Consider the following 57,094-nt stretch of genomic DNA (forward strand, 5'->3'; position numbering starts at 1 on the left):
CGACGGGCCTTCAGCCGGGCAGTGCGGCCGGCCGGTCCAGGGCGCCCAGCAGTGAGATGAAGCTCGACTCCAGGAACGCGCCGAGCTCCACGAGCGCATCCGGTTCGTCGAGCCGCCAGCTGGTGACGGCCTCCTCCGCGAAGGCCATCCAGGCCCGTGCGGCGACGAGCAGCCGCGGCGAGTCCGGCATCCCGAGCCGGCGCTGCCCCTCCTCCACCCGCCGGGCCAGGGTGGCGCGGGTGGACTCGACGATGTCCTCCACCGCGGGATGGCTGCCGGCCGCGCCGCGGACCAGCGCGAGATAGACCTTGCGGTGCTCCGTGACGTACGCCGCGAATCCGGCGATGAACGACCGCAGCCAGGCGACGGGCTCCAGCGACGGATCCGGGTTCGTGGCCGCGGCGAAATCGTCGCACTCCCGCCGCACCACACAACGGTAGAAGTCGCGTTTGGAGTCGAAGTAGTGAAAGAGCAGCCCCCGGGAGATTCCCGCGCGGCGCGCCACATCGTCGGTGGAGAGCTCGTCCAGCGAGCAGTCCGCGAGCATGTCCACGCCAATCGATACCAGCTGCGCCCTTCGCTCGTCGGGGCTCAGACGCGCGGCTCGCTTCTCGGGCATGCCGTCAGTGTAGAAGTATTTCGGCACCGAATTACCTCAATGCCACCCGATCACCGACAGGCAGGCGCCACACGGGCCCCCGACCCTCACGCGGACATGGCGAAGCGCCACTGCAGGCTCCGGGGATGACGGAAGAGCGGGCAGCGGCGCGACACCTGGACCGGGGCCGTCGGATCAGCGGCGGCTGCCGAAGAGCGAGCGTCGCAGTCGTCGCAGAGGCGCGAAGAGCGAGACACGCGCACTCTTGCTCCGACGTGTGTGCGCGGCGTCACGCGAGGTCAGCTCGCGCATCAGCAGCGTCGCCTCAGCGGAATCGCGCTGCGGGACGACAGGGCCGCCCAGCACCGCGAGATGGCGGTCGAGGCGCGAACTCGTCGCCCCTGTCCCGCAGGTAATAGCAGGCACTCGCGGCCTGCTTCGCACCGTTATCTGTTCCATGTCACTCCCCACCCGTACGAGGGCACCCGGCCCGGGCAGGTTAACCCTATCGCCCCGCGGCGACACCCGTGTATCCCGGGCGCAGGATTGAGCACACACATACGGAGATTGACGACGGTTCACCGATAATACCGATTCCAGGGCGAGTTGGACAGAGAGCCGATGACCGGACCACCCGGTACCGCTCCGCGGAGAGCGCCCGGAACGCACCCGGAAGAGGGTTCCGGCCTGCGGAACCCCCTCCCGGAGGACGGCTTTCGGCGCGGGCGTCAGGCGACCGAGTCGAGAACCGGCAGATAACCACCGGACTGCCCGGCGGCGAAGGGGTGGTACGACTCACCGATGTCGAGCCAGTTGAGACTGTGCAGCCAGGCGCTTCCCGAGCAGATCTCGTGCCCGGTGAACTTCCCCGTGACGTCACCGAAGGTGAAGCCGTGGTCGGCGGCCCGCTTGGCGGTGGCCGCGTTCAGATAGTCGGACGCGCCGTTGATGGCGGCGCGCACCTTGTCGCTGAGCCCGACGACACAGCTGCCGCCGATCTTGTAGAAGCGCGGGTAGCCGAGGACGACCACATGGGCGGACGGGGCCTTGGCGTGAATGGCGTCGTACACCGTGTCGAGCTTGCCGGGAAGCGTGGAGTCCACGTAACCGCGGGCGGTGGCGATCCGGTTGAGGCAGGTGGCCTCCGACTGGAGGACACAGGTCGTCATGACGTCGGAGAATCCCGCGTCGTTGCCGCCGATGGAGATCGAGACGAGGTCGGTCGAGGAGTTGAGCGGTCCCAGCTGGCCGGCTGTCACATCGCCGGTGCGCGCCCCCGAACAGGCGGTGAAGGCGAAGGAGGCGGGCGAGTGGGCGGCCGCCCAGAGCGAGGGGTAGGCGAGGGTGCTGCGCTTGCAGTCCCCGCTGGAGCCGATGTAGCTGCCGGAGCCGACTCCCGAGGAGTAGGAGTCACCGAGGGCGACGTAGTCGACGGCCTGGACGGACGGAGCGGCGTTCGCGGTGGCCGCCCCGGTCAGGGCGACGACGGCACCGAACAGGAGCGAGGACGAGAACGCCACGAGTCTGGACATTTTCATGGAATCTCCCTTGGACCGACCAGCAGGATCTCTGCCATGTACGTGGTAGCAGCAGGGAGAGTCATTCCGGAAGTGTGCATGCCAAGTCCATCGGATGAGCTTCTGGCGCCGGTCCGCTGAGGGCGCGTCACTCCGGCGCACCGGGGGATCGCGCGGGCGGCGGACCGCATGGCCCGGCGGCACCGGCCCAAGCTGCGGAAAGTGGTGAAACCCGGGTGCGCCGGGTGCCCGGGTGACGGATCATGGGCGCCATGTCTGCCACCCCCGAGTCAGCTCTGCCGATCCGGCTCACCGTCGACGACAGCGACTCCCCGTCCGACGTCGTCGACGCCCTCTTCCTCGGCCGGTTCGCGACGGGCGAGCAGTCTTACTCCCACAGCACCTCCCTCGACCGGGTCCGCAGCGGGGCCACGCTCCTGCCCCCGGATGCCAAGGTGCTGCGCGCCGCCCGTGACGACGACCGCAGCGCCCTGCTCGCGGAGGGCGAGGGCTGGACGCTGCTCGTCTCCCGGTGGAACCGGGGCGCCGACGTCACGGTCACCGCGACCACCCCGGAGCTGGCGCGGGAGGTGCTCGACCAAGCCACGAACGGCGCCCAGGACGAACCCGATCCGCAGCCCGACAGCGTGACCATGGGCTTCTGGCACTTGTCCCCGCGCCGCGGCCCGTGCCGCACCACCCGGCAGATCACGGCCGGTGCCTGGGACGAGGTGCGCACCAACTACACCGCGCCGGTGGCCGATGCCATGGACGGCCTGATGAAGGTCACCCCGGACGACATCACCGGCCGGCTGCTCCTGCTGCACGGTCCGCCCGGCACCGGCAAGACCTCCGCGCTGCGCACCCTGGCCCGGTCCTGGCGGGACTGGTGCCAGGTCGACTGCGTGCTCGATCCCGAACGGCTCTTCAACGACGTCGGCTACCTGATGGACATAGCGATCGGCGAGGACGACGGCTCGGCGAAGGGCCGCTGGCGGCTGCTGCTCCTGGAGGACTGCGACGAGCTGATCCGCGGCGAGGCCAAGCACACGGCCGGTCAGGCGCTGTCCCGGCTGCTGAACCTCACGGACGGGCTGCTGGGCCAGGGCCGCAACGTGCTCGTCGGGGTGACCACCAACGAGGACCTGGAGCGGCTGCACCCGGCGGTCGTCCGGCCGGGCCGCTGCCTGGCCCGGATCGAGGTGGGCCCGCTGACCCGTGAGGAGTCGGCGGCCTGGCTCGGCACCGATGAGGGCCTGGGCCGCGAGGGGTCACCCGAGGGCGCGACCCTGGCGGAGCTGTACGCCCTGCGCCGCGGCACGGGCCCCGCCTCGGTCCCGAAACAGGACTCGGGAGCGGACGCGGGCCTGTACCTCTGACCAGGCACAAGCCCGCTGAGCGCACATTCAGGCGCGTCCGGCGGTTGAGGACATCCTTCAGCCCGTCCGGCGCTTGAGGACGAAGCGGCCCGCCGGACGGCCGGGGGGCCGGACAACCGGCCTCACCCCGCGTACGCGGCCCGCACCGCGTCCTGCGCCAGCGCGAGCGCCCGTGCGCGGGACAGACCCAGCCGCCGGGCCTGCTCCGCGTACTCCTGGGCGGCGGCGGCCGCGTTGCGCTCGGCCGCGTCCCCCGCGGCGGCGATGAACGTGCCGTTGCGCCCGCGCGTCTCGATCACCCCGTCCGCCTCCAGCGCCCGGTACGCCTTGGCGACCGTGTTGGCGGCGAGGCCCAGTTCCCCGGCGAAGCCGCGTACGGTCGGAAGTCTGTGGCCCACCGGCAGGGCGCCGGAGCGGGCCAGTTCGGAGATCTGGGTGCGCAGCTGCTCGTACGGGGCGGCGCCGGAATCCGGGTCAACGGAGATCTTCAGAGTCACGGCCCGATTCTCCACCCACCGCCCGAAGCCGCCGGTGCCCGCCCCGCCGCCGGAATAATCACGGGCGCACCGGCGGCACCTGCGGGTACGGTCCGCCGCATGACTGTCATCGTTCGCGACTTCCGCACCTCCGACGCCGAGGACTGGGTACGGGTGCGGCGCGCGGCACTCCCGTTCCTGGTGACCACCCCGGAAGCGGTCGTCTACAGCCTGGCGAACGCCCGGCCCGACAGGCGGTACCGCCTGCTGGTCGCGGAGGAGGACGGCGAGGTCATCGGAACGGTCGAGGCCGGTCTCGCCCATGAGAGCCCCAGGCCCGGTCAGGCATCGTGCAATCCGCACGTCCATCCGGAACGGACCGGCCGTGGCGCGGGCTCCCTGCTGCTGCGCACGGCCGAGGAGCATCTGGCCCTGGCCGGTGCGAGCGAGGTCTACGCCTGGGTGCTGGACACCCCGCGCGACCGGGCGTTCGCGGAGCGGCACGGCTACGAACCCAGCCGCCCGGCGCACTTCCTGCGTCTGGATCTGGCCGGCGGCACGCTGCCGCCCCGTCAGGAGCTCCCGGCCGGTGTCGAGTTGCGGACCGGCGCCGATTTCGAGGGCGACCCGCGACCGCTCTTCGAGGCGGACGCCGAGACGACGGCGGACGAGCCGAGCGACACCCCGGCCCAGCCCTCGGACTACGAGGAGTGGCTCACCGGGACCTGGGCCGACCCCGCGCTCGACCGCCGCCTCACCTCGGTGGCGGTCGTCGACGGCGAGGTCGCGGCGTTCAGCGCGGCGCGGTGCGACAGCTCGGGCCGCTACTGGTCGGGGATGACCGGCACCCGGCGGGCGTACCGCGGCCGCGGGCTGGCGAAGCTCGCCAAGAACGACTCGCTGCACCGGGCGCGCGCCGCCGGCTACACCGACGCCTACACCGGCAATGACGCCGGCAACGGTCCGATGCTGGCGGTCAACCGCTGGTTCGGCTACGAGATCTGCGCCACGGAGGTACGCCATGTCCGCAAGCTCGGCTGACCCCGGACCGGATGCCGGACCCGGCACCGGTCTGACGGTCGTCCTGGTCAAGGCCGGAAAGACCAAGATCAGCTATCCCGCCGCCCTGCTCGCCGACGACGGCACCCGGGTGACGGTGCGGGCGCCCTGGGCCGCCCCCGGGGTCCGCGACTTCGGCTTCGTGCGGTTCGAGCCGGGTGACGTCTTCACCGAGCACTACTGGCGCGACGCCTGGTTCGCGGTGAAGGAGGTCCGCACGGGAGCGGGCGGGCTCAAGGGCTGGTACTGCGATGTGACCCGCCCGGCGGTGCTGCGGGACGGTGAGCTGACCGTCGAGGACCTGGACCTCGATCTGTGGGTGCCTGCGGACCGTACCGGCGTACTGCGCCTGGACGAGGACGAGTTCGAGGAGAGCGGGCTGGCCGGGCGCGATCCGGAGGCGGCGCGTGCCGCCGTCGCGGCGCTGGACGAGCTGGAACGCCTCGCCCGCGCCCCGGAGGGGTTCGCCGGCCTGCTGGGCTGAGCGCCCCGCACCGGTCCGCCTCAGCCGGCCACCAGCTCGACCTCGTACCCCGCCGCGTCCTCCAGGTACGCGGCCACGTGTCCGTCGCCGCCCGCGTGCGGATGACGGTCCGGGAAGAGCAGCCGCCAGCCGTGTTCCGGAGCGCGGGCCACCAGCGCGTCGAGGGCCGCCCGGTCCGCCACGTGGAACGCCAGGTGGTTGAGGCCCGGACGGCACCGCTCGTGCGCTCCGGGAACCAGGTCGGGCGACTGCTCGACGACCACGTAGCTGTCGCCCCGGCGCCAGCTGCGCCCGTGCGCCCACCGCTGGTACGGCACATGGCCCAGCTCGCCGAGGAGCCAGCCCCATCCCGCCTCGGCCACGGCCAGGTCGGGCACCCACAGCTCGATGTGGTGGACCCGGCCGGTGCGGACCCCGCCGGCCGGCAGCGGGACCGCGCGGCGGGGCCCGCGCGGTTCGTACGCGACGGTGTCGCCGTCCTCGTGCCAGTGGACCAGGAAGCGCTCCCCCGCCCGGTAGCCGTCGAGCCCGGCCCTGCAGTACGCCACCATGTCGTCCGGAAGGGCGTCCAGCGGGAACCAGGCCAGCTCCGAGCACTTGTCCGGCTCGCGGTTGTACGGCGGCCGGGCCGGGTCGTACGCCGCCTCGAAGAACCAGCCGGTCCTCGGACCGCCGCCGGGCCCCCGGTGGTGCATGACGAGGGCCACCCGCAGCTCCTCCGGCTCCAGCGCGATCCCGGTCTCCTCCGCCGCCTCGCGGATCATGCCCTCGCGGACGTCCTCACCGTCCTCCAGGTGGCCGGACGGGGCGTGCAGCAGCCCGTCCGCGTACCCCGTACCGGCCCGGCGGGCGAGCAGGACGTCGGAGCCGCGCCGCAGGATCAGGTGTACGTCCACCACCTCGGTGTGCCGGCGCGGCGGTTCGGCGCGGGCGACCAGGGCGTAGCGCTCGTCGTCGACGTCCTTGCCCCAGAGGTCGCGGTCGCCGGAGAGCCGTTCGTGGTGGATGCGCTCGGTGAACGGGGCGAGCAGCGAGGTGAGTCGGCCGGCGGACAGCCCGACCCCGTTCCACACGCCCTCGATCAGCACCAGTCTGCCGCCGGGGCGCAGCAGACCGGACCAGTGCCGCAGGACCGCCGCCGGGTCGGGCAGCAGCCACACCACGTGCCGGGCCAGGATCACGTCGAACCGCTGCTTGCCGACGGGCGGCGCCGCGGCGTCCCCGGCGAGCACCTCCGCGCCGGTGCCGGCCAGCTTGGCGCGCGCCTGCTCCACCATGCGCGGCGAGCGGTCCACGGCGGTGACCCGGTGCCCCTGCCCGGCGACGAGCAGCGCCAGGCTGCCGGTGCCGCATCCCAGGTCGAGGACCTCGGAACGCTCCCGGGGCAGCCAGCTCTCCAGCCGTCGCGCCCAGGCGTGCCGGACCACGGGGTCGAGCAGCCCGTGGTCCGGCTCCTCGTCGAAGGAGTCGGCGGCGGAGTCCCAGTCGATCGTCGTCATGCACCGATCGTGCCATCCGCCTCCGACAGCGGCGGATTTCCTGGAGGCCTCGGCCCTGATCCGCCGGACAGGCCCTAGCCGACGGCCGAGGCGCAGGTGGTCGGGGTGGCGTGCGCCGGGTCCAGGGCGTTGCCCACCTCGTGGTAGGCGACCCGGTCGACGGTCCCGATCGCCACGTGCTCCGACAGGTCGACCGGGCACAGGTCCTGGAGCAGCACGTTGTGCACGTCGGGTCCGTCCAGGAACTGGGTCCGGTACGGGGTCACGACCTCGTCGTACCTGGTCGCGATGACGGTGTAGTGCACTCCGGGCACGGTGTCGGGCAGTGAGTTGAGCTTGGTGACGAAGGGCGATCCGGCCACCTGGTCCGCGAGTCCCGGAGTGCCGGTGTTGAGCAGGTACGCGGCTCCGGGGAAGTACGGCAGCAGCTTCGTCAGTCCGAGGAGGGTGGTGCCGTGGTTGTCGGGCGCGAGCCCGATCATGGCGTTCACCTTGGCCGCCCCGCCGAGGAACTTCAGGTAGTAGTTGGGCATCATGCCGCCCTGGGAGTGGCCGACGATGTCCGCCTTGGGCGCCCCGGTGGAGGCGAGCACCTTGTCGACGAAGGTGGCGAGCTGCCCGGCCGACTTGTCGACCGGGCCCAGGCCGTTGAAGAGCGGCACGCCGGGGAGCTGCCCGTAGTCGAGCGAGTAGACGCAGTAGCCCCGGTTCACCAGGTAGGGGGCGAGGACGAGCCAGTTGTCGACCGAGTTCCCGAAGGTCCCGTGGACCAGGACGACGGGCCGGGGGTGGGCTGCGGAGGGCTTGCAGGAGTAGTCGTTCCAGCCGTGCGAGGTGGCTGTGGCGGCGGTGGGGGCGGCGGCAGCGGCGGTGGCCGTGGGGGCGGCGAGCGCGGCGACGGCGAGGAGCAGTGCGGCGAGGGTTCTGCGCGCTCGTGGGGCACGCGGCGCACGGGTCCAGGGCAGCATCGTGTGTTCTCCTTGCGGCTCAAGGGAGTTGCGATGTCTGTGCACCCTGCGGCCCGGACCACAAGTTCTGACGGTGTTCGGCACGTCTAGTCAGCGTGCTCATGCCAACTTACGCGCGAGTAGGGTTTCCTTGGAAGTTACGCGTCGGTAAAAACTGACCGGCGGTAACCCCGACTTCCGGACAGCCCGCGGCGGCGGTGCACCGCCGCTCAGCCGCTCATCGCATCCCCGCGGTGCTGGCGGGCCGTACCGCACCCGGCCCGAAGCGGGCCCGGGCGCGGTCGGCCGCGGCCTCGATGCGGCGCGACCGGTCGTCGTCGGGGCCGAAGGTCAGCTGCCGGGAGGCGGACGCGGCGTCGCCGAGTTCCCCCGCGCGCAGGGCGAGGGAGCGGACCCGGGCCCGCTGGAGCCCCAGGGACCCGTGCAGCGCGTGGGCGGTGGCGCGGAGCCGGGGGGTGTGCGCGGTGGCCTCGGACAGGGTGCGGCTGCGGGTGATCGAGGAGTGCCCCGCGCGGTCGGCGTACAGGACGGTCAGGGTCAGCGCCCGGCAGGTCTGCCGCTCGTCACGGAGGCGGGCGCCGAGCTGTTCGGTCAGGTGGGTCAGGGCGGCTCGCTGGCGGGCGGCGTCGGACTCGTCGCGGCCGAAGCGGTGTTCGGCGTCGACCGTGCGGGGCGGGGCGCCCGGAGCGACGCGGGTGGGATCGATGCCGGCCGCGCGCTCGCGCAGCTCGCGCCCGGAGGCCGCGCCGAGGATGCGCTGGAGGGTGAGCAGCGGGGTGGCGGCGATCCGGTCGGCGGTGCGCAGGCCGTACGAGGCCAGGGTGCGGGCGGTGGCCGGGCCGACGCCGGGCAGCGCGGCGGCGGGAAGACCGGCGAGGAACCGGGTGACGGCCTCGGGGTCGTCCGGGACCGCGCGGATGGCGCCGGGTTCCCCCCGGTGGGCGGCGAGCCGGGCGAGGAGCGGGTTGGGGCCGATGCCGACCGTCACGTCGAGGCCGTGGAGCGCGGCCGCCCGCATCCGGATCAGGGCCGCGAGCCCGGCGGCGTCGCGGTCGAAGTAGCGGGTGCTGCCGGACACGTCGGCCAGGGCCGCGTCCGGGGGCAGGGCCTGGGCGACGGGGGTGAACTCGCCGACCATGTCCAGGAGCCGGCGGTACGCGGGGTCCGGCTGCGGGGCACCGAAGTGGAGGTAGAGGATCATCCCGGTCACCCCGCGCTTCCGGGACTCGCGTGGTGGAAGGACCGCCCGTCGAGCGCGTCGAGGGCGGGCAGGGTGGCGGAGGCGGGGGTGCCGGGCGGCTGGAGGTCGGCCCAGGGGTGCAGGGCGTAACCGTTCGGCTGGGTGATGGTGCGGCGCGGCGCCGCGCCGCGCGGGGTGGGCTCGGGACGGGTGAGGCGGTCGGCGACGGCGGCGGGGCCGCCCTCGCGGTACAGGTCGATCAGCTCGGCCAGGTTCCAGGCGGCGGTGCCGGTGATGCTGAAGGCACGCGGCGGACGGCGGGCGAGGGTGCCGCGTACGAGCAGCAGACCGCTGTGGAACACCGTGTGGGCGCAGCGTGCGTGGCTGTCCTCGAAGAACGCCAGGTCGGACAGGCCGGTGGGGTCGTCCAGGGTGGCGAAGATGACGCGCTTGCCGGAGCGGATCGGCGGGGTCTGGGTGGCGACCTTCACGCCGGCGACGAGCACGGTGGTGCCGTGCCGGAGGCCCGGCAGATCGGCGGCGGGGGTCGCTCCGATGTCGGCGAGCAGGGAGCGGTGCTCGTCGAGGAGGTGGTGGGAGATGTCCATGCCGAGCACGTCGAGTTCGGCGGCGAGCTGTTCGGAACCGTTCATGGCCGGCAGGCCGGTGGTGGTGGCTGTGACGGTGTCGTCCGGCCCGGTTTCGGCATCCCCCGGGCTCGTCGCGTTCCCCACGTCCGCCATGGGGAGCTGACCGTCGGCGGATCCGGCCGCGCCGCGCCGCGAGCGGTGCAGCTCGGCGAGGGTCAGCAGCAGCTCACGGCGGGGCCCGAACGCGCTCAACGCACCTACCTGGGCGAGCCGTTCAGCCAGCGGGCGACTGGGCCTGGCGCGCTCCCAGAAGTCCTCGACCGAGGTGTACGGCTGCCCGGCCGCGATGCGCCCGCTCTCCGCCTCGGTGATGCCGCGCACCTGCGACAGACCGATCCGCACTCCCCACTTACCAGACACCAGTTCGATTATGTGTGCGGCCTGGGACCGGTTGACGTCGGGCAGCAGCAGCGGCACCCCGTGACGCCGGGCATCGGCGGCCAGGACCCGCTTGTGGTACATCCCCGGATCGTGCGTGAGCAGCCCCGCGAGCAGGGCCGCCATCCGGTGGGCCTTGAGCCAGCTCGACTGGTAGGCGGGCTGCGCGAAGGCCGAGGCGTGCGCCTTGGCGAAGCCGAAGCTGCCGAAGTTCTCCAGGGTCCTCCACACGTCCCGTACGACCTGGACCGAGTAGCCGCGCCCGCGGGCCCGGTCGGCGAACCAGGCCCGGACCCGGCCCGCCCGCTCGGGGACGGACAGGGCGCGGCGGGCCTCGTCCGCCATGCCCCGGTCGCAGCCGGTCATCGTCACCATGATCGCGATGACCTGCTCGTGGTAGACCACCTGCCCCTCGGTCTCGGCCAGGATCGCCTCCAGGTCGCGGTGCGCGTAACGGGTCGCGTTCCGGCCCTCTCGGGCGCTGATCAGCGGCTCCACCATGTTCGCCGCGACCGGTCCGGGCCGGAACAGGCTGATGTCGAGCGCCAGGTCCCCGAACGACCGCGGCCGCAGGTTCCGTACCAGCTCCCGCTGGCCCGGACTCTCCAGCTGGAAGGTGCCCAGGGTGTCCCCGGAGGAGATCAGGTCGTACGTGGCGGCGTCGTCCGGCGGCACCTGTGCGGGATCGTCCAGGTCGATGGGTTCACCGGTGACGCGTTCGATCTCGGCGGCCGCGTGCGCGAGCGCCGACTGCATCCGTACGCCGATGACGTCGATCTTGGGGTGCCCGGTGTCCTCGATGTCCTCCTTGTCGAACTGGGACATGGCGATGTTCTCGACGGTGGTCGGCGTCAGCGGGGTGCGCCGCACCAGTGCCGCGTCGGAGACGAGCAGCCCGCACGGGTGCATCGCCGCCTCGAACGGCAGCTCGTCGAGCGCCTCCACCAGCTCCCAGAGCCGGCCGTGGTCCTCTGCGGCGACCTCGCGCAGCTCCGGCAGCTCGGCGAGCGCGGCCCGCACGTCCTTGGCCCGGATGTGCGGGAACGCCTTGCCCAGCCGGGCCGCCCGGTCCGGGGCCATGCCACGGGCGCGGGCCACCACCTCGATCGCCCCGCGCGCCCGGTACGTCTTGTAGACGGCGAGCGTCGCCACCCGGCCAGCCCCGAACCGCTCCCGTACCGCCTGGTAGACCTCCAGGCGGCGGGCCGACTCGACGTCCAGGTCGATGTCGGGCAGGGCCGAGCGGTGCTCGGACAGGAAGCGTTCCATCACCAGGCCGTGCGCCACCGGATCGACCGGGCTGATCCCCAGCAGATGCGTGACCAGCGAGCCCACGCCGGAGCCGCGCGCGGCCACCCGGACGCCGAGCCGCCGGGCCTGCGCCGCGACCTCGGCGACGGTCAGGAAGTACCCGGCGAAGCCGTGCCCCGCGATGATCCGCAACTCGTTCTCCAGCCGGTCCCAGCGCTCCCCCTCCCGGTGGTAGGCCCGGCTCAGCATGCCCGCCGCGCACCGGTCCGCGAGCACCCGGTCCGCCGACCCGGCGCTCGCGCCCACGAGTTCGGGCTCCGGAAGGTTCAGCCGGCCGAGCCCGAACGCGTCACCGGGATCGACCGCGCACGCCTCGGCCGTCTCCTCCGTCGCGGCGAGCAGCCGTCGCGCGTCCCCGCCCCGGCCGCCCACGGCCTCCGCGATCCGCCCGGCGATCCGCTCCATCTCCCCGGCGTCCTTCAGCCACCGCTGCCCGCTGTCGAGCCGGGACGCGTCACGGGCGTCGATCGGCACCAGCAGCCGGGCGGAGTCCAGGATGTCGGCGACCTCGCCCCGGTCCGGGTCGGCGTAGCGCACGGCGTTGCTCAGTACGGGGACCACCTGCTGCTCGGCGGCGAAGCCCGCCATGCGCGCGGCCAGCCGCAGCGATCCCGGCCCGGTGCCGGGCCGCCCGTGCCAGGACGTCTCGATGCGCAACGACCGGCCGAACCGTTCGCGCCAGGGGCCGAGCAGTACGGCGGCCCGGTCCGGGCGCCCCGACGCCAGCGCCTGCCCCACCTCGGAGTCCGCCCCGAGGAGGACGAACAGCTCGTCGTCCGGGCAGGACAGGTCTCCCCAGGTGACGCCCTGGTCCGACGCGACCGACACCAGACGGCACAGCTCGGCCCAGCCGCGTGCGGTCCGGGCCAGGAACACCGCGCGCTGCGGTGCCTCCGTGACGAACGCGCCGCCCCGGGAGGGGGAGGTCCGCTGCCTCTTCGCCGACGCCGGTACGGCCGCCGGTACGCCGGGCACCGCCAGGTCGACGCCGAACAGTGGCCGGATCCCGGCCCCCGCACACGCCTTCGCGAAGCGCACCGCGCCCGCCAGGGAGTCCCGGTCGGTCAGCGCCAGGGCATCGAGGCCACGCTCGGCAGCCCGCTCTGCCAGTGCGTGCGGGTGGCTGGCTCCGTACCGCAGCGAGTATCCGCTCGCCGCACGGAGGTGCGTAAACGACATACACACCTCCTGCTACTCATGGCCCCCCTTTGCCTTGTCCGTGTCATCCCGATTCACCCCGATCGAGAGAAGTACCCTAACTCAATGTTCGCACATTCATTCGATTCGATAGGAGCGGAACTCCCGAGGCCGGGAGGCAAGCCGTCCCGCAGCCGTCACTCAGCCATTCGGCCCGGCCCCGACTGCGTGGACAACGGACACGCAGCACGGTGGGGTCATGACTTTCGCTGATGAGGTGAAGAACGCCATCACTCCGCGGGCCGCGCTGCTCGTCATCGGCGTACTGGCGCTGCAACTGCTGTTCATCGCGTCCTATGTCGGAGCGCTGCACAGGCCGAAGCCGACGGACGTCCCCTTCGGGGTCGTCGCACCCCAGCAGGTCTCCGCCCGGCTCCTCACCGAGCTGAAGGACCTCCCCGGCGGCCCGCTGGATCCCCGCACGGTCAGCGACGCGGCCACCGCCCGCCGGCAGATCCTCGACCGCGACATCGACGGCGCCCTGATCGTCAGCCCCCGGGGCACCACCGACACCGTGCTGGTCGCCTCCGGCGGGGGCACCGTGCTGGCCGACTCGCTGACGAAGATCATCACGAAGGTCGACCTCACCCAGCGGCGCACGGTCCGCTCCGTGGACGTGGCCCCGGCCTCGGGCGACGACTTCGACGGGCTCTCGTCCTTCTACCTGGTGGTCGGCTGGTGCGTCGGCGGGTACCTCTGCGCGTCGATCCTGGCGATCAGCGCCGGCACCCGCCCCGCCAACCGTCAGCGCGCGGTGATCAGGACCGGGGTCATGGCGCTGTACTCGATCGCGGGCGGAATCGGCGGCGCGATCATCATCGGCCCGATCCTGGGGGCCCTGCCCGGATCCTTCTGGGGGCTGTCCGGCCTGGGCGCGCTGACCGTCTTCTCGGTCGGCATGATCACGCTCGCCCTGGAGGCGCTCACCGGAATCGTCGGCATCGGCCTGGCCGTCCTGCTCGTGGTGGTCGCGGGCAACCCGAGTGCGGGCGGCGCCTTCCCGCTCCCGATGCTCCCGGACTTCTGGCGGGCGATCGGCCCCGCGCTGCCACCGGGGGCCGGCACCTGGGTGGCGCGCTCGATCGCGTACTTCCGGGGCAACGCGGTGACCGGCCCGCTGCTGGTGCTCTCCGCGTGGGCGGTGGCCGGCACGGTCGTCACCCTGCTGATGGCGATGCGGAAGAAGCCGGAGGCGGCGGACGACACGCGGCTCACGGCAACGGGGACGGGGACGGAAACAGGGACGGGGACAGGGACAAGGAGAGGGACAGAAAGCGGCGGCTCAAGTCTCGCTTAGCGCTCGGCCCAAGCGGCCGGACCAAGCGGTCAAACCGTGGCGCCCCGGTCGGCGTCGCCCTCCGGGTCGTCGCCGCCGGCCGCCGCTCCCGTCTCCCGGCCGTCGGGTTCGTCCCGCTCGCCCCGTTCCACCGGGGCGGCCTGGAGCCGGGCGTCCGAAGGGCCCGTGACGTGCTGATCGATGGCGCCACCGCCCCCGTCGTGGTCGCTGCCCGCCGTCCCCTTGCTCAGCGGTCCGAGCACGTTGAGCGTTCTGTCGATCTCCAGCCAGGAGTCGGCGTTGGAGTTGTCGATGGTGATCAACGAGGGGCCGTGCCTCGTCTCCATGCCTCCGTCGGGGGCGTCGGCCCATGCGGTGCCTTCCGCGAACTGCGCCCCGCACAGCAAGCCGGCGACGACCGCCAGGGTGGCTCGTGCTCTGGGCACGGTGAATCCCGTCATGCTGTTCCCGCTTCCCGGATGTGTTGTCCGTGACTGTCGTACTGGACGTTGCTTCGTACTGGACGTGGCTGCCGTACTGGACGTGACTTCGTACGGGACGTGCTGAACGCCGCCACGCGGGCCGGCCGGTCCTCCTGCACCGGCCGGCCCGCTGCTCCCGGTTCCGCCTCAGGCGGTGACGAGCCGGGGTTCGGCCGGGTGGTGCCTGCTGATGTTCTTCTCCAACAGTTCGGTGGAGGCCCGCACACCCACCGATGAGCCGGGCGAGAACTCCGGGAGCCGCCCGTCGGCTTCCCTCAACTCGCTGAGCGCGGTGTCGATGGCGGTGTGCGCCGCGAACAGACACGGCGTGCTGTAGATCGCCACCTGGCATTCCAGGTCGGTGAGTTCGGAGAGCGAGAGCCTCGGCGACTTGCCGCCCGCGATCTGGTTGAAGAGCAGCGGCTTGTCGTTGATGACCTTCCGGATCCGGCGGATCCACTCGACGTCCCGCACCCCGTCGACCAGCACCACATCGGCGTCGGTCTCCGCGAGCGCCTGTGCGCGGCGAAGGATGTCCTCCTCCTCCGTGGCATCCGTGCGGGCCACGACCACGAGGTCTCCCCGGTTCTCCAGGACGAGGTTCAGTTTCTCCAGGTACTCCTCCAGGGGCAGTACCGTCTTGCCGTCCGCGTGGCCGCATCGGCGCGGACGCTTCTGGTCCTCCAGAATCACTCCGGACGCCCCGCTCCGCTCCAGTTGCCGCACCACATGGCACGCCACTTCCGGGTCCACGTATCCGTCGTCGATGTCGACCAGCAGGTGGTGGGACGGGAAGGCGTGCCGGAGCCGTTCGACGAACGCGACCATGTCCGGCCACGCGATGAAGCCGATGTCCGGCAGTCCGTAGTAGGAGGCGGCGAAGCCGAACCCGGACACGAAGAAGCCGTCGTAGTGGCGGGCGGCCACCGATGCCGAGTACATGTCGTAGATGCCGACGAGCGGAGTGGTTCCGGGCGTGTGGATCTGCTGGCGCAGCGCGCTTCCGTAGCGCATGTCTCTCTCCTTGCGTGCGGCCGTGAACCGGCCGGTGACGGGGGTGATCCCGCACCCCGACACGGAGTCGGGTCCGACGGGTCCGTCACAGAAATCAGTGACGGGAACAGTGACGGGAATCGGTGGCGGGACCGGTGGCAGGGATCCGTAAGGCCTCGCACTCGGCCGACAGGAGCGGCGCACGGCGACGGCACGCACACACAGGACGTACTCGATCGTTCTCGATCGCCCTTGCGTGTACCTGCATAGATGTACCGGGCTTTACCGACTCTTTTCTTTACGACACGCTGCCCTATACCTGACACTGAAGGGCCACCCGATTGGGAGACGGCGACGGGGTCGTCCGGCACACGGGCGGCCAATAACCCACGCCACAAGTGCCGTTAAACACTGAACGAAGTGATCCCCGCTCCGGGCCGGGCACTCCGGAAGCCATGGACCGGAAGCGCGGGACAGGCTCGGGCGCGGGTCCCGCGGCACCCCTGGCGGCGAATCGTTCCCGCAAAACTATGCGGCCCGACAGCCGCTCCCCCACCCGGGCCGCATCCCGTCACCCGTCTCCCCGCACGTCCGTCCTCACATCCGTGCGGTGGCCCCGGCTCGCTTGTACGTGTGCAGGAGCAGGGACGTCTCCGCCGAGAGGATGCCGGGGAGCCCGGCGAGGGCGTGCGGCTCGAAGGCCCTGAGCCGGTCCATGGAGGCATGGCTCGTGTAGCCGAGGATGTTGTCGCGCCCGGTGGTCCGCACCAGGTGCCGCACCGAGGGCTCCCGCGCGAGGCTGCGCACGGCCTCGCCGATCGCCCCGGGCCGCACGGCGAGCCGGAAGCGGGCCTCGACCGGGTAGCCGAGCACCGCGGGCTCGGCGAGCAGGCGCAGGTGCAGGGCGTGGGAGGCCATCAGCCGGGCCAGCCGACGGCGGGCCGTGGTCTCCCCGACACTCAGCTCGCGGGCCAGCCGGGTCAGCGGCATGCGCGCGTCCCGCTCCAGCAGGGCGACGAGCGTGCGGTCCAGCGCGTCGAGCGCGGGTGCGGGCGGCAGCGGACGGCCCTCGCTGACCGCGTGCCGTACCGGGGTGGGTTCCGGATCGTGCGGGGCCCAGTCATTGGCGGTGAGGAACAGGTCGAGAACCACGGAGATGTGGACACCGCGCACCCCGTCGAGGGCGCCGATCCCCTCGTCGACCGCGGCGAGCAGCCCGCCCTGGTCCTGGGCCTGGATCTCCGCGAAGACCTGCGGTTCCCCGGTGGCGACCTCGACGGACCGGATGTCGGGGCGCCGTGCCAGCGCCGCGGCGAGGCCGCCCAGATGACCGGGCGCGCAGCCGATGGCGAGTTCGGCCGTGATGCCTTCGCCCAGGTACTCCGGCACCAGGGCGGCGGTGAACCGGACGAGGCCCGTGGTGGTCATCCGGTCGAGCCGGCGGGCGACCGTGCGCTCGTGCACTCCGACGCGTTCGCCCACGTCGGACAGGGCGGCGCGGGGCTCGCGGCCCAGGACTCGCAGGATCGCGCGGTCCACGTCGTCGAAGGAGTACCGGGACCTGTGAGGGGCCGCTGTATCCGCCATGTCGCCTCCGTCCGTGGCCGGATTTCGCCGTTCATGAGTCTGCCATGCCCGTATCAGCCGAGTGTTCGGCACCCTGTTGCCCCGAAATCGGGTCGTGGACGACATTGCAGTGCGCATTCCGCCGCTTCCGCTTCCCCGCCGGTCATCAGAACGGGTCACCACGTATGACTGATACTCGCGCCACCGCGCCGTCCGCGCCGGCTGCCACGCTCCGTCCCACACCGCCGGTGGCGGTGATCGTCTCGGTCGCCCTGGTCGAGTTGTCCAGCGGCGTCACGCAGGGGTTCCTCTCGCCCCTGCTCCAACGGCTGACGGGCACCCTGCATGTGACGGCGGCCGATCTCAACTGGCTCAGCATCTGCAATCTGCTGGCCAGCGTCGCCTTCACCCCGGTGCTCTCCCGCATGGGCGACCTCTACGGCCACCGGCGCATCCTGCGCTGGACCCTGGCGATCGTGCTGAGCGGTTCGCTGATCGTCGGGATGAGCACGTCGTTCAGGATGCTGCTGGTCGGCCAGGTGCTCCAGGGCGCGTTCGCCGGCTTCTTCCCCCTCCTCGTCGGAATCCTGCGCAACCGCACCAGCGACGGTGAGAGCAGGCGGGGCATCAGCCTCATGGTCGCCGCCCTGGTCGGCGGGCTCGCGGTCGGACTGCTGGCCAGTGGACTCGTCGCCCAGTACGTGGCACAGCCGACCGCGGCCCTGTGGGTACCGGCCGTGGGCGTGGGTGTGGCGCTGATAGTGACCTGGCCGCTGCTGCCCGAGAGCGACCACCGCCCCGGCGGCTCGGTGGACTGGCTCGGCGGCATCGTGCTGTCCGCGGGCCTGGTCGCGATCATGCTGGGGCTCGGCAAGGGCGGCACGCCGGGATGGGCCTGGACCTCCGCCGCGACCCTGGGCTGCCTGGCCGGCGGAGCCGTGCTCACGGCCCTGTTCGCCTGGATCGAGCTGCGGTCCGACGAACCCATGATCGACGTGCGGCTCTTCGCGCACGGGGACGTCGTCGTGATCTCCCTGATCGCGCTCACGTTCTCCTTCTGCATGATCGGCCTGCAGGTGGCGAACCCGGTCTTCCTGAGCACCCAGGAATCGGCCTTCGGCTACGGCCTGGGGCTGACACCGCTGCGCACCGCCTTCGCGATGCTCCCGAACATGGCGGCGCTGGCGATCGGTTCGCTCACCGCTCCGGCGGTGGCGGTCCGGTTCGGCGACCGGTTCACACTGGTGGCGGGATCGCTCCTGATGGCGGTCGGTTACGCCGGGGCGCTCATCGCCCACCAGTCGCTCTGGCCCTTCCTCGCGACGACGCTGGTCGCCGGGGCGGGCTGCGGATTCCTCCAGCAGTCGACCCGCACCCTGGCCGTCGAACTCGTCCCGCACGACCAGACATCGGTGGGCTCCGGGATCAACGAGCTGCTGATCAACGTGGGCGGATCGCTGGGCGCGGCCGCCGTCCTGGCCGTCTCCGCGAAGGCCACGCCCGCCGGCAGCCCGCTGCCGCGCCTCGGCGCGTACACCACCAGCTGGACCGTGTGCGTCGGCGTCTCCCTGCTGGGCGCGGTGATCGCCCTCTTCCTGCGCAGGTCGCCCGCGAAGCACTGACCCGTACACCCGTACCGCCACGCTCCCCACTGGAGAACCGCATGAACACGTCCGCTCTGCGTGAGCTCAGCCGCACCGCCCTGTCCGCCTCCCGGGACCGGATGACCGCGCTGAGCCACAGCCTGCACGCCGAACCCGAACTCGCCTACGAGGAGCACGAGTCCGCCCGCAAGATCGCCGACGAGCTGGAGCGCGGCGGCTTCGACGTGACCCGCGGCGTCGCGGACCTGCCGACGGCGTTCACGGCGACCGCCGGTTCCGGGGAGCTCGTGATCGGCATCTGCGCCGAGTACGACGCGCTGCCCGGCATCGGCCACGCCTGCGGCCACAACGTCAACGGGGCCGCCGCCACCGCCGCCGCACTGGCCCTCGCGCCCCTCGCGGACGAGATCGGCGTGACCGTGAAGCTCCTCGGCACCCCCGCCGAGGAGTACGGCGGCGGCAAGGCCGACATGCTGCGCGCCGGCCTGTTCGACGACGTCGCCGCCGCGATGATGGTCCACGCCGCACCGCAGGACGCCGTGGGCATGGCGTCCCTGGCCATCAGCAGCTGGAAGGTCGCCTACACCGGGCGCACCGCACACGCCGCGGCCATGCCGCACCGCGGCGTCAACGCCGCCGACGCGATGATGATCGCCCAGGTCGCCATCAGCGCCTACCGCCAGCAGATGGCGCCCGGCGGGATCGTCCACGGCATCGTGACCTCGGGCGGCGAGGCCCCCAACGTCATTCCGGGCCGCACCACGGCCGACTACGACTGCCGGGCGGAGACGATCGAGGACCTCGCCGTGCTCCAGGCCCGCATCCGGGCCTGCTTCGAGGCCGGCGCACTCGCCACCGGAGCCGAGCTGAGCCTTGAGACGGTCGGCAACGACTACGCCGACCTGCGGCAGGACCTGGCGATGGCGGGCATCTACCGGGACGTCGCCCGCGACCTCGGCCGCACCATCCAGGACCGGCCGGGGATGCGGGCCGGCTCCACCGACATGGGCAACGTCTCCCATCTGGTGCCGACCATCCACCCCATGATCGGGTACGACTGCGGCGACGCCATCATGCACAACCCCGACTTCACCGCGTACGGGACCGGCCCCGGCGCCGACCGGGCGGTCCTGGACGGCGGACTGGCCATGGCCTGGACCGCGATCGGCCTGGCCGCCGACGACGGCCACCGCGCGACGCTCCTCGAACGTCTGGCGGCACGGCGCGCGAAGTAGCGGAAACGGCCCCCGGCATCGCCGGGGGCCGTTCACCACTGCCGCGTGGAGGAGCGTCAGCCGATCTCCGCCCCGAAGGCCGCCAGTGCCTCCGGCACCGGCTGGAAGAACGTCTCGCCGCCAGAGGAGCAGTCACCACTGCCGCCGGAGGTCAGCCCGATCGCCGTGTCACCGGCGAAGAGCGAGCCGCCGCTGTCACCGGGCTCGGCACAGACCGTCGTCTGGATCAGCCCGTTGACGATGTCGCCGTTGCCGTAGTTGACCGTGGCGTCCAGCCCCGTCACCTGGCCGTCGTGCACCTGGGTGGTGGAACCGCTGCGCGAGACCGTCATCCCGACGGTCGCCTCGCCCGCCTTGGTGATCGGCTGGGTGGAGCCGTCGTAGAGGTCGACCTCGCTCGGGTGCGCGGTGTCCGAGGTGTACTTCACCAGCCCGAAGTCGTTGTCCGGGAACTCCGAGCCCGCGTTGGTGCCGATCTCCCCGCCGCCCTGCGAGTCCGACCAGCTGGAGATCGCCTCGGTGCAGTGCCCGGCGGTGAGGAAGTACGGTTCGCCGTCCTTGACCACGTTGAAGCCGAGCGAGCAGCGCCCGCCGTCGCCCCAGATCGCGTCGCCGCCCGCGATGAGCGGCTTGAACTCCCCGGCGGACTTCTTGAGCTGGGCCTTGCCGCCGAGCGACTCGACCACCGAGCCGAGCTTCTCCAGGTCCGCGCCCTTGACCGTGCGGTCGGCCGTGACGACGACCTTGTTGCTGACCGGGTCGACGGCCCACGAGGTGCCGGGGATCGCCGCCTTGCCGGCCAGGGTCCGGCGGGCCGACTTCAGCTCCGCGAGCGAGTTCGGTACGACTCTGGCCCGCCCGCCCGCCTGCTCGACCTGGTCCGCGGCCGCCCGGTCGACCACGTTCATCACGAGGTTCCTGGACTTGGCGTCGTAGTACGAACCGGCCGCGTCGCCGCCCAGTTCCTTGCCCAGACCGGTCGCCAGCTTTCCTGCCGCGTCGGCCGTCAGCGTCCGCGCGGTGGCCTCGGGCGTCCCTTCACTGGCGTTCGCGCTCTGGAACGTCGCTCCCGCCGCGACCAGGGCGACCACCGCAGAACCCGCCAGCACTGCCCGCTTCCCGGATATGCGTCGATGCTTCAACTTCGACCTCCTGTGGGGGCCGCGTACGGGTGATGTGGGGTCACCCGTACGCGGAGGATGAGGCGCCCACTATTCCGACGGAGCGAAGGGCACACAAGGCCGAACTCAGGACGCACACACGACAACACCCCTTCGGTCTCACCGTGTTCACGTACCGGCGGTCACCCCCCTGCTGTCCGGTATGCACCCCCGCGCGTCCGGTTCCCGACGCGTCCGGCGGACTCCCGGCCCGCGCGCCCCCTCCACGCGCCCCGTAATCGTTCAACGCGCAGTCCCCATACGTGCATTGATGGTCCATCATCGAATCAAAGCGGGGCAGTCGGGCACGTCGTGCCCGCAGGGACACAAGGAGGCGCGGAGTGCGCAGTCGCGTGCGCGCAACCGACGGACGGCAACTGGTGGTGGAGCGTCTGGGGGATCCCCGCGGCAGACCGGTCTTCCTGCTGCACGGGATGCCCGGCAGCAGGCTCGGTCCGGCTCCGCGCGGCATGGTGCTGTACCAGCGCAAGACCCAGCTGATCACCTACGACCGGCCGGGATACGGCGACTCCGACCGGCAGCAGGGCCGCTGCGTCGCCGACGCGGTGGAGGACGTCCGGGCCATCGCGGACCACATCGGGCTCGACCGGTTCGCCGTCGTCGGCCGGTCCGGCGGGGCCTCGCACGCCCTGGCCTGCGCCGCGCTGATGCCCGAGCGGGTCACGCGCACCGCGGCCCTGGTGGGCCTGGCCCCCTGGGACGCCGCCGGCCTCGACTGGTTCGACGGGATGGCCGCCTCCAACGTGGCGGCGTACACCACGGCGGCCGACGATCCGGACGGGCTCGCGGAGTCCTTCATCTCGCGGTCCGCGGTGATCAGACGCGACCCGGTCCGGCTCATCGACGATCTGCGCCGGGAGCTGACCGACTCCGACCGGATGGTGGTCAACGACGTCGGCGTCCGCACCATGCTGCTGCGCAACTACCGTGAGGGGCTGCGCACTTCGGCGTACGGATGGATCGACGACGCGCTCGCGTTCAGCCGCCCCTGGGGGTTCGATCCGGCCGACATCACCGGTCCGGTGCTGCTGTGGCACGGCGAGAAGGACGTCTTCTCACCGGTCGGGCACACCCGCTGGCTGGCGGGCCGCATCCCGGGCGCCACCGTCGTGGTGGAGCCGGCGGCCGCGCATTTCGACGCGCTGCACGCGCTCCCCCGGATCCTCACCTGGCTGCTGGACACGGCCGAGCGGTGAGCTGAGCGGCGGGGCGGGAGCGTCCGGCGACGGCCGGGCGCTCCCGCCCTGTCATACCGCGGAGATTCTCATGCCGCGGGCTCTCTCATACCGCGAGCGGTTCCAGTTCGCGCTGGAACCGGCGCTCGTCCCGGGCGATCCGGGTGAGCGGATGCTCGTCGCCGAGCTGCCGGGACAGCTCCTCGACCGTCTCCGCCCTGACCTGGAGCGCTTCTTCATGGCGCCCCATGGCGTCCAGCGTCACCGCCATGTTCGACTTCATGCCCAGCGTCTCCGGGTGATGCGCCCCCAGAGCCAGCCGGAACTGCCCGGTCAGCCGCCGCTCGGTCGTCAGCACCAGGTCCAGACCGCCCCGTTCCGCGGTGGTGTTGGCCAGGTTCATCACGCTGAAGAGCGTGTTGGGGTGCTCGGGCCCGTACACCTCGCGCATCGAGGCGACCACACGGGTCAGCACCTGCTCCGACTCCTCCGCGGCGCCGGACCCCAGCAGGTAGACGCCCAGGTTGTTCAGGGCGGCCAGAGTGTACGGGTGCTTCTCGCCCGGCACCTTCATGTACTGGTCGACGACCTCCCGGGCGGTGTCCCTGGCCTCGGTGGCCTCGCCGGCCGCGTACAGGTCGGCCGCCATATTGAGGTCGCAGGCCAGCCACTCCGGGTTGGCGGAGGTGTACTTGGCCCGGTACCGGGCCCTGGTCGCCACCGTGAGCCGGCGGGCGTCCTCCAGCCGCCCGGCCCGCCGCAGCGACACGGCCAGCGCCTTCGCCGCGCTGAGGGTGCCGGGGAAGGACCGGCCGAGCGTGGCCTTGTAGCTGTCGTACGTACGGCTCAGCAGGCCCACCGAGTCCTCGTACCGGCCGACGTCACGCAGGTCGCGGGCCAGGCTCATCGCCGAGGAGAGGCTGTACGGGTGCTCCTCGCCGAGCACCTCGCGGCGCCGGTCGAAGACGTCCTGGTCGATCTCGCGGGCCTTGGCGTACTGGCCGATGGACCGCAGGGTGAACGCCAGGTTGTTGGCCGCGGCCAGGGCCCTGGGGTGCGAGTCGTGGAAGATCTGGTTGAACCCCTCGGTCGCCTCGGTCGCCAGCTCGATCGCCCGGGTGTACTCCCCGAGCGTCCCGAGGTCGGTCGCCAGGCTGCTGGTGCTCATGTAGGTGTGCGGATGCTCCGGGCCGAGCACCTCCCGCTGGGTCGCCAGGGTGATCTCGTCGAGCTCCCTGGCCTCCACGTAGCGGCCGCGCGAGCGGTAGATGTTGGACAGGTGGAAGCAGAGGTACAGGTACTGGATGTCCCGCTCCCCCAGTGTCTCGCGCCAGATGTCGCGCAGCTCCTCGCAGAGCGTGGTGGCCGTCCTGAAGTCACCGCGCTTCCACAGGTAGCGGACCCGGTCGATCAGCAGCCTGCGGGCCTCCGGCTCCTGGCAGTTGCGTGCGTCGGACGGGCCCAGGTGTGGCCATATGGTCGAGAACTGAGGCCAGTTGGCCGGGTTGTCGATCGGCTCGTCGTCATCGGGGCGGGCGCCCGCCAGGATGCGGTGGACGGCGTGCCGGGCGTCCCGCTGCTCCTCCTCGGTGAGCTGCGCCCGGATGACGGCCTGGACGAGCCGGTGCACCTGGATGGAGTTGGAGACCTGGTCGACCTTGGCGAGGGCGAACCGGCCGATCTCCCGGATCACCCGGCCCAGCACCAGCTTCTCCTGGAGCGAGGCGTCGTACGGCTTCAGCGCCTCGATCATCTCCTTGCTGTACAGCAGGTTCCCCGAGATCGGCTCCGGGGCGAAGAAGGCGCAGAGCTGGAGCAGCCGCACCGCGGCGGGCGAGCGCTCCTTGAGCCGCTGGATGGAGATGTTCCAGGTCGCCGCGACCGGCTCCGGATAGCCGGCCGGCTGGTTGAGCGCCAGGACCTCCGGGGCCTGCTGGGCCAGCTGTTCCAGATAGGTTTCGATCGGGGTGGCGGTCTCCGCGATCCACGCCGCGGCCTGCTCGACGGCCAGCGGCAGATCGCCCACCGCGGTGGCCACCCGGGCGGCGTCCTCGTCGCTCAGACCCGGTGCCCGGCGCTGGAGGTGTTCGATGGACTCCTCGCGCAGGAAGACGTCGACGGGCAGGGCGTCGCCGTGCTGGGACCAGGCCTGGTTGCGGGAGGTGACCAGGATGTGCCCGGAGCCGCCCTGCGGGAAGTAGCGCCGCAGCCGCTCGGGGTCGTCGGCGTTGTCGAAGACCAGCAGCCAGCGGTCGGAGGGCACCCCGCGCCGCAGCAGGTCGACCGCTTCCTGGGAGGCGGCCGCCATGTCGTCGCCGCCCTGGGCACCGAGCCGGACGGCGAGTTCGGCCAGACCGGCGACCACGTCGTCGGTCTGCTCCGACGATATCCACCAGACCAGGTCGTAGTCGGCCATGAACCGGTGGACGTACTCCAGGGCGACCTGGGTCTTGCCGACGCCGCCGAGACCGTACAGGGTCTGCGGCTGCGGCAGTACGACGGCCATGCCGCCGCCGAGCTGGTCGCGCATCCGCTCCAGCACCAGCGAGCGGCCGGTGAAGCCGGGGTTGCGCGGCGGTGCGTTCCAGATCCGCGGGACGGTGCCGGGGAAGCGCGGTCCGGGCGAGACCCCGTCGGCGATCTGCACGGGCCGGTCCAGAGCCCGCAGCAGGGCCGCGGTGGCGTGCACCTCGTCGAGCCGGAAGAGATCGACGGGGTTGCGGTCGATGTAGGGCGCGGACAGCCGTACGTCACCGACCCTGAGCGGCACCAGATGGCGCCGCCCGCCGCCCGGGTCCTCGGCCACGGCCCGGTCCCAGATGCCCACCGCGCGGCTCGACTTGAGGTAGGCGCTGGAGAGCAGCACCACGGTGCGGGCCGCAGTCTCCGCGGTGACGGCCGACGGTTCCTCGGGCCCCCGTTCTGCGGACACGTCGCGCGGCACGACCCGGAACCCGGCCCGGGTGAGCGCGGACTCGATCCAGTCGGCCCACATCCGGTTCTCCGCGACGTAGCAGAGGAAGAGGTCGGCGGGCAGGGCCGGGCGGCGCCGGGTGAACGCGTCGCGGATACGCAGCCGTACCTCCTCGCCGACCGGGGGCATCGCGGTGACCTGCTGGTCGGTGATGACCGAGGTGAGGCGTTCGAACGCGGAGAGCAGTGAGTTGCTGAGCCCCGTCTCGTCCCCGAAGGTCGCCAGGGTCTCCTCGTACGCGTAGTAGGGGCGGTACGGGATCTCCACCGCGCCCCAGTAGGCGGTGAGTTCGTCGCCGGAGAGATCGCGCGGCAGCCGGTCGAACTTCAGCCGGGCCAGGGCCCGTCCGGCGTCCGCCTTCTCCTTCTCGCCCTCGTCGATGCGCATCGGGACGGGGAAGATGGAGATGGGGCGGCCGGTGTACCGCTCGGAGATCTGCCGGGCGACGGAGGCCGCGCCGTCGATGGACTGGTCGCTGAGGGTGAAGCAGTCGACGAGCGCGTCGGGCAGATGGACGGTGCAGATGTCCGCGATGTCGCTGAGCCCGGTGCGGCTGTCGATGAGGACGTAGTCGTAGTTGGCCTTCATGTCGTCGCGCAGGGCGTCGAAGAAGTGGCCGCCGCCGAGGCGGTCGTAGAAGTTGTCCCAGTCGAAGGTGGAGACGGTCGCGGAGTACTCGCGGTTCTGCCGTCCGGCGGAGACGAAGTCGAGCGTTCCGCCCTGCGGGAACTCCCAGCCGAGCGCCTCCGGAGTGAGCGAGACCGCGTGCGGCTGGATCCGGGCGTAGTCCCGGTGCCAGTCGTCGGCGCGCGGCACCGGGCTGGTGGCGGCCCAGGCGTACTCGGTGATCAGGTCGATGACGCCGGTGGTGGCGCCGAGGGTCGAGGGGTCGAGGAACGGGTGGAAGAACCGGTGGAGGCCGGGTGCCTCCAGGTCCCAGTCGACAGCCAGTACCCGTTTGCCGTTGGCGGCGAGAATCCAGGCGGTGTTGGCCAGGGCCATGGTGCGCCCGGTGCCGCCCTTGTACGAGTAGAAGGTGACGATGCGCCCGTCACGACTGGCCGTCATCCGTGTCCTCCGCGTCCGTCGCAGCGTCATGTGTCTCGGGGATGTACTGGGTCTGCGCCATGGGTCCCATCAGCCGCGTCCGTTCGCTGTGGCCTCCGCCGCCGGTGGCGGGCAGGTAGACGGCCGCGTGTCTCAGGTACTGCTGGGCGGCCACCTCGACCACCTGCGGCAGGATCTGGCCGAAGGCCTCCATGCTCGGTACCCCCTTGGCGGCGGCGCGGCAGTAGGCCCGGCCCTGGCGCATCTTGGTCGGCATGGTCCGCTCCAGCTTCGCGGTCAGTTCGGCCTCCGCGGCCCGGCTCTGGTGGTCGTCCCGGTTCCAGGGGACGACCATCGTCACCCAGGGGCGGTTCTCCGCGTCGAAGGCGGCGAGCCTGCGGCACCGGTCCTCGTCCTGGAGCGCCCAGCGGTCGACGAGCAGGATCTCGGGTGTGGTGGGGGGCTGTTTGCCGCCGGGGTGGCTGGGTTCCTCGTCGAAGGACGTGACGGTGGCCTGGTAGTTGAGGGAGCGCACCAGGTCCTCCGCCACATAGGCCAGCGGGCGGGCGGCGTCGGGGTGGTAGGGGTTCCAGTCCTGCGGGTTGTCGCCGTAGTAGTCGGCGTCGCGCCCCTCGGGCAGGTCGTGGCGGGTGGCGGCGGCGATGGTGACCTGCATCGGGCGGGGGCCGCCGGCTCCGCCGCCCGGCGCGCCGAAGGCGCTGGGGGCCAGCCGGTAGTCGACGGGCCGGCCGGTGCCGATCCGTACCGTGTCGGCGACGCTGACGATGCGCTTGGCGAGCTCGTACACCGCGCGCTCGTACTCCTCGGCGAAGAGCCTGAGCTTGATCAGTCCGTACAGCCCGTCACTGACGTAACGGTCCCCGAAATCACGGTGGTTGAACTGTAATCGCTCGGCCGGCCCGGGGAGCTGGCTGGGCGGTACCGGGACCCAGAGCGCCGGGACGATCGCCTCCGCCGGCTGGTTGGAGCGGGCCCGGTAGTGGATGGCGCGCTGGGCGAAGGCGTACCACTCCTTGCCGCACATCTCGCTGGCGAAATAGCGCGGGGAGAACAGCGGGACGAACACCCGGCAGCTGGCGAGCACCTCACCGAGCCGTTCCGACCAGCCCTCGCCGGAACGTATCTCACGGTCGATGAACCCGGCCGGCGCGCCGGCCGGCAGATCGGTCATGGCCATCACATGACCGCAGAGATCCTGGAAAAGCCGTTCGACCCACATATCGGGGTCCGTTCCACCGCCGTACCCCGGTGTGTGGGCATAGCTCAAGAAGAAGTACGGCCGATGGTCCGCCGCTCGCTGCTGCGTCGTCGCGTGCACACGACCCCCGTCCTGTGTGAGCACCCGCACCCGAGGAGTGAAGAGAATGCGAGCGAATTCATCATTCCGGAGCGGACCTTGCTCCACCCCCATGGCGTTCGGTCATTCACCGCCACTTTTCAGTCATGTATGCCCAGGCCCTATCGATCACACTCGTGATCGAAATCGGTCTGCGGCCGTTCCTCCCAGTTGTCCGGACTCCGCGCATGATCCCCTCGAACCGGAATCCGGTATTCAGAATTCTTTTCGCATCAGAGCGAGCAGTCGTTTCCCCCCGATGGTGAGTTCGGCCGCTCCCTCCAGTGTGTCGAGCGCCTGCGGTACGCCGTCCCGGTACCTGGGGTCGAATGCCGCGAGCGCCAGCCGTTCATAGGTACCGGCCAGCAGCCGGGAAAACGGAACCAATTCTTCCCGCCAGGGCATTCGATGTTCCCAGGAGCCGTCCGCCGCGTAAAGATCCGTGACGTCCACGAGGGCCCGGAATCCGGCCCGCCGTACTCCGCGCACCAGCGCGAGCGCGAGCGTCTCCACGCCGTCGTCCGCCCCGATGCCCAGCGCGCCGTACCCGTGCCGCCCGACGGACGGCTCGCCCGGCTCCGGGCCGGTCAGCGGCGTGAGCGTCAGCACGGTACCGGCGGACCGTGCCCCGTACCCGGGGGCCCGGTCCTCGATCAGCGCCCAGGCCTCGGTGAGCGCGGCGGCCAGCCGGTCCGCCGCGGCGGCGTCGAGCGTGGCCGCGGCGGGCGCCGCGAAGCAGTCCCGGTACGGGTCGAGGTCGTCGACCAGGAAGCCGGGTCCGCCTCCGGGCAGCGCGTACCCGCGCACCGGGAGCCAGCCGGGGACCGCCGGTGCGGGCCAGGCGATCCGCCGCTCCCCCGATCCGTCGCCACGAGCGACCAGGAAGCCGTCCTCTGCGGCGCGCACCCGGACCGTGCCGCGCTCCCCCGGGCCGCCGAGGGCCAGCCGCCCCAGGGTGGGCAGGAACAGCCCGCCGTCCCGGTACGGCACCGGCACCCAGGTGTCGAGTCCGGCCCGCACCACGGCGGCCGCGAGGCGGGCCGGCAGGCCGGCCGCCGCGTCCCGGACCGCCCCCGGCCGCTCCTCGTGCAGGGCATCCAGCGCGTCGAGCAGCCAGCTGCGGGTGTACGGGTGGGCGAGCACGTGGTCCAGGCCGCCCGCACCCCGCTCGGAGCCGTCCAGCGCGGCCGCCAGCTCCCAGGCCCCGGCCCACCGCTCGCCGCCCCGGCCGTCCAGGTCCCCGTGCAGGCGGGCGAGCAGCGTGCGGGTCAGGTCCTCCTGGGCCGCGAGCAGTTCGGCGGGGTCCGACACCGCGGGTGCCGCCGAGTCCGCCGGCGTACGGGCCTCGATGCCGTGCACCAGGGCGGCGAGATCCCGGCAGTACACGGACGGGTTGTCGAATCCCTCCTCGGCGCCCCCGGCCGGCGCCGCCGCGCCGGGCCGGGCGGAGCTGTAGCGGTGGGTGTACAGGCCGCCACCGCACGAACGTACGACGGGGCAACGGCGGCACGTGTCGCTGACGCCCTCCAGGCCCAGCTGCCTGGCCCGCACCCCGGGATGCGCCGCGACCTCGTCGAAGGCGTGCGTGAAGACGTCGAACCCGGTGGCCGCCGCGCCCTCGTAGGCGCTCTTGAGCGAGTCGACCTGTTCCAGGCTTCCGTCGGTCTCGACGACGACGAGGTCCGTGGGGGCCAGGCCCAGGGACTCGGTGAGGCTGGGCCCGCCGTTCAGCGTGGACAGGACGGAGGAGAAGATCCGCACCGGCACCGGCCGTCCGAGCTCCTGCCAGCGGTCGAAGACCGCGAGGAGCCAGTCCGCGTAGGCGGTGGGCGATCCGTCCGGACGCGGCGGCGGGTCGTCCCAGGTGGCGTGGGGAAGCAGGAAGTCGATGTGCGGCGGTTCCAGCTCGGTGAGGGCGTCGAGCACGGCGCGCGGGTCGTTCTCGATGTCGATGGTGCACAGGAGACCGAGGTCGAGGTGGCGGTAGCGCTCCTCGCGGAGCAGCTCGACGGCCTTGAGCACCAGGGGGTGGCTGCTGCGTCCGTCGGCGAAGCGGCGGTGCCGGTCGTTGGCCGCGCGGTCGCCGTCGAGGGAGATGCCGACCTTGACGCCGTACTCGCGGAAGAGGTCGAGATAGCGCGGGCTGAGCTGGAGGCCGTTGGTGTGGATCCGGAGATCGAGCGCGGCGATGCCGTCGAAGGCGGAACTCAGCTCTTCGCAGATGCGGCGCAGCCGTGCGGGGCCGGCGAGCAGAGGCTCCCCTCCGTGCAGGATTACTGACACGGAGGGCAGTGCGTGTGTCTTGGCATGCTCAGCCAGGCGCTGAGCAGTCCGGAAGATGACTTCATCAGAGATTGTCTTCGGACGGGTTCGCCAGCTCTGATCGGCATGTTCGTAGACATAGCAATGGTCACAGGCAAGATCACACCTGCTGTGAACCTTGAGGACTACTTCACGGAAAGGGACCAGGGGTCCTGTCATTCCACCAGTCTAGCCAGGCCGGAAGGGTGATCCGGCAGTCCGGCCGCGGCCGTGGAGTGTTCCGTGTCGGTGCGTCGGAGGGCTTTTCAGAGGGAGGAGTTGAAGGTGGCTGCCCGGACGATGCGGCCCGCGGACGCGACATGCACCCGGCCGAGCTTCCTGGCAGCTTCGCCACCACGCGCGTCGATCGCGGTGAGCGGCACACGGCTCTTCTTCGCAACGGCGAAGGAGAGGGAGGATTCAGAGGTCTTCACGGCCGTCCTTGAGGGGATTCGTTCCAATGGAATGGTTCCGGACAGGAAACCAGCGTTGGTACCTGCACCATTGCAGTGTCCGGCGGCACGACTTTACTCTCATGGCCTCGGTTGGCAACCGAGGCAGGCTACTTGGCGGCAGTGGGTCGCACGGGACCTGCCCCGGCCGAGCGGAACTACAGATTCCGCCATCAGAGTGACAACATAACCGCAGACGGGAGTGAACATGACGGCGATTCCCGGACCACTGCAGAGCATGGTCTTCAGGAACGCTGATCTGCCCGAACTCTTTCACCACACGGACGCCGTCGCGGTAGCGCGCCAGCGGGAGGCCGTGAATACCACCCGATGGCAGCTGATACTGCTGGTGGGGGGCACCGTACCGGCCGCGCTGCCCTGGCATGCCGAGGTCGCCGGCACGCTCCAACTCTCGGACTGCGCGGCGGCGTTGGCGTATCTGGGCGTCCTGATCGCGACGTACCTCACCTCCCGGCGGAAAGCAAAGTCGCATTGGCAACTCAATCGCTCCGCGGCGGAGTTCATCAAATCGATGTGCTGGCGTTACTCGGTGCACGGCTCACCTTTCGACACCGGTACCCAGCACCCGGAGGCGGTGTTCGCCAATCGCCTCGAAGAGGGGCTGCAGGAGCTCCGCAAGGTCGGCTGGTCGGACCCCCGCGACCGCACCGCCGATTCCGGCGGACTCATCACCGATTCCATGCACGCTTTACGGGACAAGGCATTCACCGTACGCAAGGAGACATATGTACGGGACCGGCTGATCGAACAGCGCAGCTGGTACCGCAGGCGTCAGGAGGTGTCGCGCCGGGCCACCGTGATCTGGTCGGTCACCATCGCGACGCTGACGGCGTTCGCCCTGGCCCTCGCCCTGTTCCGGGCGTTCTCCGTGGGCCAGTCCTTCGCCCTGACCGGGGTGCTGTCGGCCGCCGCGGCGGCCTGTCTGGCCTGGGCCGAGATGCGCCGCCACCACCCGCTGATCTCGGCCCACTCCCTGGTGGAGAAGGACCTTGAGTCGATGCAGATAGCGATGGAGACCACGCTGAACGAGCGGCAGTGGCCGAGGGCGGTGTTCGAGACCGAACGCATCGTCTCCCCGCAGCACACCGACTGGCTGGCCCGGCACCAGATGTGACGGTCCGGACGGCCGCCCGGCGCGGTCAGGCGCGTACGACCCCCTCGCGCCAGATCACCGTGACCGGGCGGCCGAGCCGGCGGGCGTAGGTGACGATGTCGCCCGTGCCGCCGAGCCCTCGGGCGGGCAGCCCGTCCCAGACCGCGAGGAGCCGGTCGCAGTGCTCCGCGATGTAGGCGCCGGCCGCGTAGTAGGCCTCGTCGGTGGAGTGCGGGTAGTCCAGCCGGACCTCCCGCACCGCACGGGCCTTGAGCCGGCGGTAGCGGGCCAGTTCCGCGCCGTCCGCGAAGCAGGCCTCGTAGTCGCCGCTGGGGATGACCGCGGTGAGTTCGGCGCCATGGGCGAGCGCAAGGTCCGCGAAGAGCTGGTCCGCTCCCACGGCCAGGCTGGACAGTGCCTCCACCGAGCCGTCGAACGCGCTGAGCGCCGCACCCATCGCGGCCAGCACATGGGCGTGCACCTCCTGCGGGATGCTGCGGTGGCCGGTCACTCCGATGCGATTCACGGACCTGGATCCCCCTGAGGTCTGAGCCGGGGGTTCCCGGAGGGCGTCCCCCGGGAGGCACGGCGTCCGCCCCCGTTGTCCTGCGCGACCGTCCTGTGCCGCATCCTCTCAAAGGCCGCGGGGTCAGCGGGAGCCCCCGCCCGGAGTTCGGGCGGGGGCAGGGCGTGCCGCCGAACCGCCGTCTGTCGCGCGACGCCGTGCAACACGCTCTCGCCGCACCGGCCCCGGACCCCAGTACGTCCAGTACAGGGGCCTGGGGCCGGCACACCGGAGCACCCGCCCGACACCGCCGGGCCGCCCTCCGGGCGACCACGGCAGTTCGACAACACGCCCTGGGGTGTTCGAGTTGGCCTTTCGAGGCGGCGGCCGGTCCCGGGGTACGGAACCGGCCGCCCGGCCGTCAGTAGATGCTGACGCCGTACGCGCTGAGCGCTTCGGTGACCGGCTGGAAGAAGGTCGTACCGCCCGAGGAGCAGTTGCCGCTGCCGCCCGAGGTGAGGCCGATCGCCTTGGAGCCGGAGTAGAGCGGACCGCCCGAGTCGCCGGGCTCCGCGCACACGTTGGTCTGGATCATGCCGTACACGACGTCGCCGTTGCCGTAGTTCACCGTGGCGTTGAGCGCGGAGACGGTGCCGCTGTGGATGCCGGTGGTGGAGCCCCGGCGGGTGACGGACATGCCGACCGTGGCATTGGCCGCACTGGTGATGTCGACGCTGCCCACGGTTCCCTCGTGGGAGATCGAGGCGTTGGCGTAGCGCACCAGGCCGTAGTCGTTGGTCGGGAAGCTGGTTCCGGCCGTGGGTCCGATGCTCGTCGAGTTCGACGAGTTGCTGTAGAACGGCGGGCTGCCTTCGGTGCAGTGGCCTGCCGTCAGGAAGTAGTACGTGCTGCCGCTACGGACGTTGAAGCCCAGGGAACAGCGGAAGCCCGGCCCGTAGACGGCGTCACCGCCGGAGATCAGCTTGCGGATCTGTCCGGAGGTGCGTTCGATCTTGAGGGCGCCCGCGTTGGAGCCGGCGGAGTCCTTGATCTGCTGGATCTGCGCGGCGGAGACCGTGCTGTCCGCCGTGACCACGACCTTCTTGGTCGCAGGGTCGACGGTCCAGGCGGTGCCTGCCACGTCGGCGCCGAGGACGGCGTCGCTCGCGGCGGAGAGCTGGTTCGCGCTGTACGTTCCGGTGGAGCTGGCCTGTGCGCTGGGGGCGGCGAGCGCGGCGACCGCTACGAGTCCTGCGGCAATGGCGACGGCCCTGCTGCGTCTCGCGGTACCGCTGAGGGGGGTGGTGCGCTTGATCCTCACGTGTCATTCCTCCCGAGGGGGGTTGAGGGCCCGCCCGTGGGGTGGCCGGACCCGGTGAGGCGCAGTCAGCCGCACGGCAGAGGTGTCCGCATTCCGAACCTGCCGTGCTCCTGACAAGCGCTGCTCGGGAGTATTCAAGGCGTCAACTTCCGGCGCAAGAGGGCCTCTTGGCCTGAGCTTCGCGACGGGCCACCCGCCGCACCCATGCGTCCGGCCCCGGCGGATGAGGCGTGCCGGGGCCGGACTACGAGGAAGTGGAGGTGGTGGTTCAGCCGTCGATCCGGTTGCGCTCCCCCGCCTCGACGGCGAACGGGAGGGTGTTGCCGGGCGGCGGGAAGGGGCAGATGAAGTGGTCGGCGAAGGCGCAGGGCGGCAGCAGCGCACGGTTCAGATCGACCGTCACGCTGCCGTCGGCGGCCGGGGCGGCGGGCCGCAGGAACCGGAAGCGGTAGCTGCTGTGCCCGCTGGTGGCGTCGGCGAAGACCGCCCAGAGCGAGCCGTCCTGCTCCACGGCGACCTGGAGCGTGTGCTCCGCACCGTCCAGCTCGAAGGCGATCTCCCCGCCGAGGCCGAGTCCGCGCTCGACCCCGTCGGCGTTCTCGACCCGGACGGTGCGGGAGGTGTCGTACCGGCGGAAGGTGCCGGGCAGCGACCAGCGCGGCTCGTACGGCGTGGCCTCGATCGCGCGGAAGGCCCGCCGCGCCGCCGAGTCCGGGTCGAAGTCGCGCACGGCCCAGAGCCCTTCGCGGCTCAGCACGAACAGCCGCCGCTCCCCGTGCGCGACCCGTGACCCGTCGATCGGACCCCGGTCGGCGCCGAGCCGGACCTGCCCGGTGAACGGCTTGCCGTCGACGGTCAGCCCGTCCTGCGGCCCGGCGGTGAGCTCCAGCTCGTCACCGTCCTCCCGCCACTGCCCGGGAATGGCCGGAATTCGGCCATCCGGGTAGTCGGAGAGCCAGTGCGTGCCGGTGAGGGAGAGCGGTCCGTACGGTGCCGAGACCGTGCCGGTGCGCTCCTCGTGCCAGCGGTCCCAGTCCTGCGCTGCCTGCTGCTGTGCGTCCGTGCTCATGGGCTCAACCTTTCCATACGGGCTCCGCGAGCCCGAGGTGCGACCGGAGTGTGGAACCGGTGTACGCCGAGCGGAAGACCCCGCGCTCCTGGAGGAGCGGGACGACCCGGTCGACGAATTCGTCGAGTCCGCCCGGGGTGAGATGCGGTACGAGGACGAAGCCGTCGGCCGCTCCGGCGGCGACGAATCCGGCCAGCTCCGCCGCGACGGTTGCCGGGCTGCCGGTGAACGACTGCCGGCTGGTCGCCTCGATGACCGTCTGCCGGATGGAGAGCCCCTTCGCCTGCGACAGCGCGCGCCAGCGGGCCGCGACGGCGAGCGGGTCACCCTGGCGCACCCGGCCCTGGCCCTGGCCCAGCTCCGGATCCGGGACCGGATCAGCCTCGGGGAGCGGCCCGTCCGGGTCGTAGGAGGAGAGGTCCCGGCCCCAGACCTGCTCCAGGGCGAGCATCGCGTTCTGCGGCGAGACCTGCTGGAGCCGGATCGCGGCGGCCTTCTCCCGCGCCTCGGCGTCGGTCTCCCCGAGCACGAAGCTGGCACCGGGCATGATCTTCAGCTCGTCGGGTCCCCGGCCGTACTTCGCCAGCCGCGCCTTGACGTCCGCATAGAAGGCGCGGGCCGCCTCCAGGGTGCCGTGCCGGGTGAAGACGACATCGGCGGCGGAGGCGGCGAACTCGCGGCCCTCGGGGGAATCCCCGGCCTGAATGACCACGGGATGGCCCTGCGGGGAGCGCGGCAGGGTGAACTCGCCCTCGATGGAGAAGTGCTCGCCGTGGTGGGCGAAGGGGCGCGGGACCCCGTCCGGGGTCCAGGAGTCCCACAGCTCGCGGGCGGTGGCGACGAACTCGGCGGCGCGGGTGAGGGGGGTCCCCGCTGTCCGAGCGGAGCCGAGAACCTGGGGGAGGCCGGCCCGGTCCGGATAGCCGCCCCGGCGGAAGTTCTCCCCGGTGAAGGCGTCCGAAGAGGTGACGACGTTCCAACCGGCCCGGCCCTCGCTGAGGTGGTCCAGGGTGGCGAGTCTGCGGGCCAGCTCGAAGGGTTCGTTGAAGGTGGCGTTGACGGTGGCGGCCAGGCCGAGCCGGTCTGTGACGGCGGCCAGCGCGTTGAGCACGGTGAGGGATTCGGGGCGGCCGACCACGTCCAGGTCGTGGATCAGCCCGTTGTGCTCGCGCAGCCGCAGCTCCTCGGCGAGGAAGAAGAAGTCGAACAGTCCGCGTTCCGCCGTGCGCGCCAGGTGTTCGAAGGAGGAGAAGTCGATCTGGCTGCCGGAGCGGGGGTCCGCCCAGACGGTGGTGCTGTCCACCCCCGGGAAGTGTGCGGCGAGGTGCAGCTGTTTCGGGGCGGTCGTCATGCCCGTTCTCCTCGAAGGACGCGGCCCCGGGCGTACCGGTTGGCCGGGCGGGCCAGGCCCAGGTGCTCGCGGAGGGTTCCGCCGGGGTGGAAGGTGCGGAAGAGGCTGCGGTGCTGGAGCAGCGCCACCGTGCCGTTGACGATCCGTTCGAGATCGCGGCCGGGCGTGATCGGGGTGAGGTGGAAGCCGTCCACGGCCCCGGCGCGGTGCCACCGGCCGATCAGGTCGGCGAGGTCCACCGGGCCGCCCCGGTAGTACGTGCCGTGCGCGGCGAGCGGCGGTCCGCTCGCCAGACCGGGTTCCGGGGCGGATTCGACGTCCCCGAGGTCCACGGTGAGCGCGGCGAGCACCCGGAGGGTGTCGGGGTCGCGGCCGTGGGCCCCGGCGCGGCGGCGCACGTCGTCGCGGATTCCGGCGGTCCGCTCGGGCGTGGTGGCCCGGACGAGGACGACGTCGGCGTGGCGCGCCGCGGTCTGCCTGGCCGGTTCCGCCGTGCCGTCGATGACGACGACCGGACGGCCCTGCGGGGGCCTGGGCACGACGGCCGGTCCGCGGACGCCGAACGTGGCGCCCTCGAAGTCGACGTGGTGCAGCTTGTCCCGGTCGACGAACCGCCCGGTGGCGGTGTCCCTGATCTCGGCGTCGTCCTCCCAGCTGTCCCAGAGCCGCGCCCCGGCGTCCGCCACCTCACCGGCCTCGCGCCAGAGTTCTGCGGCGGGCGCGGCCGGGCGCCGGCCGAACAGCCGGGCCTCCGCGCCGGTCGTCGACACATCCGCCTGCCAGCCCGCCCGGCCCCGGCTCACCCAGTCCAGGGTGGCCACGGCGGACGACACGTGGAACGGCTCGGTGTGGGTGGTGGTGACCGTCGGCACGAGCCCGATCCGGCGGGTGGCCGGCGCCACCCGGGACAGCACGGAGAGGGCGTCGGGGCCGGGCCGGGCGAACGAGTCGCCGAGGGTGACGAAGTCGAGGGCGCCCTGCTCCGCGAGCCGGGCCAGGGCGGTGTAGTGCTCCGGCTCGTAACGGGGCGGACCACCGATTTCGGCGGCGAGGTGGAGTGGGCGGATCGGCGGCATGTACGGGCCCTTTCGGCACGGTTCGGGTCAGGTTCCGGAACCCGGCCGACGCTCCACCGGCCGGGTTCCGGGTCACAGGACCTTGGAGAGGAAGGCGCGGGTGCGCTCGTGCCGGGGCCGGTCGAGCACATCGGCGGGCGGGCCCTGTTCGACGATGCGTCCCTCGTCCATGAAGACCACGGTGTCGGCGGCCTCCCGTGCGAACCCGATCTCGTGGGTGACGACGATCATCGTGGTGCCCCGGTCCGCCAGGTCCTTGATGACGTCGAGGACCTCACCGACCAGTTCGGGGTCGAGCGCGGAGGTGGGTTCGTCGAAGAGCAGCAGCTTCGGTTCCAGGGCGAGCGCGCGGGCGATGGCGACGCGCTGCTGCTGGCCGCCGGAGAGCTGCCGCGGATAGGCGTGCGCCTTGTCGGCGAGGCCGACCCGGTCCAGGAGTTCGTGCGCGGTGGCGGTGGCCCGCTCCTTGGGGCGGCCGAGCGCGGCGACCGGGGCCTCCGTGATGTTCTCCAGGACGGTGAGGTGCGGGAAGAGGTGGAAGTTCTGGAAGACGAAGCCGATCCGGGTGCGGCGGCGCAGCACCTCGCGCTCGGGGAGTTCGTACAGCTTGTCGCCCTTGCGGCGGTAGCCGACGTAGTCGCCGTCCACGGTGATCGAGCCGCGGTCCGCCTTCTCCAGGTGGTTGACGGTGCGCAGCAGGGTGGACTTCCCGGAGCCGGAGGGGCCGAGGACGACGGTCACCTCGCCGGGGCGCACGGACAGGTCGATCCCGCGCAGCACGTGCAGGGAGCCGAAGCTCTTGTGTACGCCCCGGATCTCCACCATGGCTTCGGCCTGTCCCCGGTCGCGGTCGGCGGGGTCCGTCTTCGGTGGGCTGGTCGTCGTCATGGGTTCCTCTGGCGGTTCGTGGCGGAGGTGCGCGGGCCGGTGTCGGTCATCGGTTCAGCCGTCGCTGCCGGTGAGTTCGCGCAGGAGGGTGAGGGCGGCACGCGCCGTGGCGTCGTTCTGCCGGAAGGCCGGGCCGCCGGTGCGCGGCCGGGTGAAGGCGCCGCCGGTGCGGGCGGAGGTGTGCGGGCCGAGCGCGAAGCGGCGCGGGTGCGGGAGGCCTTCGCGGTCCAGGATCCGGCCGTCGTCGGGGTCGACGGCGAGCAGTCCGGTGGCGGTGGCGGCGGCCCCGTCCCGGTCCAGGGTCCGCAGCAGGGTGCTTCGGGTGCGTTCCGGCGCGGGGTCGGGCAGCCGGGCCTCGACGAGGGCGCGGGCCTCGATCCGTTCGCCGGGCACGGTGGCGCTGCCGGCCCGGAAGACGCCGTGCCGCTCGTCGGTCCCGACGGTCATCCCGGCGCCGAGGAAGCGGACCACGCCGGCCCGGGAGAGCGCCAGCAGCTGCCGCAGCCGGGGGCCGGGAGGGCCGGAGGCGAGGTAGCTGAAGAAGCCGTGCCACCAGTCCCCGGTGTCGCCGAACCGGATCAGCTGGCCGTAGGCGGAGAGCAGTCCGAGGAAGACGGCGAGGTCCTCGCTCTGCCCGGGGTCGTGCCGGCGGTCGAGGTCGGCGGCGATGTGGTCCCGGGTCGCCTCCTGGAGGGCGTCGTACGAGGGGTGGCGTACGCCGTCCAGCGGGCGGTCGAGCGCCCGGATGTCGAGCCGGTCGGCCGGGTCGGGGACGGCGGCGTCGATCAGGGCCCGCAGCTCGTCGCTGCCCGGCTCGGCGGCCGCGTACTTCTCCTCGAAGGCGGTCCGGTCCGCGGTGGTGCGTTCGGGGTGGGCGGTGAAGAGCTGGTGGTAGTGGGCGTACCCGAGCTCTTTGTCGATATGTGGCCAGATATCGCGGCGGAAGTCCGGCGGTTCCGTCCGGCTGAGCAGTTCCTCGGTCCGCTCGGGGCCGAAAAACCGGGGCAGCGGTGGCCGTTCGCCCTGCCAGCCGTATCCGATCTTGGAGCGGTACGGTACGCCGCGCCGCGATCCGACGTACAGGACGGGCTCCCGGCCGGAGGGCAGGTAGTCGCCGTTCTCGTACCGCCCGCCGCGGCCCTCCGTGAGCAGCACCATCAGGTCGATGAAGGCGAGCCCGAAGCCCCGGACGATGACGGGTTCGCCCGCGGGCAGGGCGCTGAGATCGCTGTCGGCGGTGAAGTCGGGCGGCAGATGGACCAGTCCGTGCCGGTCCGCGAAGGCGGCGAGGGCCTGCTGTCCGGCGTCCGGTTCGGCGTCCAGGTGGCCGATGGTGAGGACCACCAGGTCCGCGAGCAGCGGTTCGGCACGGCCCTCCAGCCGGACGCGCTGGGGGCCGTCGGGCGGGCCGGTGACGTCCAGCGCCCGGCCCCGGTGTTCATGGACGGTGACCGAGGGCGGGAGGGCCGCCACGGACTGCTCGTACACCCAGCGCAGGTAGGCGCCCTGGAGCCGCCGGCTCGGGAAGTCCTGCCCCCGGAGCGCCTCGATCTCGGCGCGGAGGCCGGGCTCTGCCGCCTCGCCGGGTGGCTGGATCCGGCCCTCGCGCACGTCCGCCGCCCAGGCGTCCAGGGCGGGCCCCGGTCTTGTCGGCCCGTCCTGGCGGACGGTGTCGTCGGTGAACATGGTGACGTCCTCCGCCATGGAGTTCATCCACAGCAGCGGCGACTGGTCGTGGCGCCAGATCCGGCCGGCGCCCGGCGGGTACGGGTCGACGAGGTGCAGGTCCAGCGGCCGGTGGCCGTACAGCTCCGGGGCGTTGGCGGCGATGCGCTCGATCAGGCCGGTGCCGCGCGGTCCGGCGCCTATGACGACCAGCGAGGGGCGGCCGTTCACCGGGGGTCCGCCGAGCCGCGGGCGTAGTGCCGTTCGACGTAGTGCTGGCCGACGCTGAGCACCGAGGTCACCACGACGTACCAGAGGGTGGCGACCAGCAGCAGCGGGATGACCTGGTAGGTGCGGTGGTAGACGAGCTGGACGGAGTACAGCAGGTCCTGCACGGCGATGATGCTGACGATCGAGGTGCCCTTGAGGGTGCCGATCAGCATGTTCCCCGCGGGCGGCACGATGGAGCGCATCGCCTGGGGCAGCACGATCCGGCGCAGCCGCCGCCACGGGCCGAGGCCCAGCGACTGGGCGGCCTCCAGCTGTCCGCGTTCCACCGAGAGGATGCCGCCGCGTACGACCTCCGCGGCGTAGGCGGCCTCGTGGAGCGTCAGTCCGATGACGGCGACGGTGACGGGGCCGAGGAGGTTCACCGTGCGGACGCCGAGTATCTCCGGGTAGAGGGCGCCGATGTTGAACCAGAACAGCAGCTGGACCAGGATCGGGGTGGACCTGAAGAGCCAGACGTACCCCCAGCCGACGGCCTGGAGGACGCGGTTGGCGGAGAGCCTCAGGACGGCGAGCAGGGTGCCGAGCGCGAAGCCGAGCACCATGACGAGCGCGGTGAGCCAGAGGGTGAGCCAGAGACCGCGCAGCACGGCGGTGGTCAGGAAGTAGTCGCCCACGACGTCCCACTGGAAGGCGTCGTTGCGGATGACCGAGTTCAGCGCGAGGGCCAGCAGGACGAGTACGGCGGCGGCGGCGGCCCACTGACCGGTCCGGCGGGCCGGGACGATGCGCAGCCGGTCGGCGGCGGTGCCGTCGTCCTTGAGCGGTGGAGCCGGACGGGCCGGCGGGAGGATGTCTGTCGGTGCGGACATGCGAGGGCTCCGTGGATGCGGTGATCGAACACGGGGCGTGCCCTCGGCACGGAGTACGGCAGCTGGAAACACAGCAGCCTGGAACGCGACAGCTCGCGAAACGACATGGGCCGGGCCCCTCAGCACGGTCCGCCTCCGAGGTAAGCGCTGTTCGCAACGGGATGTCAAGCCTGTCCACACTGTGAGCCGTACCCCCAGGGCCAGTTGACGGACTACCGGATGCCTGTTCCACTTGGGCCATGCATTCGCAGAAATGGCTGGTCAAGCGCTCCCACATCGACTTCGGTCGCGTGTGGTCCTGTTCCTGTTGAGCTGACCCCGCTGCGTTCCCGCCCTTCTCGCGCCGTGAGCGGCGCGAGAGCCCTTTCCTTCTGTGTGCCCTCGCGCACGCGACAGCGCTCCACCCCTCCCCTCGCCATCACCCCGTGCCCCGCGACGCCGCGGCACGTCTTCCTCCGTCCCGGCCGCGGGCTGCCTCGCGCTGCCCCGGTGCGGTGACCGGCAGAGCCCTGCCGGTCACCGCACCCGCACCCGTCCCCGGCCGCCGAAAACTGGAGACCTTCCCTGATGCCCCGTACCCGGCACACCGCTGCCTTCGCGCTGATCACCGCGGCCATGCTGGCTCTCACCGCGTGCGGTTCCGGCGATCCGGCGACCGCCCCCGCCGGCGAGGCCGGTCCCGCCGCCGAGCACGCGATCCCCACGGCCGACGTGGTGTCGGGGGTGAAGCGGGACAAGGCCGCGGCCGGCCTGCTGCCGGCCGCCGTCCGCTCCGCCGGGACCCTGACCATCGCCTCCAGCGTCGGCACCCCGCCCGGAGCCACCTATCTGGCCGACGGCAAGACCCTGGCCGGCACGGACATCGACTTCGCGGACGCCGTCGCCAGGGTGCTCGGCCTGAAGCCGAAGCGGGAGGTCGCCGCGTTCGAGGCGATCCTTCCCGCGCTCGGCAGCGGGAAGTACGACGTGGGCACCGGGAACTTCGGGGTCACCGACGAGCGCCGGAAGACGATCGACTTCGTCACCTACCTCAACGACGGTCAGGGCTTCGCGGTCCGCGACGACAGCAAGCTGGGCAAGGTCACCGATCTGACCCAGCTCTGCGGCCTGACGGTGGGTACCGCCGCGGGCACCACGTTCGAGGTGACGCTGGAGGAGAACCGGCACCGGTGCGCCGACGCCGGCGAGAAGCCGTACGACGTGAAGACGTACTCGGACCTGGCCGCGGTCTGGAGCTCGCTCCAGCAGGGGCGGACCGACATCGTGATGTCGACCATCAACGGGCTGCGGTACGCGGTGAAGCAGCAGGAGGGTGTCCGCTTCCTCAACGAGTTCGCGCGTCTCGACGTCGGCTTCGCCTTCAAGAAGGGCACTCCGCTGGCGCCCGCGTTCCAGGCCGCGGTCAGCGCCCTCAAGGCGGACGGCACCTACGACCGGATCCTGAAGAAGTGGGGCATCGACGAGTCGGCGATCGAGACCTCGAAGATCTCGCCGCCCGAGATCAGGTGATGCCGGCTCCCGGGTGACGAGCCATCAGGTGCGCCGGGGGTGCGCGCGAGGGGCCTGGCGTGACGTCACATCAGCAGCTGCAGTCACAGCCGCAGTCGCAGCAATCGCAGCCGTCACAGCAGTCGCCGCAGCAGTCACAGCTATCGCAGCAGTCACCGCAATCGCAGTCGTTGCACAGCCCCTCGCGGCGCTGCCGGGTCCACGGATCGTCGAAGGTGCCGCAGCACATCTGGCAGGTGCAGGCCAGCCCGGCCCACACCAGGCACCCCACGACGAGCCCCCGCCGGTCGCGCGGCGGCTCCGGCGGCGGCTGCGGCGGGCCGGAGGGGGCGCCGGGCCCCGAGGGCGCGTAGGGGTTGCCCGGCGGCGGCCCGAACTGCGCCGCGTGGCCCCCTCCTGACGGGTGATCGGCCGACAGGTCATCGGCTGACGGACGGACGGCTCCGTCCGGGCCGGCGGGGCCCGCGGTCAGCAGGCCGCCCGACCGGTGGGAGCAGACGTCCGTGGCGAAGGCCCGGTCCACCGAGCGGCGCAGTTCGTGCGCCAGCAGCACATGGGCCAGCCTGCCGTCGGTGAACTCCGCGTCGCGCAGCGCCAGCCGTACGCCGCGCAGCGCGTCGTCGCACAGCCGGCGGGCCTCGGCGCGCGAGGTGCCGGTCGCGGTGAGCGGGTTCCAGGCACCCGACGCGGCGTCAGCTTCCTGGTCCTCCACGGCATCCAGCAGATGCGCGAGGCGTCCGAAGAGGCGGCCCGCCTCGGCCAGCGGCTCGGCGTTCCGCGGCCTGCCCGCGAGGACGGCGGTGTGCGCGAAGGCCGCCGCGGTGGCCGTCTCGGTGGGCTCGGTGACCGTCAGCAGCGGGGTGCCGGGGCCGGCGAGCAGCTCGATGCCGGTCTGCCGGTCGACGGCGTCGACGAGCAACGCCGTGTCGAAGCCGAGCTGCGCGCCGGTCCGCGCGCCGGCGCGATCCCAGCCCGCCGCCACCCTGCGTGCCGCCGCCGCGACCGGGCGCCGCTTCAACAGCCCGTCCCGGTCCGCGACGTGGTCCCGCACCTTGGCCGACGCCAGCACCAGCGAGACGGCGGCCGCCAGCCTGGCCCCCTCGCCCCGCGCGACCGGGGCGGTCCGCATGGCGCGCAGCGGGCAGGGGCCCGCCCTGCGGCGCTGCGCGGGGGTGCGCTCGGTCTGAGCCTCCGTCAGGACCGAGATGATCAGGCCGTCATAGTTCGTCACGATACGGGCGAACTGTCCGTGATCGGACCGGAGTGCCAGACAGAGCCCGCAGAGATGGGCCATCCACTCGGCCCTGAGCCCGTCCGACAGCCGGTGGACACAGGGCCTGACTATTCCGAACACGACGATCCCCCGGGTCTCGTTCAGCTGTGCGCCGCGCTGGGGCGAGGGCGCGCCGTGCATCGTATCGAGCGCCCCGTTCACCCGTACGTCCCCCATGTCACCCGTACGGCCCGGAGCATCATATTTTCTTTCTCCAGGGTCCTTTAGCAGGAGGAACCTTGACGAATCGCCATATCCTCTGCACCAGTACCGTCACGAATGGCCTGCGCGCCGCCTATCCCCTTGGCGCACGATCCGCATCATGGACGACCATAGGGATACGAGAGAGATGCGGAACGCCAAGGAACCGCGGTGAGAGGAGGCGTCCATGGGATCGGTGCGCAAGGCGAGTGCCTGGCTGGGCCTCGTAGAGGACAACGACGAGCGGTACTACGACGACGACGATTACTCCGAGGGTGCACGGACCGGGACCGGACAGGCCTGGGTGACCGATCCGCGGGTGCGGGTGGCGTCCGAGGCGGCCGAGGAGACGGGCCGCCGGATCGCCACCGTGACCCCGGACAGCTTCCGGGACGCCCGGAGCATCGGTGAGCTCTTCCGGGACGGCGTCCCGGTGATCATGAACCTCACCTCCATGGACTCCGCCGACGCCAAGCGCGTGGTGGATTTCGCGGCAGGGCTGATCTTCGGACTGCGCGGGTCCATCGACCGCGTCGCCACCCGGGTCTTCCTGCTGACCCCCGCGGACACCCAGGTGGTCAACGGCGAAGCCGCCGGCCGGCCGGCCGACGGCTTCTTCAACCAGAGCTGAGCGGGGCGCTCACCGAATCGGTCGGGCCGTTGTTCCGGACTACCGGAACGCGTCCAGACCGGTGAGCGCCTTGCCCAGCACCAGCTGGTGCATCTCCACGGTTCCCTCGTAGGTGAGCACCGATTCCAGGTTCGTTGCGTGCCGCATCACCGGGTACTCCAGCGAGATCCCGTTGGCGCCGAGGATGGTGCGCGAGGTGCGGCAGATCTCGATGGCCTCCCGCACGTTGTTCAGCTTGCCGAAGCTGACCTGTTCCGGGCGGAGCCTGCCCGCGTCCATCCGGCGGCCCAGGTGGTGGGCGAGCAGGATGCCCTTGTGGAGTTCGACGGCCATGTCCGCGAGCTTGGCCTGGGTGAGCTGGAAGCCGCCGATCGGCTTCCCGAACTGCTCCCGGGTCCGCGCGTAGTCGACGGCCGCCTCGAAGCTGGCCCGTGCGGCGCCCATGGCTCCCCAGACGATGCCGTAGCGCGCGTGACTGAGACAGCTGAGCGGCCCGCGCAGACCGGTGGCTCCGGGCAGCACCGCGTCGGCGGGCAGCCGTACCCCGTCGAGGACCAGTTCACTGGTGACCGAGGCGCGCAGGGACCACTTGTGCCTGATCTCGGGCGCGGAGAAGCCGGGCGCGTCGGTGGGCACCACGAATCCCCGGATGCCGGTGCCGGCGGACCCGTCGTCGGTCTGCGCCCAGACGACGGCGACCCCGGCGACCGAGCCGTTGGTGATCCACATCTTGCGGCCGCTGAGCACCCAGTCCTCGCCGTCGCGCTTGGCGTGGGTGCGCATGCCGGCCGGGTCCGAGCCGTGGTCCGGCTCGGTCAGGCCGAAGCAGCCGATGATCTCCCCCGCCGCCATGCCCGGCAGCCACCGCTGCTTCTGCTCCTCGGAGCCGAAGCGGTGGATCGCGTACATGGCGAGGGAGCCCTGTACGGAGACGAGTGAGCGGATGCCGGAGTCGGCCGCTTCGAGCTCCAGGCAGGCCAGCCCGTACTGGACGGCGGTGGCGCCCGCGCAGCCGTAGCCCTGCAGAGACATGCCGAGGGCGCCGAGCGAGCCGAGTTCGCGGGCCAGCTCGCGGATGCCGGGCAGTTCGCCGTCCTCGTACCACTGCGCGATGTGCGGCAGGACGCGGTCGGCGGCCCAGGCCCGGACGGTGTCGCGGATCGCCAGGTCCTCCGGGCTCAGGAGGTCGTCGATGCCGATGGGGTCGCGTGGGTCGAAGGGCGGGAGCTTCGAGGGCGGAGCGGTGGACATGAGGATGTGCCTCCGGCGGCTCGCAACGGTACGGAGAGGTCGTACGGGACGCCGGAAACCAGCGGAGCGGGTTACGGCGTCGTGCCGACGTTACGGCCCGGCACCGGAAACTAGCAGTGTTAGTTACGGGCGTCGTGCCGACGTTACGGCTCAGCGTGCCGTGCGTCCAGAGCCGGTCGCCTCCGCCGCCCGCCGCGCGCCGGGCAGCGGCAGCAGGGCCCCCGGCCGGTCGGCCGCCGGCGCTTCGCCGCCCCGGTGACCGCGGGAATCCCCGGTCTCCGGGGCCTCGGCGGCCCGGCGCCCCTCCGGGGATTCACCGAGCTCGCCGATCGGCGGCGGGCACTCCATCACCCGGGGCAGCCGGAGCGCGGCGAGCGCCCCGAGCAGCAGCAGGGCGGCGCTGACCAGGAGGGTGATGTGCAGCCCGTGCACGAAGGCGTGCCGGGCCGTGGAGCGCAGCACCCCGCCGAGCGGCCCCCCGAGCTGCCCGGCCACCTGGTAGGCCTCACCGAGCGAGCGGGAGGCGGCGGCTCCGGCGGCGGCGGGGACGCCCGCTTCGGGGAGCCGCGCGAGGCCCGGGGTGTACGCGGCGTTCATGACGCTGCCGAGCAACGCGATCCCCATGCCCGCGCCCAGCTGGTACGAGGTCTCACCGATCGCGGCCGCCCCGCCGGCCCGGTCCGCGGGGGCCTCGCTGAGCATCGACTCGTACGCGCCGAAGAGCGTGGACTGGAGGCCGAAGCCGAGCACGACGAAGGACACCGTGAGCAGTCCGGGCCGGTCGTGCTGCCCCATCACGGTCAGCATCAGCACCGCTGCGGCGGTCAGGACGAAGCCCAGTCCGACCATCCGGCGGGGCCCGACCCGGCGCAGGGTGTACGAACCGGTGGCTCCCGCCGCCATCGCGGCGAAGGTGAGCGGCAGCAGCCGCAGGCCGGTCTCCAGCGGGCTGAGGCCCAGGACGAGCTGGAGGTACTGGACGGCGATCAGCTCCAGGCCGACCAGGGCCAGCATGGCGACGACGATGCAGCCCACCGCGGTGGAGAAGGCCGGCCTGGCGAACATCCCCATGTCGATCAGCGGGTGCGTGCGCCGCTTCTGGCGGCGGACGAACGCGAGGAGCAGCGCGGCCCCGGTCAGCAGGGGGACGAGCGTGGCCGGTCCGAGGACACCCTCGCCGGTGCCCGCCCGCTTGACACCCAGCACCACTCCGAGCACACCGGCCGCGGCCATCAGGGCGCCGAGCACGTCCCAGGGGCCGTCGTCGCCGCCCCGGGACTCCGGGAGCAGCAGCCGGCCGACCGGGAGGAGCAGCGCCATCAGCGGGATGTTGACCAGGAAGACCGACCCCCACCAGAAGTGTTCGACGAGGAAGCCGCCGATGACCGGTCCGGTGGCGGCGCCGACCGCGGCGACCGCGGACCACACGCCGATCGCCACGGCCCGCTCGCGCCGGTCGGGAAAGACCTGGCGGAGGATCGACAGGGTGGCCGGCATGATCATCGCGCCGCCGACACCGAGCAGGGCCCGCGCCGCGATGAGCACACCCGCGCTGTCGGCCAGCGCCGCGACGGCGGAGGCGGCTCCGAAGAGGGCGTAGCCGAGCAGGAGGACGCGCCGCCGCCCGACCCGGTCCCCGAGGGTGCCGAAGAGGATCAGCAGCGAGGCGCAGACCAGTGGGTACGCGTCCACGATCCACAGCAGGCCGACGGCGCTTGGCCGCAGGTCCTCGGTGACGGCCGGGACGGCGACGTGCAGCACCGTCGCGTCGAGCGCCACGAGCAGCAGGCTGAGGCAGAGGACGACCAGGACGACCCATCGGTTGGCACCGTCGGCGGCTGCGCGCAGGCGGGCTCGGGCTGTGGTCGTCCCGGACATGCATCTACCTCCCAGAAGGTCCCTCGCGCTCGGCAGGCCCGCTGGGGATCCAGCGACCGCTGTCCCTCCGGGCCCGGCATCGACGGGCGAGTGATGCGTCAGCGTACGCGAGTTCGACAGGGCCACACGTGGTCCATCTCATACCGCCAACGGCCTCCGACTGTGGCGTGCGCCACTGCCCGCGGCCGGCCCGGCCCGCCGGGAGACCCCTCCCGACCTGCGCGGACCGGCTGTCCGGCGGCGCCCGGGACGGGCCGCGGGAGCGGTGCGGAGCGCTTGCCGGCGGGCGGGCGAAGGCGTCGAGTAACCGGATCGATACCGTCCGTTCCGCCTCTCCGTCACTCCCGGTAAATGCACTTCGATATCCCGTGCGCTTTTACGCCAATATCCAAAAAGCTCTCCGCGCACGTACCGAAGTAATAGAACGGAAGGAATCCAGGATTCTCCGGCGGGCCGGGAAAACCGGCCGCACTGAGACATAGTCCACATCACATCGTCATCACAAAGCGGCCGGATCGACCAGGTCACCCACTCACTCGCTGTAACGTCGATTGGGTGCGTACCGACATCTTCGCCCGCCTGGACCGGGAGCCGGAACCGCCGAAGATAGAGACACCGCGGATGAGCCGTCACCGCATCGCTCTCTTCGGCGGGACGTTGGCGTTCTATCTCGCCATCGTCATTGCCGTGCTCATGTCGTCCTGGCTGGTGACCCTGGACTGGAAGGTCATGCTCTTCCGGCCCTACCAGCAGTGGCCCGAGATCCATGCCTTCCTCGACTACTACGTCGTACTCGGTCAGCGCGGACCCACCGCCGTCATGGTCGCCTGCTGGCTCGGGTGGCGCTCCTGGCGGCAGCACACCCTGCGCCCCCTGCTGACGCTGGGCGCCTCACTGCTGCTGCTCAACGCGACGGTGGGAGCGGTCAAGTACGGCCTCGGCCGGCTCGGCCCGCACTACGCGACCCAGATCGGATCGGCCGAGCTCTTCGCCGGCGGCGATATATTTCCGTCCGGGCACACCGCCAACGCGGTCGTGACCTGGGGAATCCTCGCCTACCTGGCCGCCACCCCGCGGGCCAGGCGCTATCTCTCCGCGATGTCCGCGGTCGTATCGCTCGGGGTCGGCCTCACGACCGTCTACCTCGGTACGCACTGGCTCAGCGACGTGGTGCTCGGCTGGGCGGCGGGACTGCTGATCCTGCTCGGCCTGCCGTGGTGCGAGCCGATGATCACCCGGGCGGAGAACTGGATCTTCGCGGCCCGGGAGCGGCTCAGCGCCCGCAGCAGGCTCGTACCGGCCCCGCCCGTCGCGGCGGGCGACCCCCAGCCGGTTCCGGCCGGGCAGCCGGCCGCGGCGGAGGCGGTCCGGGACCAGGTCCGCCCGCCGGCCGCCACGGACAGCCGCCCGGCGGCGGTGGCGGTGGTCACGACGGCCGGGGGCAGCCGCCCGCGCGCCCACACCACGCCCCCCGTGCACCAGGGCCACCCGGCCCGCTCGGAACGCACCCCGGTCACCCCGGCGGGCAGCCGCCGCCCGCCGCACGCGGACCGCACGCCGCGCGGCGGCACGGCCCCGGCCCGGCCGGTGGCGGGCGGCTGACCGGTACGCGCGGACGCACTCGCCCGCACGGGTGAAGGCCCCGACATGGTTGAGGGCCCCGACTCCGGTCGGGGCCCTCAGCCATGTCCGCGGCCCGCACCGGGCGGCAGCGGGCCGTACGGGTTGCTCAGCCGACCCAGCAGCGTTTCACGACGCCGCCGTCGACCTCGAAGTTGATGCGGCCGCCCAGGAACTCCATGGTGATGACGGTGCCCGGCGGCAGGGCTCTGACCGTGGTCCAGCCACGCTCCCGGGCCCTGCGTTCGGCGGTCTCGGCGCCGAGGCCGACATACGCGCCGGGCGGGTCGTCGGGCTGGGCGGAAGGGGTCGGTATGGGTGCCATGCCTCTCACCGTAGGCGGCCCGGGACGGCGACGGAAGCCGGGGCGCCGGCCGGTCGCACTGCATCCTCACGTCCCTCACCGGTCACGCTTGTGTCACAGGATCACCACACACGTTCCCGCCGTACCCCGTCACCCGATCGCGCGATTCGGAACTGGACGCACAGTAATCGCACAGGCCGGAAAACGATCAGCGGAGAGGACGGCGAAACGGGCCGGATTTCCTTCCACGGACGCCGTTGATTTCCCTCCCGAATATCCTCCCGTAAGCGAAATACCCGTCAGGAATTCATCCTTCCTTATCGCACCCTTATCTCATGCTCACAATATCCACACCATCGCACCGGGTCCGGCCGCGCGGTTCGGCCGTATAGCCGGCGGCCCGAATCACCCCGCTTTCCGACATCGCGGCGGCCCCTGCGGCCACCGGCACGACGGGGCGGCACGGACGGGGTTCCCGTAGGTCCCCGGCACCGTCCGGTCCGGGGCGGGGCCGCGCCCGCATGCCCCGATTTCCCGACGATTTCCTGACTTTTCGGCGTATCGCCGACCGGTCGGCTCCCCGGTTCGATTCCGTTCGCATTCTCGCGTGACCCCGGCAGCGGCTCACCCGTTGTCTTCTTCATGAGCCGGGAACCGCCCGGCGCACGTACCGAGTTCGAGGAGCCACCCGTGCCGCGCATGCTCGACGTCAGCGAGGACGTACGCGCCGAGATCGGCGACGCCGAAGCCGACCGGCTGCTCGTCGGCGACAACGCCCCCGGCAGTTACGACTGCACCTCCTGCCGCACCCCCGGCGACTCCGAGCAGGAACGCACCAGCACGGTGCTGTTCGTCGGTGACGAGACCGCGGTCCTCGCCTTCGCCCACGCGACCTGCATCCCCTCCCAGGTCGTCCAGGTGGCCGAGGAACAGCTGCAGGGCGCCGTGCGCAGCATCACCGGGAGCGAGCAGGAGGCCCAGGGCGGGGCGAACCCCGAACAGGCCGTGCTGGGGATCACCAGCGGCCTCGTCCTGATCGACGACGAACTCCACCCGGCCCTGGTCGTCGAACCGACCGGGGCGATCGCCCGGCCCGGCACGGACGGCAGCGGCGGCGACGAGTTCCTGCAACTGCTGCTGGAGCAGGGCTTCCACCCGGTCCAGCGGATGGATCAGGTCCCCGAGGTGCTGCACGGCTGGTCGATCCTGCTCGCCATGGGTCAGCTGCACGCCGTGCTCCAGCCGGGCACCGGCGGCGGCGCCCCGGTCGCCTGGTGGCAGGCGCACGCGCCACTCCAGGTGACCGAGGGCTGGCGGGCCGCGGTCAACAAGTCGCAGACCGTGCTCGTCTACGCGGCCCCGGCCGGCTCGATCGGCCAGCAGCCCCGCGAGGACCTGCTGCGCGACGCCCTGGAGAAGACCACGGCGGGCGGCATCCTGGTCGCCGCGGCGATGCCGCTGGCCGGTACCTGACCGTGTCCCGGCACTCCGGGCACCTCGGGCACTCCGGGCCAACAGCTATTTCTGCGGCGCGCCCGCATCTCACGGGCGGCGGGGTCGTTGGCACATACGTGCACTCATACGACCCCTCCCACCAGCGTCCGAGCCCGATCCCTGCCATGCGTCCCGCGCAGGACCCATCGGGTGGCCCGTCCCGCACCCCGATCTACGACGCGCTGTACTCCGAGTACCGCCGCTCGTTCAGGGCGCTGCCTGGTGACCGGACCGGGGAGGAGAGCCTGGGGCTCCCGAGTTTCGGCAGCGGGTTCTTCGGCTCCCGCGCCCCGCTGAGCGGCCATTCCGGGCACGGCGGCGCGGGCGGTTTCGCGGGCTCAGCCGCCGGGCACGGCAGCGGCAGCCCCGGTACGCACACCGGCAGCCTCGGCTCCTGGCAGCGCGTGGGACGGCACGCGGGGCGGGTACAGGCCGCGCTGCCGCCGGGCTCCCGAGGGGCCTGACCCTACGACTGAGCCCCGGACCACTCGATCTCCGAGTGGTCCGGGGCTCAGTCGTGTCCGGGCGCTCAGCGGCGCGGCCGGGGCGCTCCCGCGCCGGGGCCGCGCCGCCCGCCGGCTACTTGTTGCGGCCGCGCTTCTCGCGGACCCGCACCGAGATGTGGATCGGGGTGCCCTCGAAGCCGAACTCCTCGCGCAGCCGGCGCTCGACGAAGCGCCGGTAGCCGTGCTCCAGGAAGCCCGAGGCGAAGAGCACGAAGCGCGGCGGCTTGGTGCCCGCCTGGGTGCCGAAGAGGATACGGGGCTGCTTGCCGCCGCGGATCGGGTGCGGGTGCGAGGCGACGATCTCGCCGAGGAACGCGTTCAGCCGGCCGGTGGGAACGCGGGTCTCCCAGCCGTCCAGCGCGGTCTCGATCGCCGGGACCAGCTTCTCCATGTGGCGGCCGGTGAGCGCCGAGACGTTGACCCGCGGGGCCCACGCGACCTGCGCGAGCTCCGTCTCGATCTCGCGCTCCAGGTAGTAGCGGCGCTCTTCGTCGAGGGTGTCCCACTTGTTGAAGGCCACCACGATCGCACGCCCGGCCTCGACGGCCATGGTCACGATGCGCTGGTCCTGAACGCTGATCGACTCGCTGGAGTCGATCAGGATCACCGCGACCTCGGCCTTCTCGACGGCGGCCGCGGTGCGCAGCGAGGCGTAGTAGTCCGCGCCCTCCTGGAGGTGGACCCGGCGCCGGATACCGGCCGTGTCGATGAACTTCCAGGTGATGCCGCCGAGCGTGATCAGCTCGTCGACCGGGTCGCGGGTGGTGCCGGCCAGTTCGTTGACGACGACCCGGTCCTCGTTGGCCACCTTGTTCAGCAGCGAGGACTTGCCGACGTTCGGACGGCCGATCAGCGCGATGCGGCGCGGCCCGCCGACCGCGGTGCCGAACGACTGCGCGGGCGCCTCCGGGAGCGCGTCCAGTACGGCGTCCAGCATGTCGCCGGTGCCCCGGCCGTGCAGCGAGGAGACCGGGTGCGGCTGGCCGAGGCCGAGCGACCAGAGCGCGGTGGCGTCCGCCTCGCCGCTCTGTCCGTCGACCTTGTTGGCGCAGAGCACGACGGGCTTCTTGGCCCGGCGCAGCAGCTTGACGACGGCCTCGTCGGTGTCGGTGGCGCCGACGGTGGAGTCGACCACGAAGACGACCGCGTCGGCCGTCTCGATGGCGTACTCGGCCTGGGCGGCGACGGAGGCGTCGAGCCCCAGCACGTCCTGCTCCCAGCCGCCGGTGTCGACGACCTTGAAGCGGCGGCCCGCCCATTCGGCCTCGTAGCTGACGCGGTCACGGGTGACGCCCGGCTTGTCCTGGACGACGGCCTCACGGCGGCCGATGATCCGGTTCACCAGCGTCGACTTGCCGACGTTGGGGCGGCCGACGACGGCGAGCACGGGAAGCGGTCCGTGACCGGCCTCACCGATCGCGCCCTCGACGTCCTCGGGGTCGAACCCCTCCTGCGCGGCGAGCTCCATGAACTCCGCGTACTCGGCATCGCCAAGCGCTCCGTGCTCGTGGTCCGAGCCGTCGGAGTGAATCTGGTCGTTCATGAAGTCCGTTCCTCTTTGCATCATCATCGATGGACCACGCAGCACGCGGTCCACTACTCAAGTCTTACCCAGTGCGCCCGGTGAGGCGCCTGGCCTGCTCCAGGTGGCCGGTCAGCCGGCCCTGGATCCGCACGGTCGCCTCGTCGAGCGCCTTGCGCGTGCGCCGCCCGCTGCCGTCACCGGCGTCGAACGCCTCGCCGAAGACGACATCGACGCGGCTGCGCAGCGGCGGCAGCGCCGATATCAGCCGTCCGCGGCGCTCCGTGCTTCCCAGTACGGCCACGGGCACGATCGGCGCCCCGCTGCGTACCGCGAAGTACGCGAGCCCGGCGCGCAGCGAGGCGAAGTCTCCTTCGCCCCTGGTGCCCTCGGGGAAGATCCCGAGCACCCCGCCCTCCCCCAGCACGCCGAGGGCGTGGGTGATGGCGGTGCGGTCGGCGGTCGTACGGTCCACCTTCAGCTGACCGATTCCGCGCAGGAACGGGTCCAGGGGGCCGACGAACGCCTCTTTCTTGATCAGGAAGTGGACGGGCCTGGGCGCGGTGCCCATCAGCATCGGACCGTCGACGTTGTGCGAGTGGTTCACCGCGAGTATGACGGGTCCCGAGGCGGGGACCCGCCACGAGCCGAGCACACGGGGCCTGAACAGCCCGTACATCAGCCCGATCCCGATGGAGCGCCCGACCGCCGCGCCACGCGGCGTGGGCGCCCCCGCGGCTGGGCTCACTTCGCCGCCTGCTTCTCCCCGACGAGGGTGACGACGCACTCGATGACCTGCTTGAGGGTCAGCTCGGTGGTGTCCACCTCCACGGCGTCGGCCGCCTTGGCGAGCGGAGAGGTCTTGCGGCCGGAGTCGGCGGCGTCCCGCTTGATCAGCGCCTCCTTGGTGGCGGCGAGATCGGAGCCCTGCACCTCTCCGCTGCGGCGGGCGGCGCGCGTCTCCGGCGAAGCGGTCAGGAAGATCTTGATGTCGGCGTCGGGCAGCACGGTCGTGCCGATGTCCCGGCCCTCCACCACGATGCCCTTCTCCGCGCCCCTGGCGATGGTGCGCTGCAGCTCGGTGATCAGGGTGCGCACCTCGGGGACGGCGCTGACGGCGCTGACCTTGGAGGTGACCTCCTGGGTGCGGATCGGGCCGGAGGCGTCCTCGCCGTCGACGGTGATCGTCGGGGCGGCGGGGTCGGTGCCGGAGACGATGACGGGCTTGGCGGCCGCGGTGGCCACCGCGGACACGTCGTGCACGTCGATGCCGTTGTTCAGCATCCACCAGGTGATCGCCCGGTACTGGGCACCGGTGTCCAGATAGCTCAGGCCGAGCTGGGCGGCGACGGCCTTGGACGTGCTGGACTTGCCGGTGCCGGAGGGCCCGTCGATGGCGACGATCACTGCGGCCGGGGCGGTCCGGGCGGCGGCGCTTACGGTTTCCACGGTGGTGGACACCTTCCTGGTACACGGGATGGGCGGGACGGGACGCGCGAACCCGCCCCGCACAAGGTTACCGAGTGTCGGCGCGGGCCCGACCACCCCTGTGGACAACTGCCTCCCGGCCCGGTGCCCCAAGGGCTACGGGCGGATCGACCAGCCGCGCTCGCGCAGTGCGGCGCTGAGGCCGGGGGCGGCGCTCGGCTCGACCATGAGCTGCACGAGGCCCGCCTGCTGGCCGGTGGCGTGCTCGATGCGTACGTCCTCGACGTTGACCCCGGCCCGGCCGGCGTCCGCGAAGATCCCGGCCAGCTCGCCCGGCCGGTCGCTGATCAGTACGGCCACGATCTCGTACGAGGCGGGGGCCGCTCCGTGCTTGCCGGGCACCCTGACCCGGCCGGCGTTGCCCCGGCGGAGCACGTCCTGGATGCCCTCGGTGCCCGCGCGGCGCTTGTCCTCGTCGGCGGACTGCAGCCCGCGCAGCGCGGTGACGGTCTCGTCCAGGTCGGCGGCGACCCCGGCGAGGACGTCGGCGACCGGTCCAGGGTTGGCGGAGAGGATGTCCACCCACATCCGGGGATCGGACGCGGCGATCCTGGTGACGTCCCTGATGCCCTGCCCGCACAGCCGTACCGCGGTCTCGTCGGCCTCCTCCAGCCGGGCGGCGACCATCGAGGAGATCAGCTGCGGGGTGTGGGAGACGAGCGCGACGGCCCGGTCGTGGGCGTCGGCGTCCATGACGACCGGCACGGCCCGGCAGAGCGCGACCAGTTCCAGGGCGAGGTTGAGGACCTCGGTGTCGGTGTCCCGGGTCGGCGTGAGGACCCAGGGGCGGCCCTCGAAGAGGTCCGCGGTGGCGGCGAGCGGACCGGATCGCTCCTTGCCCGCCATCGGGTGCGTACCGATGTACGGGGCGAGGTCGACGCCGAGTGCCTCCAGCTCGCGGCGAGGGCCGCCCTTGACGCTGGCCACGTCGAGGTAGCCGCGGGCGACGCCCTCGCGCATGGCGGTGGCGAGCACGGTCGCGGTGTGGGCCGGCGGTACGGCGACGACCGCCAGGTCGACCGGTCCGTCCGGCGCCTCGTCGGTGCCCGCGCCGAGCGCGGCCGCCGTCCGGGCCGACTCCGGGTCGTGGTCGACGAGGTACACCGTGATGCCCCGGCCGGCGAGGGCGAGGGCCGCGGAGGTGCCGACGAGGCCTGTTCCGATGACAACGGCGTTTCTCACTGGGCGATGTCCTTGCGCAGGGCGGCGGTGGCGCCGAGGTAGACGTGGGCGATCTCGGACTTGGGGAGATAGGTCTCGATGTGGGCGAGGATCCGGACCACCCGGGGCATCGACCCCTCGATGTCCAGCTCCTGGGCGCAGATCAGCGGTACGTCGACGATACCGATCCCGCGCGCCGCGGCGGCCGGGAAGTCGCTGTGCAGGTCGGTGGTGGCCGTGAACCAGATGCTGATCAGGTCGTCCGGGACAAGGCTGTTGCGCTCCAGGACGGCTGTCAGGAGAGCGCCGACCCGCTCGCCCATGTGCCCGGCCTCGTCCCGCTCCAGCTGGACGGCTCCTCGGACCGCTCGTACCGCCACGTCGTGCTCCTCGCTTGTCCGTACCGCTTCGTGCTGCCTGTGTACAGGCTGTTCCGGTTTTCAGCTGTTTCAGCGTAGAGGGGCGGCGGGGTCCCGCGCCGGGCCGCCCTGTCCGTGAGACGCGTCGGTGGCGCCGGGTCCCGGAACGGCCGTCCCGGGCTCTCGCGTAGCCTCCCCGCATGATCACTCCGTCCGGCGAGGCGCTGGTGCGCGACCACACCGTCTACTCCTGCGTGATGGGCTCGCGCGCCTTCGGGCTGGCCACGGACGGCAGCGACACCGACCGGCGGGGGGTCTTCCTCGCACCGACCCCGCTGTTCTGGCGGTTCGAGAAGCCGCCGGCCCATGTCGAGGGACCGGCCGACGAGCAGTTCTCCTGGGAGCTGGAACGCTTCTGCGAACTGGCGCTGCGGGCCAACCCCAACGTGCTGGAATGCCTGCACTCACCGCTGGTGGAACACGCCGACGCGACCGGCCGCGAACTGCTCTCGCTGCGCGGCGCGTTTCTCTCCCTCCGGGCACACGGAACCTTCGTCCGTTACGCGACGGGCCAGCGCAGGAAGCTGGAGGCGGACGTACGGCAGCACGGGGCGCCGCGCTGGAAGCACGCCATGCATCTGCTGAGGCTGCTGACGAGCAGCCGGGACCTGCTGCGTACGGGCGAGCTCACGATCGGCGTGGGCGCGGCCCGTGACGGACTGCTCGCGGTCAGGCGGGGCGAGGTGCCGTGGCCGGAGGTGGAGCGGCGCATGAAGAGGCTGGCCGAGGAGAACGACGCGGCGGCCGTCGGCTCCCCGCTGCCTGCCGAGCCGGACCGGGCGCGGATCGAGGACTTCCTGATCCGCGCCCGGCGGGCCTCCGCGGCGGCCGGGGACGCTTCAGCCGGCTGAGGCCCCGGCGAGCCGCACCCGCACCACCAGTTCGTGCAGCGCGTCGAACCCGCCCGGCGCGTCCGGAAGGGCCGTGCCCTCCTGCGCCGCGTCGAGCACCCGGTGCAGCGACTCGACGTCCCGCGCCGCCTCCGCCCGGTCCACCCCCTCCGCTCCCCCGTGCTCGGCCTCGGCCTTGGCCGCGATCAGGCCGGGCAGAGCGGCCGGCGCGGCCACTCGTTCCAGCAGGGCCGGCAGATGGGCCAGTACCTCGCCGCTGCGCATCAGGTGGATGCCGGTGAGCAGCGCCCGGAACGTGTAGAGCAGCGGCTTGAGCTCACCGGTCCGCTCGAAGAGCCGCCACTGGGTGTTGGCGAATCCCCGGTAGTGGTGCGCGTGGTTACGGGTGAGGACGGCCGGGGCGAGAGCCACCAGCTCCGCGTGGACCGCGCTGGTGTGCACGACCAGTGGGGAGAGCAGCTGCTCCAGTACGTAGCCGTTCGGCTTCAGCATCAGCCGGACGAATTTCCGCAGGTCATGGGTGACCAGATCCATCTCCACGCCGTCCTGGTCCCACAT

48 protein-coding genes (1 of these 48 running past the window's edge) are annotated in these 57,094 nt (G+C 72.0%); 14 read left to right on the plus strand and 34 right to left on the minus strand.

The window, feature by feature from the left end:
* Window positions 1-10: 10 nt before the first annotated feature.
* From ACIP89_RS31595 to ACIP89_RS31605, 3 genes are all read right to left on the minus strand, one after another.
* Complete coding sequence (locus ACIP89_RS31595) at window positions 11-619, minus strand: TetR/AcrR family transcriptional regulator (RefSeq protein WP_401930570.1); 609 nt, start codon at window positions 617-619, stop codon at window positions 11-13.
* A gap of 174 nt (window positions 620-793) precedes the next feature.
* Window positions 794-1,057, minus strand: coding sequence for a hypothetical protein (locus ACIP89_RS31600; RefSeq protein ID WP_073739333.1), 264 nt, complete (start codon window positions 1,055-1,057; stop codon window positions 794-796).
* A 269-nt stretch (window positions 1,058-1,326) separates the two neighbouring features.
* Window positions 1,327-2,136, minus strand: a complete 810-nt coding sequence (locus tag ACIP89_RS31605) for an SGNH/GDSL hydrolase family protein (protein ID WP_401930569.1) — start codon at window positions 2,134-2,136, stop codon at window positions 1,327-1,329.
* 251 nt (window positions 2,137-2,387) lie between these two features.
* Here ACIP89_RS31605 and ACIP89_RS31610 point away from each other — a divergent pair, with 251 nt between their 5' ends.
* Complete coding sequence (locus ACIP89_RS31610; RefSeq protein WP_401930566.1) at window positions 2,388-3,494, plus strand: DUF5925 domain-containing protein; 1,107 nt, start codon at window positions 2,388-2,390, stop codon at window positions 3,492-3,494.
* 122 nt (window positions 3,495-3,616) lie between these two features.
* Here ACIP89_RS31610 and ACIP89_RS31615 read toward each other — a convergent pair whose 3' ends face one another.
* Window positions 3,617-3,991, minus strand: coding sequence for a GntR family transcriptional regulator (locus tag ACIP89_RS31615; RefSeq protein ID WP_401930564.1), 375 nt, complete (start codon window positions 3,989-3,991; stop codon window positions 3,617-3,619).
* A gap of 99 nt (window positions 3,992-4,090) precedes the next feature.
* Between ACIP89_RS31615 and ACIP89_RS31620 the strand changes: the two genes are divergently transcribed.
* On the plus strand, window positions 4,091-5,011 hold the full coding sequence (locus ACIP89_RS31620; RefSeq protein ID WP_401931892.1) for a GNAT family N-acetyltransferase: 921 nt from the start codon (window positions 4,091-4,093) through the stop codon (window positions 5,009-5,011).
* Entirely contained in the window at window positions 4,992-5,513 is a 522-nt protein-coding gene (locus ACIP89_RS31625) for a DUF402 domain-containing protein (protein WP_401930559.1), read from the plus strand. Before ACIP89_RS31620 ends, ACIP89_RS31625 begins: the two co-directional genes overlap by 20 nt.
* A gap of 20 nt (window positions 5,514-5,533) precedes the next feature.
* On the opposite strand, the gene ACIP89_RS31630 is transcribed toward ACIP89_RS31625, so the two are convergent.
* The 4 genes from ACIP89_RS31630 to ACIP89_RS31645 form a co-directional block, all read right to left on the minus strand.
* Complete coding sequence (locus tag ACIP89_RS31630) at window positions 5,534-7,012, minus strand: trifunctional class I SAM-dependent methyltransferase/NUDIX hydrolase/VOC family protein (RefSeq protein WP_402117875.1); 1,479 nt, start codon at window positions 7,010-7,012, stop codon at window positions 5,534-5,536.
* Window positions 7,013-7,086: 74 nt separating this feature from the next.
* Window positions 7,087-7,980: an esterase/lipase family protein gene (locus tag ACIP89_RS31635; RefSeq protein ID WP_401930555.1), complete on the minus strand. Its 894-nt coding sequence runs from the start codon at window positions 7,978-7,980 to the stop codon at window positions 7,087-7,089.
* A 217-nt stretch (window positions 7,981-8,197) separates the two neighbouring features.
* A complete protein-coding gene (locus ACIP89_RS31640; protein WP_401930799.1) occupies window positions 8,198-9,181 on the minus strand; it encodes a hypothetical protein in 984 nt (327 codons plus the stop codon).
* A 5-nt stretch (window positions 9,182-9,186) separates the two neighbouring features.
* Window positions 9,187-12,678, minus strand: coding sequence for a DNA polymerase III subunit alpha (locus tag ACIP89_RS31645; RefSeq protein ID WP_401930552.1), 3,492 nt, complete (start codon window positions 12,676-12,678; stop codon window positions 9,187-9,189).
* A gap of 217 nt (window positions 12,679-12,895) precedes the next feature.
* Between ACIP89_RS31645 and ACIP89_RS31650 the strand changes: the two genes are divergently transcribed.
* Window positions 12,896-13,993: a DUF3533 domain-containing protein gene (locus ACIP89_RS31650; RefSeq protein WP_402117877.1), complete on the plus strand. Its 1,098-nt coding sequence runs from the start codon at window positions 12,896-12,898 to the stop codon at window positions 13,991-13,993.
* A gap of 29 nt (window positions 13,994-14,022) precedes the next feature.
* On the opposite strand, the gene ACIP89_RS31655 is transcribed toward ACIP89_RS31650, so the two are convergent.
* The 3 genes from ACIP89_RS31655 to ACIP89_RS31665 all read right to left on the minus strand — a co-directional run bounded on the left by ACIP89_RS31655 (window position 14,023) and on the right by ACIP89_RS31665 (window position 17,034).
* Window positions 14,023-14,418, minus strand: a complete 396-nt coding sequence (locus ACIP89_RS31655; protein ID WP_401931885.1) for a hypothetical protein — start codon at window positions 14,416-14,418, stop codon at window positions 14,023-14,025.
* A 183-nt stretch (window positions 14,419-14,601) separates the two neighbouring features.
* Window positions 14,602-15,468: an oxaloacetate decarboxylase gene (locus tag ACIP89_RS31660; RefSeq protein WP_401930543.1), complete on the minus strand. Its 867-nt coding sequence runs from the start codon at window positions 15,466-15,468 to the stop codon at window positions 14,602-14,604.
* Window positions 15,469-16,044: 576 nt separating this feature from the next.
* Window positions 16,045-17,034, minus strand: a complete 990-nt coding sequence (locus ACIP89_RS31665; protein WP_402117879.1) for an Lrp/AsnC family transcriptional regulator — start codon at window positions 17,032-17,034, stop codon at window positions 16,045-16,047.
* Between the two features lie 164 nt (window positions 17,035-17,198).
* Here ACIP89_RS31665 and ACIP89_RS31670 point away from each other — a divergent pair, with 164 nt between their 5' ends.
* Both ACIP89_RS31670 and ACIP89_RS31675 read left to right on the plus strand, forming a co-directional pair.
* Window positions 17,199-18,635 (plus strand): MFS transporter, encoded by a 1,437-nt coding sequence (locus ACIP89_RS31670; protein WP_401930539.1) that lies wholly within the window; start codon window positions 17,199-17,201, stop codon window positions 18,633-18,635.
* Window positions 18,636-18,676: 41 nt separating this feature from the next.
* On the plus strand, window positions 18,677-19,852 hold the full coding sequence (locus tag ACIP89_RS31675) for a M20 family metallopeptidase (protein WP_401930537.1): 1,176 nt from the start codon (window positions 18,677-18,679) through the stop codon (window positions 19,850-19,852).
* Window positions 19,853-19,908: 56 nt separating this feature from the next.
* Here the strand turns inward: ACIP89_RS31675 and ACIP89_RS31680 are convergent, their stop codons facing one another.
* Window positions 19,909-20,994 (minus strand): S1 family peptidase, encoded by a 1,086-nt coding sequence (locus tag ACIP89_RS31680; RefSeq protein ID WP_401930534.1) that lies wholly within the window; start codon window positions 20,992-20,994, stop codon window positions 19,909-19,911.
* 359 nt (window positions 20,995-21,353) lie between these two features.
* Here ACIP89_RS31680 and ACIP89_RS31685 point away from each other — a divergent pair, with 359 nt between their 5' ends.
* Window positions 21,354-22,229, plus strand: coding sequence for an alpha/beta fold hydrolase (locus ACIP89_RS31685; protein WP_401930532.1), 876 nt, complete (start codon window positions 21,354-21,356; stop codon window positions 22,227-22,229).
* Between the two features lie 85 nt (window positions 22,230-22,314).
* Here the strand turns inward: ACIP89_RS31685 and fxsT are convergent, their stop codons facing one another.
* From fxsT to fxsA, 4 genes are all read right to left on the minus strand, one after another.
* On the minus strand, window positions 22,315-26,250 hold the full coding sequence (gene fxsT, locus ACIP89_RS31690; RefSeq protein ID WP_401930529.1) for an FxSxx-COOH system tetratricopeptide repeat protein: 3,936 nt from the start codon (window positions 26,248-26,250) through the stop codon (window positions 22,315-22,317).
* Window positions 26,234-27,592 carry an FxsC protein gene (fsxC, locus tag ACIP89_RS31695; RefSeq protein ID WP_401930796.1) on the minus strand — a complete coding sequence of 453 codons (1,359 nt, stop codon included), beginning with the start codon at window positions 27,590-27,592 and terminating at the stop codon, window positions 26,234-26,236. The genes fxsT and fsxC overlap by 17 nt, the downstream gene beginning before the upstream one ends.
* A gap of 210 nt (window positions 27,593-27,802) precedes the next feature.
* Window positions 27,803-30,067: a radical SAM/SPASM protein FxsBH, inactivated beta-hydroxylase extension form gene (fxsBH, locus tag ACIP89_RS31700; protein ID WP_402117880.1), complete on the minus strand. Its 2,265-nt coding sequence runs from the start codon at window positions 30,065-30,067 to the stop codon at window positions 27,803-27,805.
* A gap of 86 nt (window positions 30,068-30,153) precedes the next feature.
* Window positions 30,154-30,321 carry an FxSxx-COOH cyclophane-containing RiPP peptide gene (gene fxsA, locus ACIP89_RS31705; protein ID WP_401931871.1) on the minus strand — a complete coding sequence of 56 codons (168 nt, stop codon included), beginning with the start codon at window positions 30,319-30,321 and terminating at the stop codon, window positions 30,154-30,156.
* A 256-nt stretch (window positions 30,322-30,577) separates the two neighbouring features.
* On the opposite strand from fxsA, the gene ACIP89_RS31710 reads away from it, so the two are divergent.
* Window positions 30,578-31,474, plus strand: coding sequence for a DUF4231 domain-containing protein (locus ACIP89_RS31710; protein ID WP_401932022.1), 897 nt, complete (start codon window positions 30,578-30,580; stop codon window positions 31,472-31,474).
* A 25-nt stretch (window positions 31,475-31,499) separates the two neighbouring features.
* On the opposite strand, the gene ACIP89_RS31715 is transcribed toward ACIP89_RS31710, so the two are convergent.
* The 8 genes from ACIP89_RS31715 to ACIP89_RS31750 form a co-directional block, all read right to left on the minus strand.
* Window positions 31,500-31,979 carry a hypothetical protein gene (locus ACIP89_RS31715; protein ID WP_401930523.1) on the minus strand — a complete coding sequence of 160 codons (480 nt, stop codon included), beginning with the start codon at window positions 31,977-31,979 and terminating at the stop codon, window positions 31,500-31,502.
* A gap of 400 nt (window positions 31,980-32,379) precedes the next feature.
* Window positions 32,380-33,279, minus strand: coding sequence for a S1 family peptidase (locus ACIP89_RS31720; RefSeq protein ID WP_402117882.1), 900 nt, complete (start codon window positions 33,277-33,279; stop codon window positions 32,380-32,382).
* Between the two features lie 268 nt (window positions 33,280-33,547).
* A complete protein-coding gene (locus tag ACIP89_RS31725) occupies window positions 33,548-34,348 on the minus strand; it encodes a DUF1684 domain-containing protein (protein WP_401930518.1) in 801 nt (266 codons plus the stop codon).
* A 4-nt stretch (window positions 34,349-34,352) separates the two neighbouring features.
* Entirely contained in the window at window positions 34,353-35,699 is a 1,347-nt protein-coding gene (locus ACIP89_RS31730; RefSeq protein WP_402117884.1) for an NtaA/DmoA family FMN-dependent monooxygenase, read from the minus strand.
* Window positions 35,696-36,775: an LLM class flavin-dependent oxidoreductase gene (locus ACIP89_RS31735; protein WP_401930513.1), complete on the minus strand. Its 1,080-nt coding sequence runs from the start codon at window positions 36,773-36,775 to the stop codon at window positions 35,696-35,698. The genes ACIP89_RS31730 and ACIP89_RS31735 overlap by 4 nt, the downstream gene beginning before the upstream one ends.
* Window positions 36,776-36,847: 72 nt before the next feature.
* Window positions 36,848-37,600 (minus strand): amino acid ABC transporter ATP-binding protein, encoded by a 753-nt coding sequence (locus ACIP89_RS31740; RefSeq protein ID WP_401930792.1) that lies wholly within the window; start codon window positions 37,598-37,600, stop codon window positions 36,848-36,850.
* Between the two features lie 117 nt (window positions 37,601-37,717).
* A complete protein-coding gene (locus ACIP89_RS31745; protein ID WP_402117885.1) occupies window positions 37,718-39,559 on the minus strand; it encodes an FAD/NAD(P)-binding protein in 1,842 nt (613 codons plus the stop codon).
* Window positions 39,556-40,428, minus strand: coding sequence for an amino acid ABC transporter permease (locus ACIP89_RS31750; protein WP_401930507.1), 873 nt, complete (start codon window positions 40,426-40,428; stop codon window positions 39,556-39,558). The genes ACIP89_RS31745 and ACIP89_RS31750 overlap by 4 nt, the downstream gene beginning before the upstream one ends.
* A 567-nt stretch (window positions 40,429-40,995) precedes the next feature.
* On the opposite strand from ACIP89_RS31750, the gene ACIP89_RS31755 reads away from it, so the two are divergent.
* Window positions 40,996-41,937 carry an ABC transporter substrate-binding protein gene (locus ACIP89_RS31755; protein ID WP_402117886.1) on the plus strand — a complete coding sequence of 314 codons (942 nt, stop codon included), beginning with the start codon at window positions 40,996-40,998 and terminating at the stop codon, window positions 41,935-41,937.
* Between the two features lie 70 nt (window positions 41,938-42,007).
* On the opposite strand, the gene ACIP89_RS31760 is transcribed toward ACIP89_RS31755, so the two are convergent.
* The gene (locus ACIP89_RS31760; RefSeq protein WP_402117922.1) at window positions 42,008-43,291 is read right to left on the minus strand and encodes a DUF5685 family protein; all 1,284 of its coding nucleotides are present in this window, start codon (window positions 43,289-43,291) and stop codon (window positions 42,008-42,010) included.
* Between the two features lie 307 nt (window positions 43,292-43,598).
* Here ACIP89_RS31760 and ACIP89_RS31765 point away from each other — a divergent pair, with 307 nt between their 5' ends.
* The gene (locus ACIP89_RS31765; RefSeq protein ID WP_401930501.1) at window positions 43,599-44,042 is read left to right on the plus strand and encodes a cell division protein SepF; all 444 of its coding nucleotides are present in this window, start codon (window positions 43,599-43,601) and stop codon (window positions 44,040-44,042) included.
* A gap of 39 nt (window positions 44,043-44,081) precedes the next feature.
* On the opposite strand, the gene ACIP89_RS31770 is transcribed toward ACIP89_RS31765, so the two are convergent.
* Together ACIP89_RS31770 and ACIP89_RS31775 are read right to left on the minus strand one after the other, a co-directional pair.
* Window positions 44,082-45,293 (minus strand): acyl-CoA dehydrogenase family protein, encoded by a 1,212-nt coding sequence (locus ACIP89_RS31770; RefSeq protein ID WP_401930498.1) that lies wholly within the window; start codon window positions 45,291-45,293, stop codon window positions 44,082-44,084.
* A 150-nt stretch (window positions 45,294-45,443) separates the two neighbouring features.
* A complete protein-coding gene (locus ACIP89_RS31775; RefSeq protein WP_402117887.1) occupies window positions 45,444-47,171 on the minus strand; it encodes an MFS transporter in 1,728 nt (575 codons plus the stop codon).
* Window positions 47,172-47,726: 555 nt separating this feature from the next.
* On the opposite strand from ACIP89_RS31775, the gene ACIP89_RS31780 reads away from it, so the two are divergent.
* Window positions 47,727-48,773 carry a phosphatase PAP2 family protein gene (locus ACIP89_RS31780; RefSeq protein ID WP_402117888.1) on the plus strand — a complete coding sequence of 349 codons (1,047 nt, stop codon included), beginning with the start codon at window positions 47,727-47,729 and terminating at the stop codon, window positions 48,771-48,773.
* Between the two features lie 127 nt (window positions 48,774-48,900).
* On the opposite strand, the gene ACIP89_RS31785 is transcribed toward ACIP89_RS31780, so the two are convergent.
* Window positions 48,901-49,116 (minus strand): I78 family peptidase inhibitor, encoded by a 216-nt coding sequence (locus tag ACIP89_RS31785; RefSeq protein ID WP_401930490.1) that lies wholly within the window; start codon window positions 49,114-49,116, stop codon window positions 48,901-48,903.
* Window positions 49,117-49,785: 669 nt separating this feature from the next.
* Here ACIP89_RS31785 and ACIP89_RS31790 point away from each other — a divergent pair.
* Together ACIP89_RS31790 and ACIP89_RS31795 are read left to right on the plus strand one after the other, a co-directional pair.
* Window positions 49,786-50,568 carry a hypothetical protein gene (locus ACIP89_RS31790; protein ID WP_402117889.1) on the plus strand — a complete coding sequence of 261 codons (783 nt, stop codon included), beginning with the start codon at window positions 49,786-49,788 and terminating at the stop codon, window positions 50,566-50,568.
* A gap of 146 nt (window positions 50,569-50,714) precedes the next feature.
* Window positions 50,715-51,053, plus strand: a complete 339-nt coding sequence (locus ACIP89_RS31795; RefSeq protein ID WP_402117891.1) for a hypothetical protein — start codon at window positions 50,715-50,717, stop codon at window positions 51,051-51,053.
* Between the two features lie 115 nt (window positions 51,054-51,168).
* Here the strand turns inward: ACIP89_RS31795 and der are convergent, their stop codons facing one another.
* The 5 genes from der to aroH all read right to left on the minus strand — a co-directional run bounded on the left by der (window position 51,169) and on the right by aroH (window position 55,646).
* Window positions 51,169-52,638, minus strand: a complete 1,470-nt coding sequence (gene der, locus ACIP89_RS31800) for a ribosome biogenesis GTPase Der (protein ID WP_401930481.1) — start codon at window positions 52,636-52,638, stop codon at window positions 51,169-51,171.
* Window positions 52,639-52,702: 64 nt separating this feature from the next.
* The gene (locus ACIP89_RS31805; protein WP_402117892.1) at window positions 52,703-53,365 is read right to left on the minus strand and encodes a lysophospholipid acyltransferase family protein; all 663 of its coding nucleotides are present in this window, start codon (window positions 53,363-53,365) and stop codon (window positions 52,703-52,705) included.
* On the minus strand, window positions 53,362-54,078 hold the full coding sequence (gene cmk / locus ACIP89_RS31810) for a (d)CMP kinase (protein ID WP_402117894.1): 717 nt from the start codon (window positions 54,076-54,078) through the stop codon (window positions 53,362-53,364). Before cmk ends, ACIP89_RS31805 begins: the two co-directional genes overlap by 4 nt.
* Window positions 54,079-54,201: 123 nt before the next feature.
* The gene (locus ACIP89_RS31815) at window positions 54,202-55,287 is read right to left on the minus strand and encodes a prephenate dehydrogenase (RefSeq protein WP_401930473.1); all 1,086 of its coding nucleotides are present in this window, start codon (window positions 55,285-55,287) and stop codon (window positions 54,202-54,204) included.
* Window positions 55,284-55,646 carry a chorismate mutase gene (aroH, locus tag ACIP89_RS31820; RefSeq protein ID WP_401930470.1) on the minus strand — a complete coding sequence of 121 codons (363 nt, stop codon included), beginning with the start codon at window positions 55,644-55,646 and terminating at the stop codon, window positions 55,284-55,286. Before aroH ends, ACIP89_RS31815 begins: the two co-directional genes overlap by 4 nt.
* Before the next feature lie 179 nt (window positions 55,647-55,825).
* On the opposite strand from aroH, the gene ACIP89_RS31825 reads away from it, so the two are divergent.
* Window positions 55,826-56,536 carry a DNA polymerase beta superfamily protein gene (locus ACIP89_RS31825; RefSeq protein ID WP_401931836.1) on the plus strand — a complete coding sequence of 237 codons (711 nt, stop codon included), beginning with the start codon at window positions 55,826-55,828 and terminating at the stop codon, window positions 56,534-56,536.
* On the opposite strand, the gene ACIP89_RS31830 is transcribed toward ACIP89_RS31825, so the two are convergent.
* Window positions 56,525-57,094, minus strand: partial view of a DNA polymerase beta superfamily protein gene (locus ACIP89_RS31830; RefSeq protein ID WP_401930465.1) — the 3' portion only. Its footprint extends 210 nt past the window's final position; 570 of the gene's 780 nt are visible here — the last part of the coding sequence; the start codon falls outside the window, past its right edge; it ends in the stop codon at window positions 56,525-56,527. The two genes, ACIP89_RS31825 and ACIP89_RS31830, sit on opposite strands and share 12 nt — an antisense overlap.

Source organism: Streptomyces sp. NPDC088730, assembly GCF_044751215.1.
Classification (GTDB): Bacteria; Actinomycetota; Actinomycetes; order Streptomycetales; family Streptomycetaceae; genus Streptomyces.

Coding starts and splice junctions, on each gene's coding strand:
- ACIP89_RS31595 (WP_401930570.1), bottom strand. CDS start 619: ATGCCCGAGAAGCGAGCCGCGCGTCTGAGCCCCGACGAGCGAAGGGCG.
- ACIP89_RS31600 (WP_073739333.1), bottom strand. CDS start 1,057: ATGGAACAGATAACGGTGCGAAGCAGGCCGCGAGTGCCTGCTATTACC.
- ACIP89_RS31605 (WP_401930569.1), bottom strand. CDS start 2,136: ATGAAAATGTCCAGACTCGTGGCGTTCTCGTCCTCGCTCCTGTTCGGT.
- ACIP89_RS31610 (WP_401930566.1), top strand. CDS start 2,388: ATGTCTGCCACCCCCGAGTCAGCTCTGCCGATCCGGCTCACCGTCGAC.
- ACIP89_RS31620 (WP_401931892.1), top strand. CDS start 4,091: ATGACTGTCATCGTTCGCGACTTCCGCACCTCCGACGCCGAGGACTGG.
- ACIP89_RS31625 (WP_401930559.1), top strand. CDS start 4,992: ATGTCCGCAAGCTCGGCTGACCCCGGACCGGATGCCGGACCCGGCACC.
- ACIP89_RS31630 (WP_402117875.1), bottom strand. CDS start 7,012: ATGACGACGATCGACTGGGACTCCGCCGCCGACTCCTTCGACGAGGAG.
- ACIP89_RS31635 (WP_401930555.1), bottom strand. CDS start 7,980: ATGCTGCCCTGGACCCGTGCGCCGCGTGCCCCACGAGCGCGCAGAACC.
- ACIP89_RS31640 (WP_401930799.1), bottom strand. CDS start 9,181: ATGATCCTCTACCTCCACTTCGGTGCCCCGCAGCCGGACCCCGCGTAC.
- ACIP89_RS31645 (WP_401930552.1), bottom strand. CDS start 12,678: ATGTCGTTTACGCACCTCCGTGCGGCGAGCGGATACTCGCTGCGGTAC.
- ACIP89_RS31650 (WP_402117877.1), top strand. CDS start 12,896: ATGACTTTCGCTGATGAGGTGAAGAACGCCATCACTCCGCGGGCCGCG.
- ACIP89_RS31660 (WP_401930543.1), bottom strand. CDS start 15,468: ATGCGCTACGGAAGCGCGCTGCGCCAGCAGATCCACACGCCCGGAACC.
- ACIP89_RS31665 (WP_402117879.1), bottom strand. CDS start 17,034: ATGGCGGATACAGCGGCCCCTCACAGGTCCCGGTACTCCTTCGACGAC.
- ACIP89_RS31670 (WP_401930539.1), top strand. CDS start 17,199: ATGACTGATACTCGCGCCACCGCGCCGTCCGCGCCGGCTGCCACGCTC.
- ACIP89_RS31675 (WP_401930537.1), top strand. CDS start 18,677: ATGAACACGTCCGCTCTGCGTGAGCTCAGCCGCACCGCCCTGTCCGCC.
- fxsT (WP_401930529.1), bottom strand. CDS start 26,250: ATGACGGCCAGTCGTGACGGGCGCATCGTCACCTTCTACTCGTACAAG.
- fxsBH (WP_402117880.1), bottom strand. CDS start 30,067: ATGACAGGACCCCTGGTCCCTTTCCGTGAAGTAGTCCTCAAGGTTCAC.
- ACIP89_RS31710 (WP_401932022.1), top strand. CDS start 30,578: ATGGTCTTCAGGAACGCTGATCTGCCCGAACTCTTTCACCACACGGAC.
- ACIP89_RS31725 (WP_401930518.1), bottom strand. CDS start 34,348: ATGAGCACGGACGCACAGCAGCAGGCAGCGCAGGACTGGGACCGCTGG.
- ACIP89_RS31730 (WP_402117884.1), bottom strand. CDS start 35,699: ATGACGACCGCCCCGAAACAGCTGCACCTCGCCGCACACTTCCCGGGG.
- ACIP89_RS31735 (WP_401930513.1), bottom strand. CDS start 36,775: ATGCCGCCGATCCGCCCACTCCACCTCGCCGCCGAAATCGGTGGTCCG.
- ACIP89_RS31740 (WP_401930792.1), bottom strand. CDS start 37,600: ATGGTGGAGATCCGGGGCGTACACAAGAGCTTCGGCTCCCTGCACGTG.
- ACIP89_RS31750 (WP_401930507.1), bottom strand. CDS start 40,428: ATGTCCGCACCGACAGACATCCTCCCGCCGGCCCGTCCGGCTCCACCG.
- ACIP89_RS31755 (WP_402117886.1), top strand. CDS start 40,996: ATGCCCCGTACCCGGCACACCGCTGCCTTCGCGCTGATCACCGCGGCC.
- ACIP89_RS31765 (WP_401930501.1), top strand. CDS start 43,599: ATGGGATCGGTGCGCAAGGCGAGTGCCTGGCTGGGCCTCGTAGAGGAC.
- ACIP89_RS31770 (WP_401930498.1), bottom strand. CDS start 45,293: ATGTCCACCGCTCCGCCCTCGAAGCTCCCGCCCTTCGACCCACGCGAC.
- ACIP89_RS31775 (WP_402117887.1), bottom strand. CDS start 47,171: ATGTCCGGGACGACCACAGCCCGAGCCCGCCTGCGCGCAGCCGCCGAC.
- ACIP89_RS31785 (WP_401930490.1), bottom strand. CDS start 49,116: ATGGCACCCATACCGACCCCTTCCGCCCAGCCCGACGACCCGCCCGGC.
- ACIP89_RS31795 (WP_402117891.1), top strand. CDS start 50,715: ATGCGTCCCGCGCAGGACCCATCGGGTGGCCCGTCCCGCACCCCGATC.
- der (WP_401930481.1), bottom strand. CDS start 52,638: ATGAACGACCAGATTCACTCCGACGGCTCGGACCACGAGCACGGAGCG.
- ACIP89_RS31825 (WP_401931836.1), top strand. CDS start 55,826: ATGATCACTCCGTCCGGCGAGGCGCTGGTGCGCGACCACACCGTCTAC.